This is a genomic window from Chitinophaga sp., assembly GCF_039596135.1.
Classification (GTDB): domain Bacteria; phylum Bacteroidota; class Bacteroidia; order Chitinophagales; family Chitinophagaceae; genus Chitinophaga.
In genome coordinates this window covers 1-57671 of sequence record NZ_JBCNKH010000022.1, presented here as the reverse complement: position 1 = coordinate 57671, position 57671 = coordinate 1, and the positions used below count along the sequence as shown (strand labels likewise).

The window sequence follows — 57671 nt, the reverse complement described above, 5'->3', positions numbered from 1 at the left end:
GAATTTGCGACCGGCAGTGATTTAGTTAAATTCATTAACGCACATTTTGTAATTGCGGGTACTAAAACTTCTTATTTAACCAGTGCGCAGTTTTCCCGTCTTACGCCTGAGATCCGGGCTTGTTTGATTACAAAGTTACTGAAAGACGATTATGGGCAGCGTTATTCAGTAGGTAGCGGAGAATTCGGCGGGCAGAATATCATGCTGGAATTGATAAGGAACTGTGCCAGTACCGGTGAATTGCATGAGGTCATCAAACGCTTGCAGCAGGGGCATGTATTATATACGCTCTTGTCAGATACGTATGATTATCTCTATTTTTCCAGGGGGAATTTCACCCAATTATGCGATGCAATTACAACTGCGTGGCTGAATGAGGAAAAGCCTGGGAATGATCTGGAATTGATTCGCCAGTTGACGGCAGAAAAGAGATGGTTGGTATTTGACAATGGGTACCTTACGGCGAATAATCGGGAGGATTTTAGGGATAAGGATCAAAAGATCAGGTTGGAAGTTAAAGAAGGGGTAGGGGCGTACCTAAAGGTTATATTAGCGGGAGTGGATGCGGGGCCGGTGGCGTTGTTTTCGGATTATGCGGAAGGGAATCCGTTTACAGGGGAGTTCGATCCGCTGGATTACCTGATATTGATTCCTAAGCGGAATATAAGTGCATTTGGTACTACGCTTGAGCAGGGAATTCCTTATATTTTACCAGCTCTTTCGGTGTATGCGTTATTTAAGCAGGATACCAAATCGTCTATGGAAACTTCGGGGGCTTTGGTGCTGAATGCTGGGCTGTGTGCAGTGGGGATGGAGGGATTAATGAGTGCGGGTGCAGTGAGTACTGGGGTGGAGATGTTGAATGTAAGTCTTGCGAGTTTTGTAACTTATGCTAATGCGGCGCCAGAGATGTTTCAGGATCATCCTGAGTTGGTGAGGTATTCGAATTATCTTGCGATGGCTTATATGGTGGGGAGTTTGACGGTGGGGAGTGTAAAGGCGATACGGAATGCCAGGATTGAAGTTCCGGCGGAGATGGTGGCGGGGAGGTATGTGGTGGATGCGGGGGAGATTGAGAGGAGGGCGGTTGTTGTGGGTGAGGAGGAGTTGACGCCGTTGGAGAGGTATCTGGGTAGTATGAATGATAACAAAATCTATATAGTGGTAAACCGAGATATGGATAAGAATACCTACAGCGTTATTACCAATGGTGTAGAAACTCCTTTAAGTCAACTCTCCATAGCCAGGTATTTAGATGGAATAAATATCTCTGCTGATAAAGAGATTGTGTTACTTTCGAGTAGTGACTTAAAGACTGCGCAGAATTTATGTACTGCTCTTGAAAAGCCAATCATTGTGAATGAAGGGTGGGTGAAAATATATGAGAATGGAGTGATTGAAGCTGAAGAAGGATTTAAGAGATTGTTTCCAGATAGAAGTGCGTCGGAGCCGGTGAGAATAGGAAGAGAAGGAGTTCCTAAGAATTTGGTTGTATTGTTAGGGGAAGAGGTGGATTGGGATGAGTTGGTAACGCAGATTATTACTAATATAAAGAATAGAATAGCTGCTTTGTCTATTAAAGATCATCAATTTGATTTTGAGCTGGAAGATGTTATGGAAATGGTAAAGAAAGGAAAGAGAATGGGAATTACAAAGGAAGAGATAGCAGACATCATTTATAATGGTGGTAGGATAAATAAGAGTTACACAGCGGATGCTCTTATTGAGCAAATGATGGTCTGGAACAAAATTAAGAGGATAGGATATCCTGAAATATTTAGCAGTGAAAAAGATTTGAAAGAATTCGGTGATTTATTGAGGGCATTAGCGAGAGAGTGGGGGCTTCCTGCGGAAGAGATTTGTTTACAAGGAAGCGTATTGATGATGAAAAACGTGAAAGACTTAGATGTAGCAATTAGGCTAGGAAAGACGGAGTATGAGGCAGTTCGAGATAGATATAGAGCGGCTTTACTTAACCCAGATATGGTTGAAGAATTAGGAAGTACTGGAAGGATTTCCGGTAGTTTATTGCGGCAAACTTCAGAGAAAAGTGCAAGGTCATTTTCCGCTCAATTTCAAGATAGATTTAAAATTCAATACAGCCAGGATGAGCTTAAAAAAAAGATAGAAAACGTACACATTTCAGTAATTCAAATAGATGGAAGGTTAGATGTATCACCCTATTTAAAAATTAAGTAAATGAATTATAAGTATTATAAAACGTTTTGTTTTTTGGATAAGAATACAGAGATTGCCGAGGATGTAATTTCATCACGGAAAGTATATTATAGGTTTTATTTTGAGCCTAAAATATTAACTGAAGTAGGAGAACGTTACCTAAATGGGAACTTCGATCAAGTTTTCTATAGGGAAGGAAACATGGATTTAGTAAGAAAATATCATCAAGAAATTTTCCCTGAAAGAACAGACTTTAATATTATTCAAAATTTAACTGAATTCACGATTCTGCTAAAGATTTTTAAGAATGGAGTTTTAAATGGCGCTGAAATTTTTACTTATAATAATAGTTATGAGCAAATTGAGAATCTAATATTTGATAACGCTTTTCATTTGCAAGAATTTAATTCCTCTTTAAATGAGAATGGGATTTTTAAAAAGAAAATATTTCTTGCATATGATTGGAGGATCTTTGACGACTATTAAAAAAAACCCCTCCCCACCTGTAACATCCCCCCCTCCCCCCATACAAACTAAAAAAAAACAATCACCTAAAAACCAAACCTTGCCCACCGAAAATGACTTCCTCACCCTCCTGGACGCCCACAAAGGCATCCTCCACAAGATCTCCAAAATGTACATGGAATCTCCTGAAGACCAACAAGACCTCCTCCAGGAAATCATCTACCAACTTTGGAAAAGCTACCCATCCTTCTCCCACCAAAGCAAATTTTCCACCTGGATGTACCGCGTCGCCCTAAACACCGCCATCACCTTCTTCAAAAAAGAAAAGAGAAAACCGCTCACCACCTCTTCCTTCCCGGAAAACCTCCCAACTGAAGAAAACGAAGCGATCTCCAAAGAACTAAAGCTATCTCACTTCTACAAAGCAGTGCAGCAACTCGAAAAAATAGAAAAAGCTTTCATCTTTTACCATCTTGAAAATTACACTCACAAGGAAATAAGCCTCCAGCTAGGTATCAGCGAAGTAAACGCCAGAGTAAAGTTAAACAGGGCAAAAAATAAACTTAAAGAACTCATAAAAAAACAAGGATATGAATTTTGATAACATCCAGGCTGCCTGGAACCAGGAACGCAACGACAATATCCAATTGCCAACCGTCCTCAGCGACCTCAAGGGAAAAAAATCCCCTGTAAAGAAAATAAGAACCGCCATGCGCGCCGAATTGATCGTTCAATTAATAGGATTAATAGTCGTAGGATTTTTCCCGCAAATACTCAATCTCCATAGCAACTTCCTGCTCGCATTTTATATGACCTACGGATTCATGATCATTATTTCAATCTATTATTTCATCCGGTTTTACTTCTTCTACAACCGTCTCTTTAATTACACGCTCAACTCGAAAGAAAGCCTTTACACCTTATATTACGACATAAAAGTCAATATCGAAATGTACAGGTCTTTCAACTATGCCCTGATACCAATAATGGTAATCATGATATCACTCTTCGTAGTAGCGAAAATTCCTTTAGCCTCCCTCATGGATCAAAGCCACCTGCTCACCTTAGGAGTCATTATCCTGGCAATATCAACGCTACTGGTATATGGTTTTATGGAATTCGGAATAAAGCTGGGTTATGGAAAATATCTCAAAGAAATCGGCTCCATCCTGGATCAGCTAAGAGAATAATGAAAACACCCCCTGCTGAAAAACGATAACAGCAGGGTAATTTTTTAAAAAGATATCAAATTCTAAAATAAACTTTGCTGCGCTCCCGCGTTCAACGGCGTGTCATTTCCCAACGGCGGCAGCGCCGGCCATTCCCAATGCGCATCCTTTTCCTTATGATCAGGCCGCAGTTTTCCCCCACGAATAGTATACACCGTACTATAACTCAGCTCCTCCACCGGTATTTCGTAATTCAACACCTCCCGTACCCCTGCCTCTGATAACTCCGGATCAATCCACTGTTTCGCCATCTCATGATGTACAAAAAGTGGCATCCGGTGCTTATTCTCCCCACTATTATGAATCTGCGCCATCAAACTATTCGCAGGACGTGTAATTAGGGTATAAGTCCCCTCCTGGTACAACTCTCCCGTAACCGTATCCACTTCAGTGCTCTCCTGGTACAACCCTGGCAAAAAGAACAAAGGCGTCTCCCGAAGTTGTACAAGGTAAGGCACTTTATTCTTCCACCCGGTAATCTGCCGGTGCTCATAAATCCCGCTCACCGGAATCAGGCAACGGTTATTCCGGATCCTGTACCAATAAGATTTTTGATCATCCAGTATCCGCTCACTTCTGGCATTAATCATCCCAGACCGCCGCGCCTTCCTTTCCTTCGGATCCTTTACGTACAGGGGCGTCACGCCCCATTCCATATTGGTCAGCTGTGGCACACGATCCCTGGTATTAATCACATAATACAGCGGAAGCGCATGCCCTTCCACATGAATCAGCGCATCGCTATTCAATTCCAGTTGCCGGTTATCTTCAAGGTCAGGAAAGACATCAAGTGTCAGTTGAATGTTGGTATGAAAAGATACGTCGTAACACATAAAGGATCATTTGATAATATCATAAAAAGGCACATCCAGCTGTTGGGTACCTGTATTGATAATAGCCATCACACGGCCATAGCGAAGGTGAAAGTTAATATCGACACCCCTGTCCCTGTCAGGTTTCAGCCGCGTCTGACTACGAATATATTTGCGTACATCTTCAGCATAGACCTGTTGCATCTGCTTTGCCCAGTGCTTATCTTTCAGGGTATCGATATAGACATGGTAAGTTGAATGAGGACCTAGCAATGCCAGCAGTTTATTCCTTTGCAGCGGTTGCAACAAATCTACCAATTTACCTTCATTAGGTAGGAGGTGCGCCAGGTGGTCCACAGTATCTTCGGGATAGCTATACCTTGTTGCCATAAAACCTGCTCCGTTGATGATTCCTGGCCATTGAAACCGCTGAACGACAAGGATAGGTTGCCCCATCAGCAACAATTGCTGAATTCTCTCTACAGTGAGTGGTTCAAAAGGGTTGTATGGCTGTATGAGCGGCATTGCACAAAATTGCGCATTTTCCGGATAATATCACAAGGGGATGAACCTAAAACCCAAAATGAAAATACTCCTTTCAGAAAGATAATAGAGGAAATTAAAACTAAGATGAATAGTAGCTATTTGCAATGATGAAAAAAGAGGCTGCCGGTAAAAGCACACAATTTCAATGTTAAATATTTCCTTATAAAATGTATTGGAAATGAATTGACTAAGTTTATCATGTCAATGTAAATACCTTTGTTAAATACTTCCCATAAAATGTACTGGAATAGAATTGACTAAGTTTATCATGTCAACGTAAATACCTTTGTTAGATCTCCCTCATAAAATGTACTGAAAATAGAAACGACTAATTTTATCATGCCAACGTAAATCCCTTTGTTAAATATCCCCCCATCAGATGTATTGGAATAAAAATTGACTATGTTTACCATACCAGCGTAAACACCTTTATATGCCCGATCATAGAGGATTCCATCAGTTTTATATTGTGTTTCTTCAGATGAAGAATGAGAATACTCCTTTTAATGAAATAGTGGCAATATTGAAATTAGTACCAGTGGATATTCTTGAGAATTGGAATGATAAATATGATAGCGAACATCCTCATATTGATCCGGAGTATCACATGTGTATAGCCGTTTCCCCAAAGAATAACCATGTTTGTTCTTATCAAAAATTCAATTTTGACAATACGCTGGATGCCCTCAGGTATGAACTCGATGAGCTACTATATGAAAAGGCACAAGAAATGTCTGCACTGCCTGACGAAGAGTTTTTGATGAAGTTGGAAGAGACTACCTTATTTTTTCATTGCTATCTGACAGGTATCACAATTACGCCTATAGCAACAAATAATTACTGGATTGGGTTTACACTTAATGAATCGCATGAAGATATTGTAAAACAAGCAGAGAAGGCAATTCACTTTTATATGAAATGCATATTTGCAAAAAAGATGCAGCTGGTTTTCAGCTGGAATTAGAGGGATAACAACAAACCAATTTCCTTTTTACCAGAATTATTCCTAAATTCAGTCTCAACCCATCGTTATGAAGAAAATCCTATTGCTAATCCTTTTATCCACCCACATCAGTTCCGCGCAGCAATTACCCAAAGAAACCCGGATGGAATGGTGGCGGGAAGCCCGTTTTGGCATGTTCATTCATTGGGGCGTCTATTCCGCACTAGCCGGCAACTATAACGGCCACCCTGTAAACAGGCTGGGCGAGTGGATCATGAATTTTGGCAAGATCCCCGTAGCAGATTATCAAACCTATGCCAAACAATTCAATCCTACTCACTATAACCCCGATACCTGGGTTAAACTGGCTAAAGAAGCAGGCATGAAATACATCGTCATCACAGCCAAGCACCACGATGGCTTTGCCCTGTTCAAAACCACTGCCAGCAAGTGGAATATAGTAGACGCTTCGCCATATGGCAAAGACCTGCTGCAACCACTGGCCGCTGCCTGCCACAAGTATGGAATAAAGTTAGGCTTCTATTACTCTCAGGCGCAAGACTGGGTAAACCCTGGTGGCTCCGCAATGCGCCGCCTGGCAACCCAGGGATGGGCAAACCCTGACTCTGCCGCCATAGATGCTTATACCCTGAAAAACAACGGCCACTGGGACCCGCTACAAACCGAAAAACCCATGTCTGAATATATAGATCAGGTGGCCATTCCGCAGGTAAGGGAACTGCTTACAAATTATGGCGACATCGCCGTACTATGGTGGGATACCCCTAATGATATGACAGATGAATACGCCGGTAAATTGCAGAATTTACTTGCTTTACAGCCACACATCATCACCAACGACAGGTTGAAGAAACCCAACTTCCCCGGTGATTACAAAACCCCCGAACAGCGCATTCCCAAAAACAAAGACAGCACCGACTGGGAAACCTGTATGACAATGAATGATACCTGGGGCTTTAAAACGGACGATCACCATTGGAAATCAGCAACTATACTGATTAGAAACCTGGTAGACATCGCCTCCAAAGGAGGTAATTACCTCCTGAACGTAGGGCCTGCAGCAGACGGCACATTCCCGGAAGAAAGTATTTCACTGCTTCACCAGATTGGTGCCTGGATGAAGACAAACAGCGAAGCCATCTATGGTACACAGGCTAGTCCGCTCGAAACTTTGCCCTGGGGCCGATGTACAATCAAAAAGAATATTTATTACTTTTCAGTATTCGACTGGCCATCTAACGGAGAACTAACGATTCCAGACCTCCGGAAACAAATCAAATCTGCCAGTCTGCTTCAGAACGGTACAAAGTTAAAAACCACTACAGACGATAAAGGTCTGCACATCCATATTCCTGCACATCCAAAAGATACCATCGCCACCGTTATAAAAGTTGAAGTGGCAGGAGAATTGCAGCAGGGTCACTAATTGAATAGAACAGTATGAGAACAATACCTTTCATTTGCCTGATTGTGCTCTTTGCAGCCTGCAGGCCAACTACCAAAGAGGAGTCTCCTGTCCGGCTCTTTCCAGGGCTTTTCGAAGACGTACAATCAGCGCATATTTTTGCGGATAGCAAAACCTTTGCTGACGCTATTCCAAAGAAAACACCCGGCGAGATCATGACTGATTACAGACGGCAAAAGGAACAGCCTTCCTTCCGGCTGGCTGCATTTGTGAATGATCATTTTATAATTCCTGCACCTGCGGCAGCTGATTATATAACTGATACAACGCAGAACGTGTCTGCACATATTCAATCACTATGGAAGGTATTACAGCGCACACCTGATAAACAGGAGACAGGCGGATCGCTCATCCCTTTGCCACATCCCTACATCGTGCCTGGCGGAAGGTTCAGGGAAGTGTATTACTGGGATAGTTACTTCACCATGTTAGGACTGAAAGAGGATGGCGATACGGCACAAATTGATAATATCATCAAAAACTTTGTATGGCTGATTGAGAACTATGGTAGTATTCCAAATGGAAACCGTACCTATTACCTGACACGTTCACAGCCGCCTTTCTTTTCCCTGATGCTGGAACTGGACAATCGTCCTGTTTCGGTTTACCTGGATGCCCTGCAAAAGGAATACGACTTCTGGATGCATACGACACTAAAAGAAACGGATGAGCATGTGGTATATCTGCCAGATGGACATCGTTTGAACAGGTATTTTGACAAAGGAACATGGCCACGGGAAGAAGCATGGACAGAAGATCTTCAGGTAGCCCAACGGCCTGTTAACCATAAATCTAAAGAAACCGTGTACAGAGAGCTGCGTTCCTGTGCTGAAACAGGCTGGGATTTTAGCAGCCGGTGGTTTGAAGACGGTCATTCGCTGAAGACGATTCATGTGACGGATATCGTGCCTGTAGACCTGAACTGTTTGTTGTACCACCTGGAAATGACATTGGCCGCTGCCTATCGTGAGAAAGGGAATACTTCGAAAGCGGCTGATTTTGAAAAAGCGGCAAAGCAAAGAGCGGAAGATATCATCAAATATTGCTGGGACGATGGCAAGGGATGGTTCATGGATTATGATTTCAAAAAAAATAGCAGAACGGGAGTACCCAGTCTGGCGGGAATGTACCCGTTGTTTTTTGGGATCGCTTCGCAGGCGCAGGCAGATACGATGATGAGAGAATTGCGGGAAGAATTTCTGCAACCAGGAGGATTGGTGGCAACGCCGATTGAGACAGGGCAGCAATGGGATGCACCGAATGGCTGGGCGCCGTTGCACTGGATGGCGATTGCAGGGTTGATGAAATATCATAAAGATACGCTGGCTGGAGAGATTGCCTCCAGATGGTCGCATTTGAACATTAAGACTTTTAGGGCGACAGGAAAATTGTTAGAGAAGTATAATGTAGTAGATACCACACTTGCCGGAGGGGGAGGAGAGTATCCAAACCAGGATGGGTTTGGCTGGACGAATGGGGTGTTGTTAAAGATCCTGCATATGCAGGAGAGGGGCGAGTTGAGGTATCCGTGATATCATGCAAACAGATGTAATATCTGTATCCTGGCAAATTACCTGAACAGGTGTAATACCTGCATCTCCGCAAATTGCCTGAACAACCACTATCCCCGCATCTCCAATTATATCCGCCATCGTTGCCGGGAACGATTGCGTAAATAAATCTCCGCTCTCTTATTCACTTATCCTGCATTTATTGTAAAATTGACATAGTTGCGCAGCTAACATACCCTCATTTCTTAACCCTCTTATTTCCTAGTTATGAAGAACAATCTCATGATTGCCCTAATGGTATTAGCATGTACCAGCTGCAGCAAAAATGAAGACCAGGTAACGCTGCCGGCTCCCACTACTACTGCCCGCATTGGCGAAGTAACTGCCGCCGCTAACACTACCGTCACCACCGAATCTGCCTTGAAAACGGCCGTAGCCAATGCTAAAGCAGGTGATATCATTACCATCAGCGGCACCATTAACCTGACCAGTACCCTGCAATTACTCAATAGCGGTACTTCCAGTTCCAAGATCAATATCTCCGGTGGAACACTTAATGCTGCCAATGCAGGTAGCTGGGCTGTGAAAGTAAATGGTAGCTACTGGAATATCCAGAACATGCACATTACCGGCGGCCCTTCTTCGGGTATCGTATTCCAGTCAGGTGGTAATAACTATGTAAACAATATCACGTCTGACTACAATGGTAATACTGGTATCCAGGTGTACAATGGCGCCTACAATGTAAGTGTCAATAACTGTCATTCAAATCAGAACTACGATGTATCTGCCGGTGGTGAAGACGCTGATGGTTTTGCATGTAAACTGTCCAGCGGTTCCGGCAATTCTTTTACCAATTGTTATGCTTCCTACAATTCAGATGATGGATGGGATCTGTATGGTAACCCATATCCTGTAAAGATCACCGGATGCACTGCAGAGCATAATGGTAAAGGTTCTAATGGTGATGGAAATGGATTTAAGTTAGGCAGCTCTGGTCAGAGCATTGCACATACGATTACGAACTGTGTGGCTAATTACAACTCTCCGGGTTGGGGTTTTACAAGGAATGGCAATGCAAAGGGAGTGATTATTTATAGCGGTTTGAGTGGTACAGGTAATGCAGCAGGTTTAAGTGATTTGTAAATGTAGCATAAGAAAAAACTCGCTTTTGCTGCAAGGTAAAAGCGAGTTTTTTATAAAATGAAATTCGCTATTTAGCAACCAGCGCAATCACCCCGCTATCTCCCGCACGCTTTGCATGCTCTAATGGCGAATCCCCATTACTATCTCTTACATCCACCCTCGCATGATAAGTCAATAACAATTTCACCATTCCCGTATCCCTGTTCCTGCAGGCATTCATCAACGCCGTATTGCCATAATCATCCGCCGCATTTACATCTGCTCCACGATCCAGCAATAACTTTGTTAATGACACATTATGCCTGTTTGCCAGCAACATCAGCATTGTTTCATGATCATGCATTTTAAAATCGACCTTCGCCCCATGATCTAAAAACAACTTTGCAATATCTTCATGGTCATTAGACACTGCATACGCCAGCGGTGTCAATCCTTCCCTGGATACCAGGTCTAACTGCGCCCCCTGTCTCAATAGCATTTCTGTAATATCAATATGCCCCCTGCTGGCAGCATACATAATAGGCGATACACTATCCCTGTTCAACGCATTCACGTTGGCACTGTGTGACAATAACACATTTACAGTCGTCTTAAATCCTTTAAAAGCAGCTAGTGACAGGGCCGTTTCTCCAAAATTATTCTTCGCTTCAGTATTCGCATTTGCACCCAACAAGGTTGCGACAATGTTCGGCTCATCATCTGCCGCAGCCCTGATTAATGGTGTGAACCCCTCTGCATCTCTGACCTCTGTATCAGCATGGTGCTTCAGGTCATAACGTATACTTGCTTCATCTTTATTGATCACTGCGTGCATCAGGTCTTTGTCATAAAAATTACATGCAGCGAAAATTACAAACAACAATAAGTAATAAGGTCTCATAAGGTGATTTTAATAAAAGGTGCAGCACCTGGTGGAATGGCTGGCTGCCGGGCTGTTTTTAATTGTACATTTTCAAATTGGATATCTTTAATGGCTTCTGCTTCTACGCCTTTGTTGGCTTGAATGTATACATTTTTAAAGTGCAGGTCATGCACAGGCATCTCAGGTAGTCCGCGAAATAGCATCGCTGTTTTCGCCCCGTTGCAAATAATATTGCTAATGTAAAAGTCTCTGAATTCCGGGAGCTTTTCACTCCCTCCTGAAAGGGTAGCTGCCTCATAATACGTATCGAAAGATATCGCTTCATTTACAATACTCACCATCCGGATACTATCAATATAAATATCCTTCACCAGGCCGCCTCTGGCCCTGTTGCTCTTTACACGTATGCCTACGTCACTACCCTCAAATGAGCAATGGGTAACATAGATATTGCGCATGCCGCCATCTGTATTACTCCCGATCACAAAGCCACCGTGTGCACGGTATACAATACACTCTGCAATCAGGATATCTGAAAGGGCCGCCTGCGAACCATCCCCGCTTGACTTCATACATATTCCATCATCCCCGGCATTGACGGTAGTATGATAAATAATCACGCCTTTGCAGGCACTGATATCTATTCCATCGCCATTCTGTGCCCAGGCTTCGTTGAATACATTGGTATTCCGGATAATCAGGTCATTCACCTTTTGCGGATTTAGCACGAAGTTAGGGGAGTTCCGGAAGGTAGGCCCATCTATCAATACCCGTTTGCTATTAGTGATCACTACCATCTTAGGTCTCAGAAAGTCTCTGGCGGGAAGATAGTCGGCAAGAGTCGCATCGGGTTTCAATGTTTTTAAATAGTGCTCTCCATTCATCGCTTCTTTACTCGGCCACCATATTTTCCCGTCATCACTTACCACACCGCCTGAAGCCACTACCTGGTCCCATTGTGTGGCAGTGACTTTCATTTTTTTCAGTGGTCGCCAGCTTTGGCCATTGCCATCAAAGGTACCTTCGCCGGTAATGGATACGTTTTCCAGGTTCCGGCCGCTGATGGGTGGGGCTACTTCGAATTTACGACCATTGGGTAATAATGGGTATTGTGTGCGATCGGGAGTGAACAATACGATGGCACCCTTTTCTACATGGAGGTCTACATTGCTTTTTAATACGATCGGCCCTGTCAGCCAGGTACCCGCAGGTACAATTACATGGCCGCCGCCGGCAGCAGCACAGGCATTTATAGCACGTTCAAAAGCGGCTGTGTTTAAAACAGATCCACCTTCCACAGCACCATAATCACTCAGGGAGAACCGGGCTGCAGGAATGGCCGGTTCCTGAATAGCCTGCATGGGAAATGGCGCCTTATTCAGGTAATATTCAACTGGATGCTTCTGGCATAGGGCAGGAAGGGAAAGGATGCTGGCCGCTGCTAATAGAAAAAGCTGTTTCATGAAACGGGAATTATATCGTTTTCTAATTTACGTATTTTTGCCACCTTACATGAGACAAATTTTACAAACGGGCACGTTGATTATTACACTGGATCTGGCTCCTGTTGATCAGGCGTTTTTTAACGCCCTGCGGGAAAAGCATTTTCCCGCACATGCCAACTACCTGGATGCACATATCACCTTGTTTCATAAACTACCTGCTAATGAAGTAGGTATTCCGGATATACTCACGAAATTTGCCAATAGAAATCCTATTACTTTAGAAGTAAATAATGTACACGTCATGGGTACCTGTGTTGCCTATACATTGGTTTCGGAAGAGTTGAGAAAATTACATGAAGAAATGCAGACGGCTTTTGGACCATGGTTAATCAAGCAGGATCAACAGGTTTTACGTCCACACATTACCGTACAAAATAAGGTGACTGCTTTTAAAGCCCAGCAGTTACACCAGCAATTGAGTGCGGGGTTCACACCTTTCAGGATAGCAACTATCGGGTTCAGCATGTGGAAATATTTGAAGGGCCCCTGGAGGCTGATTGAGAAATACCCGTTCCTGCCACTCTGACACCACTTTCCTGCTGGAATAATTGTTGCATTATATTCCAAAAATAAAACTACCATGGCAACATTTTCAGAGATGATTAACAGCGATAAACCGGTATTGGTAGATTTCTTTGCTACATGGTGTGGACCTTGTAAAACAATGGCTCCTATCCTGGAAGATGTGAAGAAAAAAGTGGGAGAATCTGCCAGCATTATCAAAGTAGATGTAGATAAAAACCCGCAGGCCGCTGCTGCCTACCAGATACAAGGGGTGCCTACACTTATTCTTTTTAAAAATGGGAAGGTACTTTGGCGCCAGTCTGGGGTGGTACCGGGGCATAATATTGAACAGATTCTTCGTCAAAATGCATAGGTAACCAACACGCTTAAACATAAATCTACCGCTGCTGGAAAATTTGATCATGGCCTGAAAAATATATATATTTTTAGTAAAAATATTGAAAGCAGCGTACACATGATCAAATCTTTTAGCAGCCTGGTAGCTTTACTGGGCATCGTCACTATCATTCACGGGCAGGACCTCTACCAACCCCGCAATATCAAAAAAGCCTATACCAATCAAACCCGGGACATGAACGGTAAGCCCGGCACAAAGTACTGGCAAAATACCGGCAGATACGACATCCAGGTTACCGCTAATCCTCCTTCCCGTACCATTTACGGCACCGAATCCATCCGTTATATCAACAATAGCCCCGATACGCTTCGCAAGATCGTCATCCGGCTGATCTGTAATATTCATAAAAACCAGGCGCCCCGCTCCGGCTACGTCAGCAAAGATTTTCTGACCGACGGCGTTTTTATAGATACCCTCATCGTCAATGGTACTCCTGTCGATTTCGACAACAATGTAGGTACCGTCGCCAATGTAGATCTGCCTCAACCTCTGAATGCCAGAGACAGTATGCAGCTCCACATTAGCTGGCACTACGACATGTCCGTACAAAGTGGCCGCGAAGGCAGTATTGACAGCACTACCTTCTTCCTGGCCTACTTCTATCCCCGTATATCTGTTTACGATGATTACAATGGCTGGGACAGAATCGAGCACATGGACAGGGTAGAATTTTACAGCGACTTCAACGACTACAAAGTAGCCGTAAGGGTGCCTGCCAACTACGTTGTATGGGGCACCGGCACGTTGCAAAACCCGGACGATGTGCTACAACCCGCTTTTTCCCAAAGGCTCAAAAGCAGTTACTCATCTGACAATGTAATCCACATTGCCACCAAAGCTGATATGGAAAGTCACCAGGTAACCCGCCAGAATAAATGGAACACCTGGATCTTTACTTCCAGAAATATCGCCGACGCCACCATTGGTCTCAGCAACCATTACGTATGGGATGCCGCCAGTGTAGTTGTGGACAGCGCCACCAAACGCAGAACCAGCATACAGGCAGCATTTAATGACAATGCGGCCGACTTTCATCACTCCGTGGAATTCTCTCATTACGCACTGAATTATTTCTCTACCCAGTGGCCGGGCGTAGCTTATCCTTTCCCGACCATGACAGCGTTCCAGGGATATGCCGACATGGAATATCCTATGATGGTGAATGATGAAACGACTGGAGATGACCTGGAATTCAGCCAGCTCGTACAGGACCACGAAATTGCACATACCTACTTTCCTTTCTACATGGGTATCAACGAAAGCCGCTATGCCTACATGGATGAAGGCTGGGCCACCACTTTCGAATACCTGATTGCAATTGCAGAAAGAGGGAAGGGGAAAGCGGATCAGTTTTACAAAAACTTCCGCGTGAAAGGGTATATCAGCGATCCTTCTTCTGAAGAAGATCAGCCAGTCATCACACAGTCTCACCAGGTAAGCGGTCATGGTTATGGCAATAACTCCTACGGTAAGGCTTCTTTATCTTACCTCGCCCTGAAGGATTTACTGGGGGATGCGGTTTTCAAAAAAGCCCTCCATACCTATATGAATAACTGGAACGGTAAGCACCCTATTCCATGGGATTATTTTAATTCCATCAATGCGGGTAGCGGGCAAAACCTGAATTGGTTCTTCAATAACTGGTTCTTTTCCAATAACTATATTGACCTGAAATTATCTCGTTTCGATCAACAGGCAAAAACTGTAAATTTAGGGATCAGTAATGTGGGTGGTTTTGCCATTCCTTTTGATATTGTGCTGACTTATGAAGATGGTACGACTGAGATCGTACATAAAACTCCTGCCGTGTGGATGCCTGGTGCTAAAGACCTTGCGCTCACAGTGCCGATCGCTAAAAAGCTGGTTGGTGTAAAACTGGATGGCGGCATCTTTATGGATGCAACCCCGGCAGACAATGACTGGAAAAAATAGCAACCATGCGTTTATTGTTATTACTATCCCTATGCGTGGCTTCTTTTCAGGATGGAGGTTTGCTCCTGCGAAACTGGAAGTCACATCCTATTCCCAAGGACTCTGCTACTTTGTCGAAGTATGAAAAGAGTGCCGATGACTATGCCGTGTACATGAAATACGGCGAGGTGTATGCGACAAAAAGTTTGATGGCTGCTAATCAATCACTGCCCTTTCTGATTACGCCTGCACCCGAAGATTCAGGCAAGCTGACAGGTAACCGGTCTATCTTAAAAACCGGCGAAGGCTACCTGGTTGCTTTTTACAGGGCAGCGGCAGGAGGGAGCCTGTATTGGTTTGACCCTAACGGGAAAAACAAACGTAAAATTGCAGAACTACCTTTGATTAAATTGCTGGAAAATGATAATGCTATCTATGGCATTGTTGCCGATACAGTACAAAGCATTGTCAAAATCGATAAAACCAAAGGAACCATACCGTTCAAAAAACTCTCTGCCACGCCACTGGCAGCAGATTTGGATGATGCCGGCAATATTATTATCATAACAGAAAAGTCCTTGCTGTCAATAGATAAAAAAGGCATATCGCATTCGCTGATAGAAAAAGGCTTCTGGAAGGGATACCTGTTTCCACGGTCACTGGTGGTATACCGGAGTATGGTGTATGTGGGAATGCGAAATGGGGTACTTACTTATGACCTGGAGGCAAAAAGAGCACAGTGGTTGATGGAAAAATAGCAGTATGTCTCAAAAATAAAGGAAGACCCATCACAAACACGAAAACTATTCTCCAAAAAACGGGATGTATCAAACTAAGATACATCCCGTTTCAATTTTCCGTCGATTGCAATGGTGATTCTGATTAGCCCCTCAATCTCCCTCATACAACCGTAACCGCATCCTGAGATTTCGCATCTCTTTCTGCATGTCAGTTATCCTCCCCAACAGATGCCTGATCACATCAATTCCCTCAGTATTCACGCCCATCTCATAATGCCAGCGTGTATAACTTTCCAGTTCAGGCAGCTGCTCTTCTTCAATAAAAGGTCCGTCAGTTGCAATGGTGAGTACAATTAGTCCTTCATCTGCTAACGCATGTACAAAAGATGTATCGATATTATGAATCGTGCAATATTGCGTAATGGAAATCATGATACTAGTTTTTGGATGAAACATTAGCCAACTCACGGATCAGTTCTTTCTCTTTCTCACTCAGCCCCGTAGGCAATTTCACATTGTAGGTGATAATGAGATCTCCAAATTCACCTTCTTTCTTGTAAACAGGGAATCCTTTACCTTTCAGTCTGACCTTTGTTCCGTTCTGTGTTTCAGGTTTTACTTTCAGTTTTACCTTTCCGTTCAGTGTATCGAAGGTAATGTCTCCACCCAGCAATGCTGCATAGAGGTCTACATCTACTGTGGCATACAGGTCATCTCCGACGCGTTTAAAATGGTCACCGTCCTCCACGATAAAGGTGATGTACAGATCGCCTGCCGGCCCACCGTTGCCCCCCGGAGCACCATGGCCTTTCAGTTTGATCACCTGGCCATTGGCAATACCCGCAGGGATGGTAATGCGCACGTTCTGATCATTTACTTTCAGGGTGTGCTGGTGGGTAGTGGCTGCTTCCCGAAGGCCCAGGTGTAATTCGGCCTGGTAGTCCTGACCACGATATTTTCCACGGCCCCGACCACTGCCAGCACCGCGGCCAAACAGCGATTCAAAGAAATCTGAGAAGTGCTCCCCGGAGAAATCTCCGAAGCCTTCAAAACCCGTTTGACCACTATAGGTATAACCCTGCTGCTGCTGTTGCTGCTTAGCATGCTCAAACTGCTCCGCATGACGCCAGTTTTCGCCGTACTCGTCGTATTTCTTACGCTTGTCGGGATCACTTAACACCTCGTTCGCCTCGTTGATCTGTTGAAATTTCAGGTTAGCCTCTTTGTCGTTCGGGTTCATGTCGGGGTGGTGTTTCCTCGCCAGCTTACGGTACGCTTTTTTGATATCATCGGCTGAAGCTGTTTTGTCCAGTCCCAGTACTTTATAATAATCTATAAAAGCCATATGTAATATTTATTCTCTTGTGATGGTAGCAACAAAAGTCAGTCCGGAATAGAAGAGTATGACGGAAAGTCCGGTTCGCTATAAAAAACTGCCCAAATGACAAAGCCGGAATATGAGTATTCCGGCTATTTCTTAAACCTACAACTGTTACACTGTATTGTAACTATTTATTTTAATATGATGATGATCAAATTAGTAAAGCAAAAATAGGTAGGATGGGGAAGGGGGACAATGCACAAAACACGGAAAAAATTGTACAAATTGATCCTAACTGTCTTAAAAAGCTCAAACCCCTTTGAAAATTCAAATTTTCAAAGGGGTTTGGTCAGAGGGCCACGGCCGGTAATAATGTCTGTCTATAGAAAAATCCTACTCCTCCTTCAACAAATTCGCACTTCTGCAATACTCAATCACCTCCTCAATACTATTCACCTGGAACTTTCGCAGTATATTCATTCTATGTGCCTCAATTGTCCTGATACTCAATCCCAGGCTCTCCGCAATATCCTTATTGTTCAGCCCATTATTCACCATCCTGATAATCTGCTCCTCCCTCCTGGACAACGAAATATCCGCCGCCTGCGCCACCGGGTGTGCTGCACTCTGCCTCGCCGCCTGGTATTTCTTTACCAGTATATCGCTCACCTCCCCAATGAAATAGTACTTCCCATTATGGATTGTCCGGATCGCATTCAAAAAGATCTTGTTGCTCGTGTCTTTCAAAATGTACCCACTCGCGCCCATTTCCAGTGCCGCCGCTACATAGTCCGGTTCATCAAATAAACTAAAGAATAATATATGCGTACGGGGGCTCGCCTTCAGCAAGGCTGTACTTGTTTCCAGGCCATTGATACCGGGCATCCGGATATCCATAATCACGACATCAGGCTGGGTACTGCTCAGGGTATGCAAGGCATCTTCGCCGGTGCTGGCTTCGCCTGATACCTCCATATCCGGTTCACTGTTGATCAATTGTTTCAAGCCATTCCTGAATATTTCATGATCGTCGACTAAAAATACCGAGATTTTATCCATGAGATTTCTAATTGTTTAATTGTGCCTTTTTCAGGGTTGTGAGCGTTTTCTAAAATGAGATTTCCAGCTGTATAATTGTGCCTTTTCCCGGCTGTGAATTAATACTCAGGGTGCCGCCCAGCAGTTCTGCACGTTCCTTCATATTCCGCAACCCGTTTATCTTCTTCACCTGCTCCCGCGAAAAGAAGTGCTGACTGTCATAATAAAACCCTTTTCCATTATCATGAATCATCAGGTTCAGGAAATTCTCTTCCCTGTCTATATGTACATCTACCTGTGTGGCATGTGCATGTTTAATCGCATTGTTCAGGGCCTCCTGCAGGATGCGATACACCCCCATCTCCACCTCCCGGGGCAAAGGTTGCGACAGGTTACACTCCTCCAGGCTAAACACTACATTGCGCGCTGTTTCCCTACAGGTCTTTATCAGCTCTTCTATGGCTGCACGCAAACCAAAATCCTCCAGCACACTGGGCAACAGGTCAGAACAGATCCTTTTGGTTTCAGTGATAATACTAAACAGCAGCCCATTCACCCTGGTAATTTCCGGGTTGGGGGCAGGTAGCTTATCTTCTACCTGTTCCATCTTCATCCGCAGGCTGGTCAGCATCTGGCCAATACCATCATGGATCTCTGCCGCCACCCGTTTGCGTTCTTTCTCCTGCCCGCTGATCATGGCATAACTACGGATCTTTTGCTCCATATCCTGCCGGCGCAGCTTTTCTTCCGTCAGTTGCCGTATTTCCCTTTCTGTATTTTTACGCCGGGTAATGTCACTGCAAATGACCATATACTGATAAAGCCTGCCGGTATTGTCAAACACAGGTATCATCGTCACATCCAGCCAGAACCCTGTACCGTCAGAGGCATGGTCAAAGATCTCTCCCTGCCATACTTCCATCCTGCGGGCGGGGTCATTCAGGTGATCGAAGTAATGATGAAAAAGCGGTTTGCCACGCAACTCCGACATACTATATCGCGTTACATGGCAGTATTTATCATTGGCATAAATAATATGCCCTTCATGATCTGTTTTTACAAGATAGGTCGCCCTGTCCAATGCATATGTCACTTCCCGCAGCTCATTATGGGATTGCTCCATGAGTTTATTCGCCTCCCGCAGCTGGTCCGCGAGTTGCTTGGAAGTCTCCTCAGATGCAATGAGTCCTTTGATCACCTTCCGGATCCGCATAGAGAGCGGGTAAAAAATCACCGCTGCCTCAATCATCAGCGTGCATAATACCAATGCCAGCATCAGGTATTCCATCTGTTTCAGCTTCCGTACCCGCTCTTTCGAAAACCGGTCATAGTCAAATACAATCAGTTCCATTCCCAGCAGGTAAGACTTCTCATACGCAAGAATGGTCTGCACATAAGGATGGATCCTCGCGGTATCCGCAGGCTGATCACCGCTCAGAATTGTGCTCATTTCAGAAGCCGCCTTCCAGATTTCCTGGTGTGGCGTCCGGATAATGTCGAACATCTGCTTCAGCTCATCCTGGTCATTGGCAGGCAGGTTCAGGAAGTTACTGCCGGATTGCAGCCCTTCGTGCGACTTCTGCCATTGCATAAGGGTATTGGTAAACTCCTTGCGGTTGGTCTCAATATCCTGCCCCGATTCGATCAGGAGTGCCAGTTTGCTCAGCGTCTGACTGTACGTACGTAGCCGCGCAGCAAAGTTGATCACGTGCGAATCGTGCATCTGGTGACTCAATGCCTGCTGAATGCCAATCTGGCTCACGATGGAGAGCACGGCCAGCGTGGTGAGCGCCACCGCATACATGGCAGTGAAAAATTTGAATACCCGGCGATCTTCAGAGGAACGATGCATATAGCTATGAAGATAGCAAAATATTGTCCTGTTAGGTAGTCTTTTATTAAACTGCGATATGCCTTTCCAGTGAAGCAAAGTCCATTTCCTCCGCACTGCCATGATTGATCATTTTGCCTCTGTCCATAAAATAATAATAGTCGCTCACCTGCCTGGCAAAGTCAATCTTCTGCTCCACCAGTAGTACAGAAAGCCCTTTCTCCTGCACCAGTCGCTGCAGAATATGTCCTATTTCCTGCGCAATGCTGGGTTGTATGCCCTCAGTAGGCTCATCCAGCAACAGCAGGGAAGGGCGGCTTACCAATGCCCTCGCAATGGCCAGCTGTTGCTGTTGGCCACCACTCAGGTTACCACCTGCCCGCTTCCTGAAATCTTTCAGGATGGGGAAGAGGTGATAAATTTCTTCCTCCGGAATCCCTGCCTTACGGTCAGGGGCCGCGGCTAACCCTAATAGCAGGTTTTCGTACACGGTGAGTTTGGGAATAATTTCCCGGCCCTGTGGTACGTAAGCAATCCCTGCTTTAGCTTTGCCGGCAGGCCCAAGAGGAGTGAGGTCCCTGTCTTTAAAAATCACGGAACCTTCTCTGGCACTAATTACGCCCATAATGGTTTTTAAGAGGGTGGTCTTACCCACTCCATTACGTCCCATTACAGTCGTCACCGCACCTGCGGTTACATCCAGACTGGTGCCCCACAGAATGGTACTCTGGCCGTAAGCAGCCACTACGTTTTGTACCTGTAAAATCTGACTCATAAGTTTTCGAGTTGAGTATTGTTACGCCCCAGGTAGCAGTCGATTACACGCTGATCATTTCTGATGTCGTTAAAACTCCCTTCTACCAGCAATTTCCCTCTTTCCAATACTGTTACCCTTTCCCGGGCAATCTGTTGAACGAATTTCATATCGTGTTCAATCACGATGATGCCGTGATTGTTGGATAGCTCGAGCAGTAGCTCGCCTGTTCTGTAAGTTTCTTCATCACTCATGCCGGCAGCAGGTTCGTCAATCAGTAACAACTTCGGATCCTGCAACACCACGATGCCTATTTCCAGCCACTGTTTTTGACCATGCGATAAAGCGCCGGCAATAGAAGAAAGCACTTTGGTCAGGCCAATCTTTTCTGCTACTTCATGTATACGCGCTTTCAATATTTGTGTTGGGCGAAAAAAAAGAGATGAAATAATATCCTTCTTCATCTTCGCCGCCAGCAACAGATTATCATAGACCGTGAGCCCCGGAAATACTGATGGCTGCTGGAATTTACGGCCTATACCCAGTCTGGCAATGTTCACTTCTGTCATGCCCGTAATGGGTTTGTTATTAAACAATACCTCGCCGGTATCGGGTTTTGTTCTGCCACAGAGAATATCCAGAAACGTACTCTTACCAGCGCCGTTAGGACCAATGATCACACGGAGTTCCCGTTCCTGCAAACTAAACTGGCTGAGCGATAAGGCATGTACCCCGCCAAAGGATACCGCCAGGTTATTTACACTTAATAGCATGGTTCTTTTCTTTTAGAAAACAGACCTATAAAGCCTTTGTCAAAAAACAACACCGTGATCACAAAGAGGAACCCGAGTATATACAACCAGGAATCAGGGAATAAACTGGTGCAGATGCTATACAGGAAATTTACCAGCAAAGCACCGGCTACAGCGCCTTTTAGATTGCCGCGGCCACCAAGTGCAACCCACATCACCATTTCTACAGATGCCTTTACATCCATACGACCGGGTGTGATAATGCCCGTTTGCGGTGCATAGAGCATACCGCCTACAGCCGCCAGCAGGGCAGCCACAACAAAGACCGCCAGTTTGTAATCCATCACTTTGTATGCCGTAAAACTCACCCTGGATTCGCTGTCGCGAATAGCCTGCAATACCTTTCCGAATTTGGAATGCGTCATTTTATTACAGGCAAAATATGCGACACACAACAGTAATAAGGATACTAAGTATAGTCCCAGTTTTACATACGTATTTGACAAGGGCAGGCCCATCAAAGTTCTGAAATCAGTTAATCCATTCGTGCCGCCCAACCCTGTTTCATTGCGCAGGAACAACAGCCACATGGCCAGTGCCAGTGCCTGTGTAATGATGGCCATATACACACCTTTGATCCTGCTTCGGAACAATATATAACCTGTTATGAAAGCAAAAAGCGAAGGAATGATGAGACATAATATTAATGTCAGACCCAATGATTGAAAGGGTGCCCAAAAGAAGGGTAACGATTCTACCTTGTTCCATACCATGAATTCCGGTAAAGCCGAACCACTTGTTTTGAGCAGCATATGCATCGCAATGCCATAGCTGCCTAAACAAAAGAATAATGCCTGACACATAGAGAGAATACCGGTATAGCCCCAGATCAGGTCAATGCCCAATGCTGCAATGGCAAAACAAAAATACCGGCCCCATAATGATATTGTATTGATAGAAACCAGTCCCATCAGGTGCCCCACCGGCAAAAGCAGGGCAAAGAAAGCGATGAAGAGCAGGTAATAAATTTTCTTTTCCATAAAAATTAATCTTCAGCTAAGCGCCCTTTATAAGGAAATAACCCTTTCGGCTTATACTGCATAAACAACATGATGAACAACAGGATGCATACCTTTCCATACACTGCCTGGAAGAAAGCTTCCAGTATTTTGGTAAAGAAGCCGATCCCTAATCCTGACACGATGGTGCCTACAATCTTCCCCACACCACCTGTCACCACCACCAGGAATGAGTCCACGATATACGTCTGCCCCATATCAGGTACCACATTCCCAATCAGCGTCATCGCACAACCCGCTATACCGGCCAGTCCTGAGCCGAAAAAGAAAGTCAGCGCCGCCACTCTTTTTGTATCAATTCCCAGGCAGGCACTCATGCCCCTGTTTTGGGTAACCGCCCTGATCTGCAATCCCAGCCGGGTTTTGTACAACATGAAGTAAGTGAGCGCCACAATCAAAGCCGTCAACCCGATAATGAAAATGCGGTTATAGGGTAATACGAGATGCGGCGATACCGCCAATCCGCCTGATAAAAATGAAGGCGTCTTCACCGCCGTCAGATCACCAAAAAGAGAACGTGCAGTCTGAATCAGAATCAAACTCACACCCCATGTAGCCAGCAGACTTTCCAGCGGCCGTGCATACAGGTGTCTCACCACCAGTCTTTCCAGTAAGAGACCCAGAAGACCTGCTACCAGGAAAGACAGTGGGAGAGAGATAACAAAGAACAGGTCAGTGTAAGGTACCTTCAGTACGTTTGTAAATAATGTTTGAATACAATACGTGGTATAAGCGCCAATCATGAGAAACTCTCCGTGGGCCATATTAATGATGCCCGCAAGGCCATAGACAATCGATAGGCCAAGGGCGATAAGAATCAATATACTTCCCAGGCTCAATCCACTAAACAGGTTCTGCACTTTTTGCAGGTAATCATAACGACGCTCGAGCGCCAGGGCTTTTTGCCCTGCATAATCAGCCAGTACTTTTTTTGAACGGGCATATTCGGAAAGGAAAACCGGGGCGTTATCGCCCCAGTTTTCAGCCAGACTGTCAATATATAATTTGGCAATACTGGCTTCAGTAGTCGTATTCAATTCAAGGTAGTACAGGATGTCTTTGCCTGCGCGTAAAGCATCAGCGTTGCTCTCCTGCGCAAGTGCCATCCGTAACATTTCTATACGGTGCGGGGCATGACTGTCTTTCAGCTGACCATATGCGAGCATCCTTTTCGCAGGTTCAGTACTGAACATTTCCAGCATGGGTAGCAGCCCGTTGATCAGCAGCCTGTCTGCGCGGCTGATCTCTACTACCGTTAACGCATCAATGGAGGTGTGAAGCGGTTGACCATTCTTGTTGACCAACAATTCGTTTTTCGGATACAAAGAATATATCTCGTAGGTGGTTATGCCATTGGGGGAATCGAATTTTTCCCCCGTAGTCACAGCCTGATTATCTAATAGATAAAGCCTTTTATTGTTAATCGCACCCAGCAGGGGAAAGGTAGTTGGGTCCTGCAAAGTGACGAGTTGATTAATCGCGTAGGTCTTTTGTGTATCATGCAAAATCTGCGATACGAATATGGTCGTGCTATCGGTAGCAGCCATCGCCCACTGCGTCCATAACACAAGGGCTGCTATAAGCAATTTTCTCATTGATTCTTATTTTGTATACGTTCCCTTATGATTCACCCAGTCACAATCCTTATCAGGAGATGTCAATGGTGACCATGGTTGTGGGCTTACCAGGTTATCTGTCTTAGAAATAATATCAAACTGTCCATCCGGTTTAATTTCTCCAATCATCACCGGCTTTGCCAGATGGTGATTGCCTACATCCATTTTCACCTTTCCATCAGGAGAATCAAACTCCAATCCGGACAGTGCAGCCCTTACTTTATTTACATCAAAAGAACCCGCTTTAGTGGCCGCTCTTGCCCACAGGTACACGCCTGTGTATGCCCAGCAGATAGGGTCATCTGTCACTCTCTTATTCCCGCCAGGCAAGCCTTTCTTCTCGCAAAAAGCTTTGAATGCCGCCACGAATTTTTTATTCTCAGGCGAATCATTTGACTGGAAATAATTCCACGCTGCCAGGTGGCCTACCAGGAACTCTGTATCCATTGAACGCAATTCATCTTCCGCCACAGAAAATGCCATAATCGGACAGGTGGCTGAAGACAACCCCTGGTTGGCAAACTCTTTATAAAAAGGCACATTGCTGTCACCATTGATGGTAGACAATACGCAGGCCTTTCCATCTGCAGCAAAGCGTTTGATCTTAGACACGATGGTCTGGTAATCCTGGTGATGGAAGGGGGTATATTCTTCAATGATATTCTCCTTAGGTACGCCCTTGGAAAGTAAATAAGCTTTCAGAATCTTATTCGCCGTACGGGGAAATACATAATCCGTTCCTAAAAGATAGAACTTCTTATACCCGCCGCCTTTCTCACTCATCAGGTATTCTGCCGCAGGAATTAATTGCTGATTAGGCGTAGCACCTGTATAAATCACATTATTAGAGCACTCTTCGCCCTCATATTGTACAGGGTAAAAGAGCAAGCCATTATTTTCTTCAAATACCGGCAGTACTGACTTGCGGGATACAGACGTCCAGCAACCAAATACTGCAGATACTTTTTTATCGATTAAGAGTTCCTTTGCTTTCTCCGCAAAGAGGTCCCAGTCAGAAGCCGGATCCACAATCACCGGTTCAATCTTTTTACCCAGTACTCCGCCGGCAGCATTAATTTCATCTACCGCCATCTGCACAGCATCGCGCAGCGATACCTCGGAGATCGCCATGGTACCACTCAGCGAATGCAATACCCCAATCTTTACCGTTTCATCATTATTACCTGTATTTTCAGGGGTTTTGGGCGCATTGTTATGACAGGAGGCAAATGCAGCCAGTAAGCAAAAAACGAATAAATAGCGCGTTGTTTTCATATGTGTAATTACATGTAGGGTAAATAATGTGGATCAGAATATAAAGAACTGCACCTGCAGCCATACCTGTCCGAATGTGTTATTAGCATAGCCGGTGGCCTCTTTAATATCATAGGAGCGGGTGGTATACGATAACCGTAGATTGGTACCCGTGCCATTGAAGAAGTAATTTAGTCCCCCGCCTACAACATAGCTTGAATTGGTTTGGTCGAAATCATACGTTGGGATGCCACTTGTCTGCGCTTGCTGAGAAATGATGTGTTGATTTTCAAATCTCACCCATGGTTGTAGTTTCGGCTCCTTAAAATAATATCCCAGTTCCAGGAATTGTACGGTTTGCCTTGGAATCAACCTGGCAAATGAATACTTCGAAATAGTATCCGTACCTCCGGTCATGTATTGAAAAGCAGCGTTGAGTGTCAGAGAGCCTGCCTGTCCCAACGGCTTGTCTAAAAATACATCAGTGCTCAGGTTGTAGTAAGACCCTTGTGCATCAAACCCCGCACCCCAGGTAAATGTTTTGCCGTTTCCCAATTTAGTGCCGGCATAGTAATAATCCTTGTCCGGGTCCAGGAAGCTGTAGGCCACCCTGCCGACAGTACGCAAAGGTGCTTTGCCATCAGTATTCCTGCCTGTAAATACTCCCAGGCGGTATTCCAGTTTATCTTTGGCCAGGAACCCGCGGGCATTTACGCCCAGGTCGCGGCCAAAGTTCCCGTTTAGCGGACTGGTAGCAAACAGGTTGTAAGGGTACTGGAAGAAGGTGAAATCGTTCGCCATCAAACCGGCAGCGCCCTGTAAACCATTCCTGTTGTTGGAAACCAGTTGCATACCAGCCACCAGCTGAAATGCATTTGAAAAATCGTACTCATACTGACAGTCCAGCAGGATAGGGGATACTTTCACATTTTTGTTCCCGGTCGTCAGCTGTACCCCGATAGCTGACGGCAGGTCTGTTTCCATAAAAAAGCTCCCTTTTTTAGAGAGCTGTCCGCCTACAAGTACACGTGCCCGATACAGGGTAAAGCTTTTGCTCCAGTCTTTGGCGGCAGCACTGGCGCTGGGACTGCCAAATCCATCCTGTTCTGCACCGGCAAACATGTGTACAATGGCACCCACCTGTATACTGGGCTTGAAAGGGGCAGCTTCGCTGCTGGTTACTTCGGTAGCTGTGTCCTTGTTAATGGATGCAGGAAGTTCCTTTAGCAGTTGGCTCTTCCTCTTCTTCCTGGGTGGGTTTTCTTCCGCTCGGGCAATTTGAGCACATACAATGAAGATAATTAGCAAAGTGGTAGAGAAGAATTTCATAAACACATTTTTATAAAATTAATTTTACACTTAAGTAGATGTTTGGTTGAATTTTCTGTAGTACTTACGTATAAAATTAGTGTTTACTTTGGTAAATGCAAGTGTTTTTTGAGGTAATGTGCTTAAAAAATGGATATTTTACTGATTAATATGATATATATAATTTGTTTTAATGTAATATGGAGACTACTTAAGTAGTCTCCCTGTCTAAGAAGGTCATTCTTTTTCCAAAAAGGTCGTTTTCAATGTATCCCATACTTCGCCTGCCTCTCCATTCCAGATCTGTTTCATCATATAGATACCGAACCCTTTCGCCTGTTTTATATCTATTTTTGGTGGCATTACCAGTGCCGATGGACTCACCACCACATCGAGTACCACAGGTCCTTCATGAGTCAAAGCTTTGTCCAGCGCCCCCGGTAATTCCGCCGGATCTTCTACCCTGATACCTTTAATGCCAATGGCCTCCGCCATTTTTGCAAAGTTAGGATTCTTCAGATCAGTACCATAAGGGGCCATTCCTGTCACTTTCATTTCCATCGCTACAAAACCCAGTGAACTATTATTATAGATGATAATCTTTACAGGCAGGTTGTATTGATAAATGGTGAGGATCTCACCCATGAGCATAGAAAAACCGCCGTCGCCAGACATGGAGATGACCTGTCTTTCCGGAAATGCCAGCTGTGCACCAATTGCCTGTGGCATGGCGCTGGCCATAGACCCATGATTAAATGAACCGATCAGGCGTCTTTCCTTTGTCATATCCAGGTATCTTGCTGCCCATACGGTAGGTTCTCCTACGTCGCAGGTAAATACGGCATCCTGGTCTGCAGCTGCGCTCAATAACATGGTCAGGTATTCAGGATGAATAGGCTGGCTGGTACTGCTGGCATGAGAAGATAGCTGGCGTTTGGTTTCTATATAACGGTTCAGTGCTTTTTCCAGGTGGCTGCGGTCATCCTTTGCTTCAATCAGCGGCAGTAGCGCTGCCAGGGTTTCTTTTACAGTGCCTACTAAACCCAGGGTCAGTTTACACCTTCTGCCCAGTCTTTCAGGGCGAAGGTCAATCTGCACAATGGGTGCATCCGGGTACCAGGTGGAGTATGGAAAGTCAGACCCCAGCATAATCAGCAGGTCACATTCATGCATGGCCTGGTAACCCGAGGTAAAACCGATCAGGCCTGTCAGCCCAACATCATATGGATTATCCCAGGCTACATGCTCTTTGCCCCTGAGCGCATGGACCATAGGTGATAATACTTTTGCACCAAAATCCATCAGCTCATCATGTGCACCGGCACAGCCACTGCCACATAATAATGTGATCTTCTTTGCTTTATTAATCATACCCGCCAGTGTATCCAGGTCGCTGTCCTTAGGTCTTACTACAGGCAAGTGCTGCATGATCGGGTGTTCCAGCGTATCGTCGTCCATTTCTTCCAGGGCTACATCTCCCGAAATGGCAATGACAGCCACCCCCCGCTGGCCTATGGCATTTTGCATGGCAATTTGCAACACCCGTGGCATTTGGCGGGAAGAAGCAATCGTTTCACAATAATGACTACATTCCCTGAACAACAATTCAGGATGTGTTTCCTGGAAATATCCGGTACCTATCTCCATACTGGGAATGTGTGCGGCTATGGCCAATACGGGGGCCATACTTCTATGGCAATCGTACAACCCATTAATGAGATGCAGGTTACCAGGGCCACAACTCCCCGCACATACCGCGAGTGTGCCGGTCAGCTGTGCTTCTGCCCCCGCTGCAAATGCCGCTCCTTCCTCGTTCCGGTAGTGGACCCATTCAATCCCTTCCTGTTTCCTGATTTCATCGACGATGCCGTTCAGACTATCGCCTACTACGCCATGCACACGCTTTACACCGGCTTTTACAAGCTGTGCAACGAGTTGGGCTGCTATTGTTTTTGCCATGTACTTTGAGTTTTATGAATGGTCACAAATTTTCTGCCAGCAGCAGGTTGGGGTGTGGAATTTGTCAACAATAACAGGGAATTATACGAGCCATGCAATTTATTATCTTTGGTCTATGGAAGTAACTTCGTTCGGATCTACATACCAGGCAGCTTCAAAAGTTGCCGGCACAATAGCGACCCATTTCTTACACCATTTAAACCTGGCCAGCGAAAACGGGGAAGAAGATCTTGCCTATGCACCTGGGGCAAGTGTGATCGAAAAAATGATTGACGTGGCATTTTGGGCCAGTCTCCGCAGGGAAGAAGGAGTACCCATCCGGATTTCCCTTGCTTTTTTGCCGCCGTCACAGGCGGGCAGACCTTTGCTGTTTGAACAACCTATGCCCCTGGATCCCAGGGTGCTGACCAAGCTTGCTCCCGGTGTGGAAAGAGCAGGTATTCATATTGGGGTGTGGTATGAAGGGGAGGAATTGTTTATCTGGGGGACTACTATGAAACTCCCCAATTACTGTTTTGTACTGGATGTCTCGGAACCTGGATTGTTGGTCGTAAAGCACCGCCGCATCATCGGGATGGGTAAGTTTGCAAATGTGGCCATGTTAAAAGGCGACCAGGTAAAGATAGTAGATGAAAGCTGCTCACGCAGAATTGATACCCCTGCCATCCTCTCTTCATTATTAGGTCATGATTCTTCCGGCGTATGGAATGACCCGGTCAATGTATTGATCCAGATTGCAGTTTCTATGCGCTCACATCAGCGGGGTGGAATCTTATTGGTAGTGCCTTCCCAGCATGACAACTGGAAGAGCTCAATTATTCATCCTTTACAGTACCCGGTGGCGCCACCCTTTTCAGGTGTGGCAGATTTATTAAGACAAAACTGTGGCAAAGTAACAGAGCTATACTGGCAAAATGCGTTGCGCAGAGAAGTGGAAAACATCTCCGGACTCACTGCTGTAGATGGTGCAACGGTGATCAATGACAAGCATGAACTGCTCACATTTGGATCCAAGATAGCCCGTGCCAGTGATGGTACCCAGGTGGAACAGGTTTTGTACATAGAGCCGGTCACAGATGGCAGGCCGGTATTAATGCACCCTTCGGGTATTGGCGGAACAAGGCATTTTTCAGCGGCCCAGTTTGTTCATGATCAGCGGGATGCGCTGGCGCTGGTAGCTTCGCAGGATGGGTTCTTTACTGTATTCTCCTGGTCGATGGCCGATCAGATCGTACAGGCACACCGCATAGATATATTATTGTTGTAGTTATGGATGGAATTACATTTATACCTGATTTTATTGGTCATGCAGGGGGCTATACCTGCTACGGATACACTGAACGGGAGAATGAGCCTCACGTTCAGGCAAATTAAGTAAAGAAAAAAAGCTGGCCTGAAAAGACCAGCCAGCTCATCCCTCTTATAATCCGGGAATAATAGATTCAGACGACAGAGGGCCCGGAACTATGGTTGGGGTGCTATCACACTATTGCTATTCGTTATTGGCCATACACCTGGACTAGGTACGCTTACACCTTTATTTTTTCCTCTTGTCATAGCATCCGCACCAAAGTAATATAGTGGCCATCCTTTATAAGTTAACTGCACATGTCCATAAACATGTATTGTATCAAAATCACTTTTAGTGAGCAATGAAGGCGCGAACTTAAATGCATCAGATTCATATACCGGCCAGATACCATTGTTAGACCAGTCTGCCTTCGTAAAAGTATTCGTATTGAACTTATCCGGCGAGAATGCATACAATGTTCTGCCATAAGCATCTGTTATATACTGTGTAATTTCATTACCTGCTACATACGCGCTGGTGTAGTTTACACCATCATTGCCTACCAGTTGTGCATTTGCCAGCATCACGCTATAATCAGGTTTTGCTACATACCATACGTTCCCAACCTTCTCACCCAGTGTGAGTTTAGGCAAAGTATCTTTTACATAATAGTACAGTGGCCAGCCTTTGTAAGTAGTTTGTTTTGAACCATCGCGTCTTACAATCGTACCGAAATCTGATGCGTGCAGACTCGTATCACTCAATGCCAGATCTGCATTATAAAAAAGTGGCCATGCAGCCAGACAACCACCAGTGCAGGTAGAAGTATCGCCTGCATCTTTAGAATAAAAATACAGGGTTCTGCCTGCACTGTCTGTCAGCACTTTGCCTAAAGTCGCATCTGTAGCCACCTGTACCTTTGCAACCGGTTTGTCAGGTGTGTTGGTGTCTTTGTTGTCATCCTTACTACAAGATGTGAGGAATGCACACGATATTGCTGCTACAGCAACCAGGATAGATGTTTTAGATTTCATCTGTTTACAGTTAAATGATTAAATGTGGATGTGCACTCCGAAATGGTAATACGGTAGTTAAATTGAAAAGGTTGCCTGCCCGGAAAAAAATATTTTATTCCCGCCGGCAAAAGCACGTTCTAAGCCGGCCGCAGGCCATTGCCGCCCTCGCTCCTTACAGAAGGCGAATGCGATTTTTTTCGCATGTATTAAAAAATATGTGTACACTTGCTTAAGAATTTACAACTATGCAACCAGTTCGCGAAGTCATTATCATAGGTGGTGGACTGGCAGGCCTTACCGCCGCAATTCATCTGTCAAGAGCAGGGTTGTATGTTACTGTCATCGAGAAGCATTCCTACCCCAGACACAAAGTATGTGGAGAGTACATCTCAAATGAAGTATTGCCCTATTTACAATGGCTGGATGCCGACCCTGCTGTGTTGTCGCCGGCACCCATTGAAAGGGTATGTATTTCCACAGTTACCGGCAAAAAAGTAGAAACCCGCCTTCCCCTTGGAGGCTTCGGTATCAGCCGTTACACACTGGATGCTTTCCTGATGGAAAAGGCCGTACACAACGGTGTCAACCTTCTGCAAGACACAGTCACTAATATTTCCTTTGTAAATGAACAGTTTGCAATCGAAACAGTAGCAAACGGTACACTGTTTGCCGCACAAGCCATTGGTGCCTATGGTAAGCGGGCCGCACTCGACCAGCAGCTTAAAAGGGAGTTCTGGGAAAAGAAATCTCCCTGGCTGGCAGTCAAAGCGCATTATCGGGGTTATTTTCCCGACGGACTGGTGGCATTGCATAATTTCACAGGGGGCTATTGCGGAGTGTCGAAAGTAGAAGATAATATCATTAATGTCTGCTACCTGGTAAATTACGACACCTTTAAAAATTATAAGAATATCGACGAGCACCGTAAGGAAGTGCTATATGAAAATCCTTATTTAAAAGAGGTCTTTTCCAATAGTGAACCGCTCTTTGACCGGCCGTTGACTATTAGCCAGATTTCATTTTCAGAAAAGAAAAAAGTAGATCAGCATATATTGATGACAGGCGATACCGCCGGCCTGATTCATCCGCTCTGTGGCAATGGAATGGCGATGGCAATCAGCAGCGCACAGCTGGCAGCCCGGCAAATATTACAGGGGCAGCCAAGGGCGATACTGGAAAAAGAATATACGCGCAATTGGCAAAAACAGTTCGGGAAACGCATGAAAGCTGGCAGCTTGCTTTCATCCATCTTTATGCATCCATGGCTCTCTGGCATGACCATGGGAACAGTGGTTGCAATGCCTGCATTATTGCCGGTGATTATCCGGCAAACACATGGACAGCCTTTAACAGTGAAGCACAATAATTAATGATCAGTACCAGTCAGAGAACATCCGCCCCCGAGATCATGGACGACTTCCAGATGGCGGGAGACAACCTTAAACAAACCCTCGATGAGATTGCAGGGATAAACCAGTTACTCGGAGGTAACCGTATTACTGTACAGGGAATACGCCAGTTACTGCAATCCATTCCTATAGACAAAACCGTTAGTATAGCTGATTTGGGTTGTGGGAATGGAGATATGCTACGTACCCTGGCTGCTGTGGCCCGCAAAGAAGGGCGTACCTTGCAGCTCAGGGGCATCGATGCAAACCGTTTTACCATCGCACATGCCATTACACTGTCCGCCGGTTATCCTGAAATCAGTTATCATTGCACAGATATCTTTTCAGCAGAATTTGCCGAAAGCAAATATGATATCGTTCTTTGTACATTAACATTGCATCATTTTACAGACGAAGAAATAAAAGAACTGCTGCAATTGTTACGCCGCACTGCACGCATAGGAATAGTGATCAATGATCTGCATCGCAGCAGGGTGGCATATTATTTATTCAGCCTGTTTAGTTTTTTATGGAGGTTAGGCCCAATGGCAAAGGCAGATGGACGCGTTTCCATTCTGCGTGGTTTTAAAAGAAAAGAGCTGCTCGCATTTGCAACGTCGTTAAATATCGTTCAATATACCCTCAGGTGGAAATGGGTTTACCGCTACCAGTGGATAATATCAAATTTATGAGTGTCAAAATTCAGTCGGTAGCAAAGGCATTGCCGCCACATACACGTACAACAGAAGAAATTATGCCGTTCCTGGATATGTGGCTGTCCGGGCAGGAAGATCGTTTCGCCAGGAAGGTGAAGAAGATTTTTGAGAATGCAGCGGTGGAAAGAAGGTATTCTATCATGGGCCCGGAAGATGTATTTACAAAGACCAGTTTTGAAGAGAAGAATGACCTGTATGTAAGGGAAGTGATCAAACTGGGAAAAGAATGCCTGGAAGGGGCGCTGGCAAAAGCAGGGCTGTCGCCGCAGTCATTGGATTATATTATTACAGTGAGTTGTACCGGGATCATGATTCCTTCGCTGGATGCTTACCTGATCAATGCGTTGCAGTTAAAACAGGATATTGTACGACTCCCGGTGACGGAGATGGGTTGTGCAGCGGGTGTATCAGGTATGATTTACGCAAAGAAATTCCTGCAGGCAAACCCGGGTAAGCGGGCGGCGGTTATTGCGGTAGAATCGCCTACTGCTACTTTTCAGCTGGACGATTTTTCAATGCCTAATATAGTCAGTGCAGCGATCTTTGGAGATGGTGCGGCATGTGTGATTTTATCTTCTCATCCTGATGATGAAGGGCCGGAGATATTAGGGGAGGAGATGTATCATTTTTATGAGGCAGAACACCTGATGGGTTTCCGGCTTACTAATACCGGTTTGCAGATGGTGTTGGATGTGGAAGTGCCGAATCAGATAGCGGCGCATTTCCCGGATATTATTCATCCTTTTTTGTCGAGGAATGGGTTTACGATAGAAGAGATCCAACATTTTATATTTCATCCGGGCGGAAAGAAGATTATTCAGACGGTGGAGGAGTTATTCCATGATTTGGGAAAGAATATAGAGGATACGAAGGAGGTATTGCGGTTGTATGGAAATATGTCGAGTGCTACGGTGCTTTATGTGCTGGAAAGGTTTATGGATAGGAAGGTGCCGGCGGGGGAAAGAGGATTGATGTTGAGTTTTGGACCGGGTTTTTCGGCGCAGCGAATATTGCTGCAATGGTAGTCCTTCATCTGGCATAGCAAGGTGTAGCACTTCTAAAAACCTGATAAAATCATTATTTTAGCATTAAAGGAAGCATATCAGTACTGGCATAATGGCAAACGAATTCAGCGATCATCATTACTGGGCTATTATACTTGGCGGTAGTTCCGGCCTTGGTCTTGCAGCTGCCCAAAAACTCGCTGCGCATGGCATGCATCTTTGTATTGTTCATCGTGACCCCGGGGTGGAAATGGAAAAGGTGAATACTGCATTTGAAGGGTTGAGAAGCAGAGGTGTTCAGGTGCTTACTTTTAATGCAGATGTTACACGTGCTGACAAGCGGGCCTATATATCAGATGCGTTGCAAAACGGTATGGGAGCGCAGGGGAAAGTGAGGTGTATGGTGCATAGTATAGCGAGAGGCACGCTGAAGGCAATGCTTCCTGAAGGAGAGAGTGGCAGCAATGCGCTCAGTACAGATGATTTTCGCATTACCCTCGATAGCATGGCCTACAGCCTCTATGATTGGGTAAAAGACTTGTCGCACAAGGGCCTGTTTGCCGCTGACGCAAGGGTACTATCCTTCACCAGCGAAGGCAGTCACCGTGCATGGAAGCACTACGGCGCAGTATCTGCTGCCAAAGCGGCCCTGGAAGCCATCAGCAGGAACATTGCCCTGGAATTCGCGCCCCTGGGCATCCGGTCCAATTGTATCCAGGCAGGTACTACCAATACCCGTTCTCTGCAACTCATACCCGGTAGCGAACAGCTGATTGCCTGGAGCGAAGCCCGCAATCCTTTCCAGCGGCTTACTACCCCCGAAGATGTGGCCAATGTTGTTTATCTTTTATGTAAAGATGAAGCTGCCTGGATCAACGGCGCTATCATACCAGTAGACGGAGGCGCACATATCTGTTAGATCATGACTACACACGACATACTTCATTGCCTGCCTTATTCTCCGCCTTTCCTTTTTGTGGATGGGTTGGATTATATTGATTGTGATAAGGTGGTAGGGCATTTTACGTACCATGCAGACATGGATTTTTACAAAGGACACTTTAAAGGATTTCCTGTCACACCAGGGGTGGTACTTACCGAAACGATGGCCCAGATTGGCCTGGTCTGCCTTGGAATTTATATTAAAGGTGGGGTGCCCGAAGGTAGCGGCATGGGCTTTGGCCTGACGGCTACCGAAATTGAGTTTATGCACCCGGTGTTTCCCGGTGAGAAAGTAACAGTGACTTCTGAAAAACAATATTTCCGCTTTGGGAAATTGAAATGTAAAGTGAGTATGCGGAATGCTGCAGGCAGGGAAGTGTGTGCAGGTACCATTTCCGGGATGGTGATTGCAAAGCCATTGGCAGAAAAACAGCAATAAAAAATCTATGAACAAGAGAGTTGTAATCACAGGACTAGGCGTGGCCGCTCCAAACGGAGTCGGTATACCTGCTTTTACAAAAGCCCTCAAAACCGGCACCTCCGGCATCCGCCATGATCCTCAACTCGCTGAATTACAATTTTCCTGTCAGATAGCCGGCAAACCCGAAGTATCTGAAGAACTGCAACTGCAATACCTCGACCCCCTGGAGCTACGCAACTTCAACAGCAGTGGCATTCTCTACGGCCTTATCGCCGGCATCGATGCCTGGAAAGATGCAGCCCTCCCACCAAATGAAAGCAATGACCCCGACTGGGATAGTGGGGTTATCTTTGGAGCAGGTTCTTCCGGCATAGATAAACTAAGAGAAGCCATCTATAAAGTAGACGCCCTCCAGGTAAGAAAGCTCGGCAGCACCGTTGTACCGCAAACCATGGCCAGCGGCATCAGTGCCTGGCTGGGTGGTAAACTGGGCCTCGGCAACCTGGTCACTACCAATTCATCTGCCTGTACCACCGGGGCTGAATCCCTGCTCATGGCATTTGAACGCATCAAAAACGGCCAGGCAAAGCGAATGCTCGCCGGCAGTACCAGCGATGCAGGCCCTTATATATGGGGTGGATTTGACGCTCTGAAAGTGTGTACCTACAGGCATAACCAAAACCCTGCACAAGGTTCCCGCCCCATGAGCGCTTCTGCCAGTGGATTTGTACCAGGCAGTGGGGCCGGAGCGTTATTATTGGAGTCACTGGAAAGCGCCCTTGAAAGAGGGGCTACCATCTACGCAGAAGTGCTGGGTGGTCATGTAAATTCCGGCGGCCAAAGAGGCGACGGCACTATGACGGCCCCCAACAGTGTGGCTGTACAGCGTTGCATTGCCCAGGCCCTGGTTCAGGCTGGTATAACAGGTATGGATATAGACGCCATCAATGGTCACCTGACCGCCACCAGCAAAGACTCGCTGGAAATAGAAAACTGGAGCAAAGCCCTGCACCGTTCCGGCAAGGATTTTCCTTATGTCAATGCCCTGAAAGGAATGGTAGGACATTGCCTGAGTGGGGCGGGTAGCATAGAACTGGTGGCTGCTGTGTTACAATTAAAAGAAGGCTTTCTTTTCCCAAATATCAATTGTGACGACCTGCATCCTGAAATTAGTGCTATTATTGACGAAGCCTGCGTGCCCCGTGAGCTGATAAATATAAATTTAAACATCATCGCCAAAGCCAGTTTTGGATTTGGAGATGTCAATGCCTGTGTAATCTTGAAAAAATATACCAATGGATAAAGAAACCTTAATTGCCGAGCTGAAAGCTATTGTAAAGCCATATGCAAAAGATGAAGCAGCACTGGCAAATATCAATGAGAATACAGATTTTATCAATGACCTGAAGATCAATTCTGCAAACCTGGTAGATGTGATACTGGATGTGGAGGAGAAATATAATATTGTGATCGATAATGAATCTATGGAAAAGATGGTGAATGTAAAATCCGCCATGGAAATTATAGAAGCTAAGCTGGCATGATTGGAAATGATATAATAGACCTGCGCACTGCCGCTGTGGAGAGTAATTGGCGAAGACCCAATTACCTCTCCAAAATTTTTACCCCAAAAGAACAGTCGCTGATCTATGATGACAAAACCGTATGGTGGTTATGGAGTGCCAAAGAAGCTGTATACAAAATTATAAACAGAGCTACTTTGCAACGCCGCTACGCGCCATTATCCATTACCTGGCATTCCCCAACCATCTTCCTGCATGCAGGAAAAGAATATTTTATTAAAAGCGAAATTACCAACGAATTCATCCACACCATTGCTGCCACAAACCCTGTTTTATTTCCACAATTAGAGGTGTGTACAGATCCTACTATTAAATATTACAAAGATGAGCATGGAATGCCCATGATAGATAATCAACCTGTGTCAATTAGCCATCATGGGCGTTATTGGGCCATGGTGAAACAGAAAACTACTGCCTGACCGCCTGGTGCACCATATCTTCACAAACCGCCGCACACTTCCTGCACGCATCCGCACACTCCCTGCAATGCTCCATCCCCATATCCGCATGCCGCTGACACTCTTCTGCACAGTCACGACATATCTCCGCACAAATATTACAAAGCTGCTCACTATACAGCCCCTTTATACTCATCACTTCCACCGCCGCGCGGCATATGGCCGCACACTCCAGATCCAACCGGATACAACGGCGCAAGTCTATTACCGTTGCTTCATTCAAACAGGATGAAGCGCAATAATCGCATGTGTTGGCACATTCCGTACATGCATTGATGCATTCCTGGTATTGTTGTTGATTCATCATGGTGGTAGATTTTTGTAAAATAAACCACAATGACCATGCCTTACCTATTCGCCCCCTGGAACTCCAACATCCACCCCGGATACTCCGGTCCCAGTTTACTCACCTCGTCCAATCGCTTCAACTCATCCTCCTCCAATACCACATCCACCGCTGCTATATTATCTTCCAGCTGATCCGGACGCTTTGCCCCAATAATCACCGTCGTCACCACTTTCTGATGCAGCAGCCATGCCAGTGCCAACCTCGCCACAGAAACCTGCTTGCGCGCTGCTATCTCCTGCATTACATCCAATATATCAAATGCCTTCTCCTTATTCACCGGCGGAAAATCGAAAGCCACCCGCCTCGAACCCTCCGGCCCCTGCTGATCTCTCTTATACTTCCCGCTCAGCAATCCCCCCGCCAGCGGACTCCACACCATCAAACCCACCTGCTGATCCAGCAGCAAAGGCACTACCTCTCTTTCCAGGTCCCTGCCCGCAATTGTATAATACGCCTGCAAAGAAACAAACCTCGCCACCTCCTTATACTGGGAATAAGACAACGCTTTCATCAGCTGCCACGCCGCCAGGTTACTGGCCCCAATATAGCGCACCTTACCACTTTTCACCAGCGTATCCAGTGCACTCAGGGTCTCTTCCAGCGGTGTGAGCGGATCAAATCCATGTATCTGGTACAGATCTATATAATCCATCTGTAGCCGTTTCAGACTTTGATCCACCTGTTGTAATATATGTTTCCTCGTCAACCCTACCTGGTTTGGTCCAGGCCCCATTCTGCCCCTCACTTTCGTCGCTATCACCAGCTCATCCCTGTCTAATCCCAGTTGCCTGATCGCTTTTCCAGTCAGCTCTTCAGACACACCTTCCGAATATACATTCGCGGTATCAATAAAATTGATCCCCGCATCTACCGCGCTCTTCACCAACTCATTCACACCATCCTGCTCCACTTGCCCGATAGCGGTCCATATGCCTTTGTCTTTGCCACCAAAGGTCATCGTACCCAAACATAGCTCTGATACCTTAAGGCCGGTATTGCCCAGTAAATTGTATTTCATATCCTAATTTAAACAGAAAAACCCGCTGCATAATACAGAGGGTTTTTACTATTTAAAAAGATATCAAACCTTAGTAAGTCTGCTCCACTCTTCCCACTCTTCCATCTTCTCCAATACCCTCTACCACCACTCTGAAGTGTGATGAAGGAATATCGTTATTATAAAAAGTCAGCGTGGCCGTATGCGTAATAGAATCTATCGCCACATTCGGATTCCAGTACAAAGTCAGTCGTTTATCAGGCAGACTGTAAATCTCCTTCCGCTGACTATAATCCGGTGCATAGAACTCTTTCACAATGCTATAACCCGCTTTTCTATACAGCTCAAATCCTTTCACACCGTCCGCACCATTATTATCGCCACCTTTCTTGGTATAGATCGCAATCGCACCATTGGAGCCGCCGCCTACACCCCCCATAAACGGAGGTCTGAACACTTTCACCAGCGCAATATCATTGATGTTGAGCGTGGCCAGCATACTTTTATCTGTCGGCATTTCATTCAGGTAAAGGGTAGGGGTACCACCTCTCCATGTCATACTCGGATTATTGTAATCGCCTGTGATCTGTAAACCTGCTACCCGGGACTGTAAGTATTGGAATACGTTCAGCGCAGTCGGCGTTTCTTTCGTCAGGTCAAAACTATAACCGTTGTCAGAAGTAAACATGCCTGATACATAACGGCTCTCCGTGGTCTGTACCTGTGTTTGCTTACGCTCTGTCACATTGAATTCTTTCAGCAAAATAGAACGGCTTGCGATTGACTTGGCAATACGCCCATTCTCATACGCCGTATTCAGGTAAGCACTCAGCATATTGGCATCCATTACCACCGGGTTCTTCGCAGCATACGGCGTTTTCACCGGCACACTGTTGTCAAAGAAGTGGTTATTGAACTTCACAATCACGTTGCTGTATCGCTTCATCTTGTCATTCCCCTGGTAAAAGATGTTTACCGTATCCATAAATTGTAAACCATCCAGCACAAAGTCGCCCTTATTATCTGTAGGTGCCGATGCAAAAGAAGTGGTGCTATCCAGCGGGTTTTTGATAATGAAATCTACCTTTCCATTCGCCATCACAATACTCCCATTATTCGCATACGCACTACCTTTCAAACGGATACCCTGCTCATAAGGATAGCGGATATTCGGTAGGGTATCGTTCAGGATTTTGCTCCATACGAACCTTCTCCATCCATTTGTGAGCATCACCAGGTCCAGTGCATGCAGGGTAGTGGCAGACGTATCTTTGAAATACCAGGCAGGATTATAAATGTATCCTTTCAGGTCGGAAGTCAGCAGTATGCTGGAGATGATGTTGTTCTCATCGATCGCCGGGTGTACCTTATCGGCATCTGTAATAGAAACGGAAAGGCTGGTGGCCATTTTCTCAGGTACCAGCAGTTCGATGGTGCTCTTTTCCCTTTCTTCCTTACCGATGTTTGCATTTTGCAGGGTCAGGTCCAGCTGATCGTTCTGGCGTACGAATACCAGTCTTTCAGACAATGGTACACCCTGGCTGCTGAAGAGGGTAATTTGCAGGATACCGCTTGGCAGCATATTCGTAGGAATAAAACCGCTGATCCGGCCTTCAGATACTTTCAGCATGGCCCTGTATACCATCTGATGTTGCATCTGGGCAAATACCATCAGGTCATCATAGGCGGTATCTAAAGTGTTGGCGAGGGTAGTCTGGTAAAAAATGCGCGCGCCCCTGTTGAACACTTTCAGCATAGCTCCTTTGCCGTTAGCCGCAGGCAGGGTGAATTCTTTGCTGCTGCCATCTGCGCTCTGCATCTGTGCTTTGTAGGTCACGCCTTTAGCAGGTTCCAGGTCAAAGCTCCCCATCCCGTCGTGTTCTGATTTAATCTGGGCAACTACTTTACCTTTGTTGTCTACGATTTTGCCACTCACTTCTACAGGATAACCATCCACCTTGAGGGCCTTGAACGCCACGGTGCTGCTTACCCCATTCATCAGGTTACCCCCCTCGGGGAAGAACTGTACAGAGAAGTCGTTGCTCACGATAGCAGTGCTATCCAGTTTTTGCAAAGCATTGCGTTTGCGGCTATCGTAAATCGCAATATTTTTATAAAACAGGTAATCGGTGTCATAGTTGAGCATCCAGGCAGTATATGCCCTGAGCTGGTAATTGCCTGCCGGAAGGGTATCAGGTAGCACAAAATTGCCGGATGCACCAGCGCCGCCCACAGGCAGCAGTTTTTTCATTGCGATACTTCCTTTCTTATCCAGCAATTCCACGTACAGGTTGGTCGCTGTCAGGGAAGGCTGGTTCTGCATCATGATATATGCTTTGAACCAGATGGTTTCTCCGGTAGCATAATAATCTCTGTCTACATGCAGATAGACTTTCTCCTGCGGATTACGTTTGGCAAATTCTTCCAGCGCTTTCATTACCTTTTCAGGCAGCCCATCTATCGGCAGACTGGCGAAAATTGAGAAAAATCCAATCACACAGGCTGGGATGATCCATTTTAACCGGGTGTACTTTCTATTCGTTGAAGAGGCCATGCGGAACTTATTTATTACACTGCAATATCAATAATAAGAGATAAATATACTAAGATGATGTTTTTAAATGGGCGAATAATTACAGGATTGGTTTTTATTAATAAAATAAATAATTTATATAATGAATAAAGTTAACGCCTTTTGCCCATAAAAAAATCGCTCCTGCCAGCAGCAAAAGCGATTTTTTTAAAACGGATTACACCTACTTAAATTGTATATTTCTTTCTTAACTGTTTCAACTCCTTTTCTCCAATTCCCATTTCCTGCTTAAAGAACCCTTCCACACTGCCATATTTTTTATTAATAGCCCCAAACATCGCCTTTATATACTCCGGCTTTAACTCCATCGCATTCCGCACTTCTGCCTCCGTCAGTCCTGTGCCCGTGGTCAGCCCCCTGTACATTTTCGACGTCATCGGTTCCAGATACACATTGCTCGCTGTATAATCTGCTTCTATAGTGGCCTGATCTACCCCCAGTACATAGAGGAACAGGGCAGTGGCCATCCCGGTTCTGTCCCTGCCACCGGTACAATGGTACATCATGGCTTCGCCATCCGGCAGGGTGAGTAACTGCTGAAAGAGGGGTTTGTAACGTTCACCCAGTGGGGTGACATTGCTATAGAACTGTAGCATAAAATCTCCTTTTTTGATGGCAGCTACTATCGCTTTGGCATCCGGCAGACTGTCGCTTCCTGCCGGACTCAGGGTATACTTTGTACCAGGGAGTAAATGATCCGGTGCCGCGGCAGATTCCTTCACGCCACGAAAATCTATGACGGTATGAATATGTTTTTGCTCCAGGATTGTCAAATCCTGTTCGGTTAGTTTGCTTACATCCGCAGAGCGGTATACCCTGCCCCAGGCCACTGTTTTACCATTTTGGGTACGATACCCGCCCGCATCCCGGAAGTTCACAGTTCCCTGCATTTTCACCACACGTTTTGTACTATCTGCCAGTTGGGCAAAAGCGATGTAGGGCACCAGCATAGCGCCTGCCAAAATTAATTTCTTCATGATGTTAGTTTGATTATTTAATGATATCCCAGCGAATACCCGCCTGCCCCTTCATGCCATACCACTCATCAGTATAGATGCGGCGCTTATCGCCCATGTACTGCCGGATAGGAGCGTTTGTGAGGTTATTTAATTCCAGGAATACACGGAACCCTTTTCTCAGAGTCACCGTGGCAGCAGCATCCAGGGTAAAGTTCTGATCTGTCCATATGTAATAATTCTTACCATTGGTCTGATCCAGTGTCTCTACAGATGCACCGCGATAATTGCCCGCCAGTCTTACCATCACACCTTTCCGCTCATAAAAAAGGATCGCATTGAAAAGGTTTTTTGCCTGGTTCGGCAGGGGCGAATTGTCCGTTACTTTGCCCGTAGTCGTCAGTCGTGGAATATCTACCTTAGAATCGATGTAGGTATAATTTACTTCCACACCCAGTCCGCTAAAGAACCCTGGCAGAAAATCAAAACGCTTGTTAATACCCGCTTCAAAACCCAGCAGGCGGGCATTGTCTGCATTCTTAGATTGCGTAATCACATAATCTTCCGTACTGGTTTTATCAGAGAAGATCACATCCGAAATCTGTTTGTAAAACACACCTCCTGATACCAGGCCAATGTTGTTGAAATAATATTCACCCATCAGGTCATAGTTATTAGAGAAGGTGGGTTTCAATGCAGGATTACCTGCGGTAATAGTGACGGGAGAAGCGGTGTTGTCAATAGACTGCCCGGGTGTCAATGCTGTAAAGTCTGCGCGGATAAAGGTCCGGGTAAATGCGGCTCTTACATTCGCATGTTCGTTCAGGGCATATTTTACATGCACCATTGGCAGCAATGCATTGTAATGGTTACTCACATCCACAGCCGAAATAGTCGTGGCGCCGGTGGTTGCATCTTTCTCTGCCTTAGAACCATGCAGGTCCAGGGCGGTATATTCATTACGTACACCTGCTACAATCTTCAGTTTATCAGTAGCAGAAATCTCTGCCATGGCATAACCCGCGGTTACATCTTCAGTACCATTAAAGATATTGGTTGCATTGCTGGCAGAAGTGTAATTGCTAAACCCATTTGCAGAAAGGGTGTTTGGATCAAGCAGGTTAAATAGCTGCTCTTTTGTAATAGGATCGACCATATACTGGTCATAATTTCCACTCATTTTGTTAAAGAAACCACCGGCCTTTGGAAAGGAAGTTCTGTTCAGAGAACTCAAAGTGAGCAACGCCGGAGACCCGGGAATACCCAATGCTGCACCTGGCAGATACACTGCTGTGGCACCAAAATTGGTATCGTGCGTCTTGTGACGGAACTTACCACCAAACTTCAGGTTCACCCTGGCAGATACATTGTATTTAAAATTCGCCTGTGCCGTTTTATCTACTTCCTTTGTATCTAACTGCGAAATGACCAGTTGCTGCAAAGTGAGTTTGCTGGCATCCATTACCTCAGTAGCGTCGGTTACGCCCGATTGAAAATGCATAGGATCACCTCCAATACCATTAGGAGAATCAAAGCCCCAGTACCTTTTACCATCGGCAGAAAGGTTGCTGAACCCACTGGTAATTTTCTGGCGGAAAGTCGCAATGGGCAAACCTTTGGTCGCATTGGTAGGCGGGGTTTCCAAAAAGAATTTACAGGTATAGTCGCTCACGCTCCAATCCATTTTCAATTTTGGAGATAACTGGTGCTCACCGCCAAACTCGCCACCATTCAGGGCTGTCTGGTAATAGGAATAACGATAGTTATATTGATAGCGACTATTGTTATAATCTACATAAGATTCATACACCGGCCGGATATCATTGAATTTGTCCAGTAACCCGCGGAAGAAGATCCGGTGGTTGGTATTAAATTTATATTCCAGTCCCACATTGCCGCCATAGGTCTGGCGGCGGCCCATGTATCGCTTAAATAATACGGTGCTGATGGAGTTTTTCTGTGCAGCCGTGGCCAGACTGGTATTGTAAGTAACGTTGTAAGAATCCGTACCCCATTGTCTATCCCAGATCGCACCGGCTACAATCACGCCCAGTTTACCATGGAAGAACCGGTCTCCATACACAGCAGAACCATTGTAAGTACCATTCTGTGAAAAGGTATTGTAACCACCTGCGGCACTCATGTTGAAGATGCGTTTATCAGGGGCCGTGCGGGTAATGAAGTTGATACTGCCCCCGATGGCATCGCCTTCCATATCGGGCGTGATGGCTTTGGCCACCTGTACATACTGGATCATTTCAGAGGGTACCACATCCAACACTGTATTGCGGGTACCGGTAGCGCTGGAACTTGGTAATCGTGTTCCGTTTAGTAAGGTGCTGGTCCAGGAGAAAGGCGTTCCCCGCACCGTGGCCTGATCTGCTTCGCCATGATAACGGGATACGGCCACCCCTTGTACACGTTGTACAGCTTCGGCCGCGTTACGGTCGGGGAGTTTGCCGATGGCGTCAGCAGCAATCACGTCCATGATGGCGAGGGAGTTCTTCTTGATGCTGAGGGCTTTCATCTGGGAAGGCGCCATGGTACCTTTTACCAGCACCTCTCCCAGATTACCGCCTGTAGGGTTCAGGCTGATGCTGCCTACATCCGTAATCCCGGATTTTACCTCCATTTCTATTTCACGGGTAGTATGCCCAATGTAGGATATTAAAATCTTCACCTTGCCGGTGGTATGTGTATTCAGTGTAAAGTTTCCATTCAGGTCGGTGGCAGTTCCCTGCTTTGCGCCTGGCGCCTGTACAGAGGCGCCGGGTAGTTGGCCGTCCTTTCCTGTGACGGAGCCTTTGATGGTTTGTGCATGAGCAAGGGTAGCCGGGAGGAGCATACCCGAAAAAATTAGTAGCCTGCACTGCTTGAAAAGGAAATGCATAAATTGGTAATTTTCCCCAAAAGTCTGACCTGGAATATTCTCCCTCGACCGGCTCAAACAAACAGTACTGCCAGCCGTGTTTTTTAGTCTAAACGAACGTACAAATATTGATATTCAAATAATTAACTTGGGTTAAGGAATTGTTACCAAACGCATTTAATATGGGGGTAACATTGGGTTTTTACATTTGTGGGGCATGATCTATGTTATTGCTATAGGAACTTTTCAGGCATTTACTGCCTCGCTGTTACTGCTCACGAACAAGTTGAGGAGTAAGGCAGACGGTTTGTTGATCCTTTTGTTGTTTTGTATCGCTGCGCACCTGGCAACGAAGTTTTACATTTTCAATTTTGTGAGTGATGGCCATGTGAGGTACCAGATGAATACGTTTATTGGATTTTGCTATGCGCCGTTGTTATATTTATATGCGTTGAAGATAAAAAATGAGGCGTTCATTCCGGCTACGCGATGGTATGTGTTTTTACCTTTTATTCTCGGGGCTGTGGGGTACCTGACGGTGATTTGTGTGTTGTCTTTTAGCCAGCAGGCAGGGTATGCGGCGCTGAATATATATAATAATGCCACTACGTGGACCTCGGTAACTTTTTCGGCGTATTATACTTTGCTGGCCTGGAGAATAGCAAGAAAGCATTTGCAAAACAGGCCGCAGGAGAGAAGGTTAATAGAATGGGTGTCGTATTTGTTTATAACAATCCAGCTGGTAGCGTTTTTCTTTTTGAACCTGAGTTATTTCATTAAGACAGGGGTTGGGGAGATGATTCTTTGTCGTGCACTGGTGTATACCTGTTTATTAATTGTTTCGGTTATTATAATCAGGTATAAGTATGCGGGATTCCAAACGCCGGCAATAATTCCGGTAGTCCCTTCTCCCCGCAAGACTGCCCTCTCTGCCACCAACCACCAGGAGATACTATTGAAACTAGACCAATACCTCCGCCAAACCCGCTTATACACCGATGCTGACCTCAACCTCGACAAGCTCGCTGCCAGCGTAGGCATCAGCAAATACCACATTTCCGAAGCGCTCAATGCATGTGCAGAAAAATCCTTCTACCAGTTTATTAATGAATGGCGGATCAGTCATGCCATCGAGAAACTACAGTTCATGACCAGTCGCAACCTGCCTGTCAATGTGCTGACTATCGCTTTCGACTGTGGCTTCAAGGCCAAATCCAGCTTCAATCAATACTTTAAAAAGATCACAGGCCAAACTCCCACTGAATATATGCGTAATCTGGCCGGGGTGTCTTAAATTTGCCCCATGTTTGAAGCACTTGACCAGTTCGTTGCAAAATACATTCGCCTTACCCCGGAGGAAACGGAAATCTTTCACTCCCTTTTAACATTCCAAAAGGTAAAGAAGAAACAATTCCTGCTCCGGGAAGGAGAAATCTGCCAGTTTGAAGCATTCATCCTGAAAGGATGTATCCGTACTTACTATGTAGATAAAAGCGGTACCGAAACGATTCTGAACTTTGCAGTAGAAGGGTGGTGGGTAAGTGATCTCAGCTCTTTTTCTGAACAACAGCCTTCTACACAGAACATAGAAACGCTGGAAGACTGTGAACTGCTGGTTATTAATTATGAAAATAAGAAGATCCTGTTTGATGTAATTCCAGCCTTTGAAAAGTTCTTTCGTATTCTGGTACAGCGCTCACTGGGCGTATTGCAGCAGCGCTTTTATGCAGCCTTTTCCCAGACTGCAGAAGAGCGCTATCTGGCTTTTATTGAAAAGTACCCTCAAGTCGTACAGCGGGTACCACAACACCAGATAGCGCGATATATTGGTGTATCACCAGAGTTCCTCAGTAAGGTGCGGAGCACGATGTACAGAAAGCCGTAATCCTTATTTAAACACTACTGCATTCGCAGTCTCCACCTCATCCTGGCTCACAGTATGCCCCATACCCGGATATACTTTCACCGTAATATCCGCACCCATTTTTTGCATGATCGCTTCACTCTCACGTACCCTTGTTACCGGTACATGCATATCAGGATCACTGCTGCCGATGAAGACAGGTGTACCAGCAAAGTCTCCTTTGTAATTAGACAAGTCCAGCGAAGCACCAATCAAGCCACCGGTAAAAGCCACCACACCACCATATTGCTGTGCGTGACGGGTTACGTATTCCAGCGTAAGACAGGCGCCTTGTGAAAATCCTAAAAAGTAGATGTTAGATGCGGGAATGCCTGCGGCAATCACATCGGCCACGATAGATTCCAATACAGTAATTGCACTGCTTAATCCCGGTTCATTCTGTGCCACTGGCGCCATAAATGAATAGGGGTACCAGGTATGCCCGCTTGCCTGTGGGGCAATGAGTGCATAATCTCCTACATTCAGGTAAGTAGCCAGTGAAATGATGTCCTGTGCGCCCGCCCCACGTCCATGTATCATGATCAGGGCTTTCTTTGCCTGTGCCAGCGGCACGCCTGCGGTTACTATATTTTTCTGATGCGTCATGTTATTCTCCTTTTTTTCTGGAAAAGGGGGGGATTCCCCCCTTCATTATTTTTCATCCTGCTGCAGCCAGATATCTGCATACTCTTCCGGATGCCTTTTAAACTGTGCATGCACATACGCACACAAAGGTCTTACCTTCAGCTTGTGCTCCCGGGCATAAGCCACCATGCCATCCAGCAGGTGTTTTGCCAGCCCTTTACCTTCCTGTGTATAATGTATTTCCGTGTGGTACGCAGTGAGCACGTCACCCTCAATCCCAATCACCATTTCCCCTGCCTGCTCATTATCTACCATCAGGTAAAAAGCACCATGATTCTTCTGGTTAAGCCTGATTACTACTTCTTCCATAATATTTATTTTAACGGCGGTAATACTTTTTCAATTTCATCCCGCATCGCCCTATACTGTGCAGGCAGTTTCAGATTCTGACCTAATTCTTCCAGCGGCTCATCCACCGTGAATCCCGGGTTATCTGTCGCCAATTCAAACAGCACTCCGCCTGGTTCCCTGAAGTATAATGAGAAGAAATAATCCCTGTCAATCTTCGGCGTAATGTTCAATCCTTTCTTCATCACCTTTTCACGGAACTTCATCAAAATCTCATCGTTTGCCACCCGGAAAGCCACGTGGTGATTAGTACCCGCTGCATTTCGTCCTGCTGCTTCTTTCGGAGATTCAATCAGGTCTACAATATTCGCGTTCCCAATCGCATCGGTCACAAAACGGTGCCTGTTCCCTTCCACACCCTGTGGCTGATAGCCTAAGATCTCAGTGAGCACAGTAGCCGTTGGCCCTATGCTACGCAGGTTCAGCGTTACATTGTGAAAACCTTTTGTAGCCTGCGCTGCTTTTACATCTGCAGTTTCCCATGCCTTACGGTCATCTGTATTTTTAGGTACAATCAGGTTCAGTTTCAACCCGTCCGGATCTTCCAAAGGGAGGTACAATTCCCCAAAGCGCTCTGCAATTTCCCCATGCTTCACACCTTTTTCTTTAAACCTTGCTGCCCAGAACTCAAGACTACCTTCAGGTACAGCATACCCTATTTCAGTGGCCATACCGGTACCGGTGGTACCTTTGCCAATGCCCTCCCATGGGAAGAAGGTAAGAATAGTACCCGGTGTACCCGTTTCATTCCCAAAATAAAAATGGTAAGTACCCGGATCGTCGAAGTTCACGGTTTTCTTTACAAACCGTACTCCCAGAATATTGGTATAAAAGTCAAGATTCCGCTTAGCGTTATCCGCGATTGCAGTGATGTGGTGCAATCCTAAGATTCTATCTTCCATAAATGTCAGTTTTTATAAGTTGAATAAGTTGTAACCTTCGGCCAGGCAACAGGGGTAGGACTAGTAATTCAGGCCGGCTTTCTCAATGCCTTCAGGATCCAGGTGCAATGCAAGACCAGGACTAGTAATTCAGGGTGCCGAACAGGCCGTTTTTATAGTCTTCGATGGCCTGGTCTACATCTGCCATCGTCGTCATTACAAAGTTATCTTTTGCTGCCACCGGTTCGTCTATTACTTCGCCGGAAAGGAAGAGCAGCTGTGTATCTTCAGTCGTAGTGATGGTAAATTCATCACCTGTTTTGTCAAATACGATTAAGTTATGTTCCGCTACAGCTACATCCGCATTCACTTTCACACTACCATGCGCGATATATACCAGTGTCCAGTAAGATGGTTCTACCTTAAATTGCAAACGCTTGCCAGCAGGCACCTCGCCCACAGCTGATATCACTGGTGTATAAGAAATGTTCACCGGACCCGTCTGACCATCAAAACTACCACTCACTAAACGTAAATAGTCCAATACGATCGGCTGTGAGGACTTCTCTGCAAACTGGTACTTCGGGTCATCCCACTTATTCGCCGCCGGCACATTCACCCATAATTGCAGTATTTCCTCTACACCACCATCCCTGTGTTCCTGTTCCGAAGGGCCTTCGCTATGAAGTATGCCTTTGCCTGCAAACATCCACTGTGCATCTCCTGCATTCAGCAACTGGTCATTGCCAAAATTATCTTTGTGATGGGCCTGTCCCTGTAGCTGAAATGTAACAGGTGCAAACCCCCTGTGCGGATGCGGATGAATACGGCTGTCAGATCCTTTAGGAATTACATCAGGACCACCATGGTGCAATACGATAAAGGGGTTGGCAAACCGAAAATCCGCGTGGGGCAGGGGCTGCAGCACCGTTTGCGTAGCAGTGATGTTTTTGCTCCTGCCTGCCAGGATATGGGTAATGTCCTTTTTCATAATTTATCGTTTATCTAAAAGATATAAAATTTCGTTCCTCAGCAACCCGCTGCCACCGCCATAATGCCTGGTGATGATGGCAGCAGGAGCAAGGGCAGACAACCGTTCCCTCAGTGCTGTCTCCTCTTCAGGAGTAATGCCTGCACACAATAGAATGATGTCGTATGGTGTGGTCTGCAGGGCTGCGTACGCCGCTTCATCTGTCGTCACCGCCTGCCCGGACCAGTCTTCGGGAGCATTCAGCAATCGCTGCATCACTGTCATGATCTCCTCATTGCGCCCGATTGCGAGTATGTTGATATGCCCGGTTGTCATAGTGCAATGTTTTAAACCAGTTTGGTAAATTCAGACAGTGGCTTACGTGTTCTTGGTGCCAGCTCTCTTGATTTGTAAGGCTCTTCCAGTTTTTCTGCACTATCTCTGCGACCCAGTGCAATGACTACCAGTGGTTCTTCAGTAGCCAGCAGTCCAAAAGCTTCCGCAAATTGCTGCTTGTGGAATCCTGCCATCACGTGACCATTGATGCCCATGCTATCTGCCTGCAACAGCAGGAATGCATTTGCCATGCCCGTGTCGTGTGCATAGTAATGGTTTTTCTGCTCCAGGTCCGGCAGTTCTTTGATGCCAACTGCTGCTATCAGTGCTGCTGCGTTCTTTGCCCATGGTTGGTTACCCGGCATCAGTGTAGCGAATAGTTTATCAAAACCAGGTGTACCCGCCAATGCGTATACGTAGCGCCATGGTTGTGAGTTGTTGGCACTCGGTGCCCAGCTGGCACCTTCCAGGATGGTCAGTACTTCTTCCTCCGTAACTGGTGCACCTGAATAGGAGCGGGGGCTCCAGCGTTCTTTGATTAAGTCCAATACATTGTGTGATGTCCGTGCGATCTTAACTGATGACATATAAATGAGTTTTGCAAAGTTATAGCCCACATTATTAGCGGGGCTGATTACTATTTGTATAAATTACGGTTTTAAAGGTACATCCATCAGCAATATTTCTGCATCGCTTTCTAAAGCTGTCAGCGAAATACTATCTGTATCCCATATACCAAAACCGTCTCTTGCATCCAGTTCCTGTCCGTTCACATTGAAGCGACCTTTAATCACGAATGCATACACACCATTGCCTGGTTGATGAATGTGATAGGTGGTAGCAAAGTCCTTATCGAAACGACCTATGTTGAACCACGCTGCCTGGTAAATCCAGGTACCCGCATCGTCCTGATAAGGGCTCAGCACCTGGTGCAACTGGTTTTTCTGTGTCAGGTCTGGTGTAATCTGGTCATACCGGGGCGTTACATTCAGCTGGTTAGGAAATACCCAGATCTGGAGGAACTTGGCCGGCCGGTCTGCATTCGCATTGTATTCACTGTGGAATACCCCGGTACCGGTACTCATCACCTGTATGTCGCCCTGCTTGATCACGATCTTGTTTCCCAGGTTGTCCTTATGCTCCAGGTCGCCTTCGAGGGGTATGCTAATGATTTCCATATTGTCGTGCGGGTGGGTGTCAAAACCGCTGCCGCCGGCTACGATATCGTCGTTCAATACCCTGAGGGCGCCAAAGTGCATTCGGTCAGGATTGTAATAACCTGCGAAACTAAATGTATGGTGACTATTGAGCCAGCCGTGTGCGGCATGCCCCCGGGTAGCTGCTTTATGAAGTATCGTTTTTGCCATTGTTGCGCGTTTTATTTGTTGGAACAAATATCGAACTATTTAACTGAGTAAACCATTAATCTGGATTAAGAAAATGGGTATCTTTAGCTCCCTTTTACCTAAACACCTGTATGTGGAGACTGCTTTGAGATTATTTGCCCTGGGCATATTATTTTTACGACTTACTGAATATCAGTTATTTAGGCGGGACAATTTCATAAATATTTTAAATCAACACCTTACACCCAAATGAAAAAACTTTTACTCCTGGCTGTAGTAGCCCTGTCATGCATGCAATCGTCTTTCGCTCAATATTTTAGAAATGGTGTTGGGGCGGGTATCGCTGTAGAAGATGCTGATTACATGGATACTAAAGTCAATTTCACATTTACGTATTCCCCGGCTTTGTTTTTTGCTGAGCAGGAGAATTCCTCTTTTTCTGTAGGCATTCCTATTAGTTTTGGCATCAATGAGGGGTATTCTTCAGATTATAATGACGGTTATTATTATGATGGCAGCAGCATTGGATTTACGCTGGATGTACCTGTTATTCTGAATTTTAACTATGGCGCGGGTGCTGTGAAAAGAGGCCGTAAGAAATGGGGGTTCTTTGCAGGCGCCGGTTATGGCTATCACCTGTCTACGGACGAATTCAGTTATTATTATGATGCAGATGGAAATTACAGGACTTCGGACTACAGTACGCTGGGGGTGACGGGTAATGCGGGGTTCCGTATAGGCATGGGCCAGCGTCGCCGTCATAACCTGGAGATTAAGTTCACCTATATGAAAGGCCTTACGAGCTACAGGCCGAATGTATATGGGGTGAATTGCATTTTCAACTTCTAGTAAATAAAGACGCTTCTGCCAATTTTTGGCAGAAGCGTCTTATATATATTATACCCGGCTTTTTCTGCCCATTACCAGTGAAATGACCAGCAGCACCAGGAATATAAAGAAGATAATCTTTGCAATGCCTGCTGCACTGGCAGCAATACCACCAAACCCGAACAAGGCTGCGACTAATGCGATAATTAAGAATGTGACTGTCCAGCGTAACATAACTTTAAGGTTTTGTAGTGAGGAAATGTATTGTCATACTATGTAAATCTAAAATAATGCCGGAGGGGAAAAGCAGGGTCATAGGGGGATTTGGGCCAGCAGGTGTGACCTAACTTCCACAAAATAGGCAATGAAACCCCATCAGTACGGTATGGCACTAGTTCCTGCCCATACTGCAACTGGTTCATAATAATTCCGAGAAATATGTAATTTTACCCCCAGCAATGGATAATAAAATAGGCTTCGACGTATTATTCAATAATGCCACCATTGGTATTATTGTAACAAATGACAAGGGTAGGATCATACTGGCAAATCCTTTCCTGCTAAACCAATTTGGCTATGAGGAAAATGAGGTGCTGGGGCAGCTCATCGAACTCCTTGTGCCCACCCGTTACCAGCACAAGCATGTTCACCACCGGGAGGGTTTCAATAAGCACCCCCATAATCGTCCTATGGGCGTCGGTCTGGATCTCTTTGGCCGTCGCAAGGATGGTACTGAATTCCCCGTGGAAGTGAGTCTTGGTAACTATTACACTGAAGCTGGTCACTTTGTCATTGCCTTTGTGAGCGATATCTCTGCCCGCAAAGCCTCTGAGCAGGCACTCATCAATCTCAATGCAGAGCTGGAAGCCAAGGTAGACGAACGTACCCGTGCGCTCAGCGACATGCTGGAGAAGGAAAAGGGCCTGAACGAACTGAAGTCGCGCTTTGTCACCATGGCCTCGCATGAGTTCCGTACACCCCTGAGCACGATCCTCTCGTCAATCTTCCTGATTGCCAGATATGAGACCACGGAAGAGCAGCCCAAGCGATATAAGCACATCGAAAGGATCAAATCGGCCGTGAATATGCTTACTGACATTTTGAACGATTTCCTTTCCGTAGGCAAAATAGAAGAAGGGGCTATACAGGTCCGCTATTCTGAATTTGACATCAGGGCGCACATAGAAAACATTATCAGCGAACTCGTTGGCCTGCTCAAACCCGGACAGGTAATAGAATATGACCATATTGGTAAGACCATTCTAACGCTAGACCCGGTTTTAATTAAGCATATTACGATCAACCTGCTTTCAAATGCGATTAAGTTCTCGCCGGGAGGAAAGCCGGTGAAACTGACTACTACCTATGTGGGCGATGAACTGGAGTTGTCTGTGAAAGACCAGGGAGTAGGAATCTCTGAGGAAGATCAGCAGCATTTGTTTGAGCGGTTTTTCAGAGGGGAGAATGTGTCTAATATCCAGGGTACCGGTTTGGGCCTGCATATAGTGGCGAAGTATACGGAGTTGATGAATGGAAAGATTGAATGTTTTAGTGAGCTGGATAAAGGCACGGAGTTTAGGATTACGTTGAGACCGCATAATTAGCCTCCTGACCGGCCAAATTTAAATATTTTTCAAACGGGCTATATGCCCGTTTTTTTATTTCCCTGATCTTAAGCATCCAACCCCCTGACCACTATCATTGCTGACCAATGACAGCCATCCTACTTTTATCTCCTAAAGACGAGTAACCAGCCCTTTACGATCAACGCCAATTACGAAAATTACGAACTCATTAAAGCTATTACTATGCTTTTATCACAGCTAAACACCCGCACCATGGAAATTTATATCAGCGAAGAAGACCTGCTGCAAAATATCCAGGACAAATTTCAGGAAGCATACCCTCATCTCAGACTGGAATTTTTTAAACATCCGCACGAAGCAGGAGAAGGATGCCCCCGCAATGAGCGGTGGCCATTGAATACCCCCATAGAAGATATTCGTATGGTCCATAGCTTCGGCTGGATCGACATCAGTGAAGACCGTACCGTAGCCGAACTGGAGAAAGATTTTTACAGACAAATAGGCCTGTCTGTTCAGGTGCTGCGTAAGAGCGGCCTTAACTGGCTGCTCACTACCCGCACCGATCACCTGACCCTCAAAATACAAGACGAGATGGGAGCCGGGGTGCTTTAATCACCCAGCCACCCTCTCCAAACCTGCTGTATCACAAAATGGTCAGCCCCCCTGCAGCCATGGTAAGGGCTGAACAGTAAGTACACACCACCAGCCCCTTTCTGTAAAACGAAAGGGGCTGATCTTTATTAGAGACCAGCCCTGCATCGGGATTGCACCTTGTTACGATGGATATTGGGTTAACATTGCTCGTCGTCGTCGTTGTTAGAATTTAGTCATAGGTATAGTGTAATAGGTAATGACTGTGTTAGTTATTGCAGACAAACAATGCCTGGCTGGACATCCTTTGAGACGGCAGCTGGTTGTTCACTACAATAAATGCCCTTTCCTTACATCCCAGGTACTCTCTCAGCTCGGGCAGTGTATGATGTGTAAACGCCACATCCCTGTAATGGCTGGTAAACCAATTTCCCAATTCCTCCTCCCGGTCGGTTAAGCACACCACATTTACCGGCAGATCTTTCAGATCCGGAAACAGGTAAGTAAATTGCTTGATTGCGTTAATACTTGTTGGTTCACCATCATAGATGAATACAAGCTGGTCTAATCCTTCAAAATGTGAGGGCATTACCACAACAGGACATGCTGCACCATGCAGCGCAATTCCATCAGGTTGTAGCAACACCAGGTCTGCAAAACGGCTTTCTGCTACCACACCGGCACTTGTAATAGCCGTATCAGGGTGCAAAGCGCCTACTATACTCCTTGCATCACATGCCTTTTTAAAACCGCCGGCAGCACTATTTTGCAGGAAAACTCCTGTCAGTTTTGATTTAGATAACTGACAGATAAAACCGGCAAAATCCATTGCTTTGTTGCTGAGTTGCTGTGCGTCGGTTACAAAGAGAATCTTTTCCATAGTATAACTGGTTTTAACAAAGGTATTACCGACGTGAGTGTTTTTACATGATAGCCGTCAAGAATGAGGGTGATGTTCGTAAGGGGATTTTTCTACTTCAGCAGCCGATTTGTCCGTTTCACAGGATTCTGCTTGCAGGTTCAGTAAGGATAAGGCAACTTTATATCAATTTAGTGTAACAACAAGTGTATGTAACAGTTATAGGTTTACGTAGTAAGCCGGGATACTCCTATCCCGGCTGTTTTGCTAACTCTCTTTATTTCAACAAACCTGCCAGCTTCTCTGCCAGCGCTGCACCCCTCAATCCTCTCGCAATCACTTTTCCATTGCTGTCGAGCAGCAGGTTATCAGGTACCGCATGAATATCATACAATAATGCCACCGGCTCCTGCCAGCCTTTCAAACTACTTACATGATACCAGGGCATGCCATCCTTTGCAATCGCCGCTTCCCATTTTTCATGCTTGTCATCCAGCGATACACTGAGAATATTAAACCCTTTCTCATGATAGGTATTGTAAGCCTTCACCACATTCGGGTTCTCTGCACGACAAGGTCCGCACCAGCTGGCCCAGAAATCTACCAGGGTTACCTTGCCTTGCTTTAATACCGTGTACAAAGCCAGACTATCTCCTTTTAAATCTGTAGAAGTAAATGCCGGCGCCTTGGCTCCCGGAGCCAGGTTACGGGCTATGGCCAGTCTTTCACCAAAGGCTTTACCTAAAGGCGTTTTCTTCAATGGCTCATCCAGCGCTACATACAGGGGATTGTATTTTTGATAATCCACCGCTGGTCCACTCATTTCACTAATCGTTTGCAAAGCAATAAAAGAATGCGAATGTGCCTTTACAAAACTCAGTAAATAAGCGATGATTGAATCCTGCGTAGCTACATAATCGTCTTTTACCGTCTTTGCAAATGAGTCGCGCTGCGGGCCTTTGGGATATTTTTCAATCGCCAGTCGCAACTCCATCATATGCTTGTTCAAAGGAATGACCACATTCGACCGCTCTTCATACACCGTATTCACAGGCCCCCCTTTTATTTTCGCATATTTTAAGGAATCTGTACCGGTGATCATTACAGTGCCTTTCTCTAAATACAACTTGGTTACATCCGGCGTTTGTTTTTCATGCGCGTAGTCGAGCTTCCGGATGTACATGAGCGTTGGTTGTTCCAGGTTAAATTTGAGGGAAAATTTACCATCGTGTACCACAATGGTATCACGCTTGCTGTCAAAAGCATAGGTGAGGCTGTCAGTTCCTTTCCAGTTGGTCATTTTGCCTTCTAATTTGTAATCGCCTTTCTGGGCAAAAACAAATGCAGGAAAGAGCAACAGTGCTAATAATAATCTCATGATAGTGGGTGTTTTTTAGTTATAACCTTCGTTTTGAGTTAAATTCGGATCACGCTGAATATCAGTGAGCGGAAGTGGGAAAAGGATATCAGTAGCAACCCAGCCGGTCTTTACTGCACCAAAGATGGCATCTGCTTTCCCGCTTCTTTTTACATCGAACCATCTGTGCCGCGCCGCTGGCGCCGCTGCACAACCCGGCCAACCTGCAAGGCATCGAGGCAGCGATGACGCTGTTTCCCAAGCTGCCCC

At 45.7% G+C, this 57671-nt stretch carries 57 protein-coding genes and 1 pseudogene (1 of these 58 running past the window's edge); 26 read left to right on the top strand and 32 right to left on the bottom strand.

Annotated features, from left to right (window positions below; genetic code table 11):
- The 4 genes in view from ABDW16_RS14965 to ABDW16_RS14950 are tightly spaced (at most 33 nt apart) and all read left to right on the top strand, a layout consistent with a single transcriptional unit that may run on beyond the window.
- A protein-coding gene (locus ABDW16_RS14965) for a fibronectin type III domain-containing protein (RefSeq protein ID WP_343670746.1) crosses the window boundary here: on the top strand, nt 1-2199 show its end. Its footprint begins 3318 nt before the window's first position; 2199 of the gene's 5517 nt are visible here — the last part of the coding sequence; its start codon lies off the left edge, out of view; its stop codon occupies nt 2197-2199.
- Nucleotides 2200-2232: 33 nt separating this feature from the next.
- Nucleotides 2233-2664: a hypothetical protein gene (locus ABDW16_RS14960; RefSeq protein ID WP_343670745.1), complete on the top strand. Its 432-nt coding sequence runs from the start codon at nt 2233-2235 to the stop codon at nt 2662-2664.
- Nucleotides 2597-3244, top strand: coding sequence for an RNA polymerase sigma factor (locus tag ABDW16_RS14955; RefSeq protein WP_343670744.1), 648 nt, complete (start codon nt 2597-2599; stop codon nt 3242-3244). Before ABDW16_RS14960 ends, ABDW16_RS14955 begins: the two co-directional genes overlap by 68 nt.
- Nucleotides 3234-3833 (top strand): hypothetical protein, encoded by a 600-nt coding sequence (locus ABDW16_RS14950; RefSeq protein ID WP_343670743.1) that lies wholly within the window; start codon nt 3234-3236, stop codon nt 3831-3833. Before ABDW16_RS14955 ends, ABDW16_RS14950 begins: the two co-directional genes overlap by 11 nt.
- 62 nt (nt 3834-3895) lie before the next feature.
- On the opposite strand, the gene ABDW16_RS14945 is transcribed toward ABDW16_RS14950, so the two are convergent.
- On the bottom strand, nt 3896-4705 hold the full coding sequence (locus ABDW16_RS14945) for an SOS response-associated peptidase family protein (RefSeq protein WP_343670742.1): 810 nt from the start codon (nt 4703-4705) through the stop codon (nt 3896-3898).
- 6 nt (nt 4706-4711) lie between these two features.
- A complete protein-coding gene (locus tag ABDW16_RS14940; RefSeq protein WP_343670741.1) occupies nt 4712-5209 on the bottom strand; it encodes a hypothetical protein in 498 nt (165 codons plus the stop codon).
- Between the two features lie 454 nt (nt 5210-5663).
- Between ABDW16_RS14940 and ABDW16_RS14935 the strand changes: the two genes are divergently transcribed.
- The 4 genes from ABDW16_RS14935 (at nt 5664) to ABDW16_RS14920 (ending at nt 10316) form a co-directional block, all read left to right on the top strand.
- The gene (locus tag ABDW16_RS14935) at nt 5664-6194 is read left to right on the top strand and encodes a hypothetical protein (protein WP_343670740.1); all 531 of its coding nucleotides are present in this window, start codon (nt 5664-5666) and stop codon (nt 6192-6194) included.
- Between the two features lie 67 nt (nt 6195-6261).
- Nucleotides 6262-7620: an alpha-L-fucosidase gene (locus ABDW16_RS14930; protein ID WP_343670739.1), complete on the top strand. Its 1359-nt coding sequence runs from the start codon at nt 6262-6264 to the stop codon at nt 7618-7620.
- A gap of 14 nt (nt 7621-7634) precedes the next feature.
- Nucleotides 7635-9191 (top strand): alpha,alpha-trehalase TreF, encoded by a 1557-nt coding sequence (gene treF / locus ABDW16_RS14925; protein ID WP_343670738.1) that lies wholly within the window; start codon nt 7635-7637, stop codon nt 9189-9191.
- Between the two features lie 246 nt (nt 9192-9437).
- Nucleotides 9438-10316 (top strand): right-handed parallel beta-helix repeat-containing protein, encoded by an 879-nt coding sequence (locus ABDW16_RS14920; RefSeq protein WP_343670737.1) that lies wholly within the window; start codon nt 9438-9440, stop codon nt 10314-10316.
- A 67-nt stretch (nt 10317-10383) separates the two neighbouring features.
- Here ABDW16_RS14920 and ABDW16_RS14915 read toward each other — a convergent pair whose 3' ends face one another.
- Both ABDW16_RS14915 and ABDW16_RS14910 read right to left on the bottom strand, forming a co-directional pair.
- A complete protein-coding gene (locus tag ABDW16_RS14915; protein WP_343670736.1) occupies nt 10384-11196 on the bottom strand; it encodes an ankyrin repeat domain-containing protein in 813 nt (270 codons plus the stop codon).
- Nucleotides 11193-12641, bottom strand: a complete 1449-nt coding sequence (locus ABDW16_RS14910) for a glycoside hydrolase family 28 protein (protein WP_343670734.1) — start codon at nt 12639-12641, stop codon at nt 11193-11195. Before ABDW16_RS14910 ends, ABDW16_RS14915 begins: the two co-directional genes overlap by 4 nt.
- Nucleotides 12642-12690: 49 nt before the next feature.
- On the opposite strand from ABDW16_RS14910, the gene ABDW16_RS14905 reads away from it, so the two are divergent.
- The 4 genes from ABDW16_RS14905 (at nt 12691) to ABDW16_RS14890 (ending at nt 16274) form a co-directional block, all read left to right on the top strand.
- Nucleotides 12691-13209, top strand: coding sequence for a 2'-5' RNA ligase family protein (locus tag ABDW16_RS14905; protein ID WP_343670732.1), 519 nt, complete (start codon nt 12691-12693; stop codon nt 13207-13209).
- Between the two features lie 54 nt (nt 13210-13263).
- Nucleotides 13264-13560, top strand: coding sequence for a thioredoxin (gene trxA, locus ABDW16_RS14900; RefSeq protein WP_343670731.1), 297 nt, complete (start codon nt 13264-13266; stop codon nt 13558-13560).
- A 102-nt stretch (nt 13561-13662) separates the two neighbouring features.
- Nucleotides 13663-15537: a M1 family metallopeptidase gene (locus ABDW16_RS14895; protein WP_343670729.1), complete on the top strand. Its 1875-nt coding sequence runs from the start codon at nt 13663-13665 to the stop codon at nt 15535-15537.
- A 5-nt stretch (nt 15538-15542) separates the two neighbouring features.
- Complete coding sequence (locus ABDW16_RS14890; RefSeq protein WP_343670727.1) at nt 15543-16274, top strand: hypothetical protein; 732 nt, start codon at nt 15543-15545, stop codon at nt 16272-16274.
- Nucleotides 16275-16406: 132 nt separating this feature from the next.
- Here the strand turns inward: ABDW16_RS14890 and ABDW16_RS14885 are convergent, their stop codons facing one another.
- The 11 genes from ABDW16_RS14885 to poxB all read right to left on the bottom strand — a co-directional run bounded on the left by ABDW16_RS14885 (nt 16407) and on the right by poxB (nt 29168).
- Nucleotides 16407-16688 (bottom strand): chaperone modulator CbpM, encoded by a 282-nt coding sequence (locus ABDW16_RS14885; protein ID WP_343670725.1) that lies wholly within the window; start codon nt 16686-16688, stop codon nt 16407-16409.
- Nucleotides 16689-16692: 4 nt separating this feature from the next.
- Nucleotides 16693-17601: a J domain-containing protein gene (locus tag ABDW16_RS14880; protein ID WP_343670723.1), complete on the bottom strand. Its 909-nt coding sequence runs from the start codon at nt 17599-17601 to the stop codon at nt 16693-16695.
- 369 nt (nt 17602-17970) lie between these two features.
- Complete coding sequence (locus ABDW16_RS14875; RefSeq protein ID WP_343670721.1) at nt 17971-18636, bottom strand: response regulator transcription factor; 666 nt, start codon at nt 18634-18636, stop codon at nt 17971-17973.
- A 49-nt stretch (nt 18637-18685) separates the two neighbouring features.
- Nucleotides 18686-20467: an ATP-binding protein gene (locus ABDW16_RS14870; RefSeq protein ID WP_343670719.1), complete on the bottom strand. Its 1782-nt coding sequence runs from the start codon at nt 20465-20467 to the stop codon at nt 18686-18688.
- A gap of 46 nt (nt 20468-20513) precedes the next feature.
- Nucleotides 20514-21221 (bottom strand): urea ABC transporter ATP-binding subunit UrtE, encoded by a 708-nt coding sequence (urtE, locus tag ABDW16_RS14865; RefSeq protein WP_343670718.1) that lies wholly within the window; start codon nt 21219-21221, stop codon nt 20514-20516.
- Complete coding sequence (urtD, locus tag ABDW16_RS14860; RefSeq protein ID WP_343670717.1) at nt 21218-21973, bottom strand: urea ABC transporter ATP-binding protein UrtD; 756 nt, start codon at nt 21971-21973, stop codon at nt 21218-21220. Before urtD ends, urtE begins: the two co-directional genes overlap by 4 nt.
- Nucleotides 21964-22992: an urea ABC transporter permease subunit UrtC gene (urtC, locus tag ABDW16_RS14855; RefSeq protein WP_343670715.1), complete on the bottom strand. Its 1029-nt coding sequence runs from the start codon at nt 22990-22992 to the stop codon at nt 21964-21966. The genes urtD and urtC overlap by 10 nt, the downstream gene beginning before the upstream one ends.
- A gap of 5 nt (nt 22993-22997) precedes the next feature.
- Nucleotides 22998-24626, bottom strand: coding sequence for an urea ABC transporter permease subunit UrtB (gene urtB, locus ABDW16_RS14850; protein ID WP_343670713.1), 1629 nt, complete (start codon nt 24624-24626; stop codon nt 22998-23000).
- Between the two features lie 6 nt (nt 24627-24632).
- A complete protein-coding gene (urtA, locus tag ABDW16_RS14845) occupies nt 24633-25922 on the bottom strand; it encodes an urea ABC transporter substrate-binding protein (protein ID WP_343670711.1) in 1290 nt (429 codons plus the stop codon).
- Between the two features lie 33 nt (nt 25923-25955).
- The gene (locus ABDW16_RS14840; protein ID WP_343670709.1) at nt 25956-27230 is read right to left on the bottom strand and encodes a hypothetical protein; all 1275 of its coding nucleotides are present in this window, start codon (nt 27228-27230) and stop codon (nt 25956-25958) included.
- 216 nt (nt 27231-27446) lie between these two features.
- Nucleotides 27447-29168, bottom strand: a complete 1722-nt coding sequence (gene poxB, locus ABDW16_RS14835; RefSeq protein WP_343670707.1) for a ubiquinone-dependent pyruvate dehydrogenase — start codon at nt 29166-29168, stop codon at nt 27447-27449.
- 115 nt (nt 29169-29283) lie between these two features.
- On the opposite strand from poxB, the gene ABDW16_RS14830 reads away from it, so the two are divergent.
- Nucleotides 29284-30435, top strand: a complete 1152-nt coding sequence (locus tag ABDW16_RS14830; RefSeq protein ID WP_343670706.1) for a putative sensor domain DACNV-containing protein — start codon at nt 29284-29286, stop codon at nt 30433-30435.
- Between the two features lie 197 nt (nt 30436-30632).
- Here ABDW16_RS14830 and ABDW16_RS14825 read toward each other — a convergent pair whose 3' ends face one another.
- Entirely contained in the window at nt 30633-31493 is an 861-nt protein-coding gene (locus ABDW16_RS14825; protein ID WP_343670705.1) for a hypothetical protein, read from the bottom strand.
- Between the two features lie 227 nt (nt 31494-31720).
- Between ABDW16_RS14825 and ABDW16_RS14820 the strand changes: the two genes are divergently transcribed.
- The 8 genes from ABDW16_RS14820 to ABDW16_RS14785 all read left to right on the top strand — a co-directional run bounded on the left by ABDW16_RS14820 (nt 31721) and on the right by ABDW16_RS14785 (nt 37948).
- Nucleotides 31721-32845 (top strand): NAD(P)/FAD-dependent oxidoreductase, encoded by a 1125-nt coding sequence (locus ABDW16_RS14820; RefSeq protein WP_343670704.1) that lies wholly within the window; start codon nt 31721-31723, stop codon nt 32843-32845.
- Entirely contained in the window at nt 32845-33555 is a 711-nt protein-coding gene (locus ABDW16_RS14815; RefSeq protein ID WP_343670703.1) for a methyltransferase domain-containing protein, read from the top strand. The genes ABDW16_RS14820 and ABDW16_RS14815 overlap by 1 nt, the downstream gene beginning before the upstream one ends.
- Nucleotides 33552-34604, top strand: a complete 1053-nt coding sequence (locus ABDW16_RS14810) for a type III polyketide synthase (protein ID WP_343670702.1) — start codon at nt 33552-33554, stop codon at nt 34602-34604. Before ABDW16_RS14815 ends, ABDW16_RS14810 begins: the two co-directional genes overlap by 4 nt.
- A 91-nt stretch (nt 34605-34695) precedes the next feature.
- Nucleotides 34696-35502, top strand: coding sequence for an SDR family oxidoreductase (locus ABDW16_RS14805; RefSeq protein ID WP_343670701.1), 807 nt, complete (start codon nt 34696-34698; stop codon nt 35500-35502).
- Between the two features lie 3 nt (nt 35503-35505).
- On the top strand, nt 35506-35964 hold the full coding sequence (locus tag ABDW16_RS14800; RefSeq protein ID WP_343670699.1) for a FabA/FabZ family ACP-dehydratase: 459 nt from the start codon (nt 35506-35508) through the stop codon (nt 35962-35964).
- Between the two features lie 7 nt (nt 35965-35971).
- Nucleotides 35972-37249, top strand: coding sequence for a beta-ketoacyl-[acyl-carrier-protein] synthase family protein (locus ABDW16_RS14795; RefSeq protein ID WP_343670697.1), 1278 nt, complete (start codon nt 35972-35974; stop codon nt 37247-37249).
- A complete protein-coding gene (locus ABDW16_RS14790) occupies nt 37242-37490 on the top strand; it encodes an acyl carrier protein (protein ID WP_343670696.1) in 249 nt (82 codons plus the stop codon). The genes ABDW16_RS14795 and ABDW16_RS14790 overlap by 8 nt, the downstream gene beginning before the upstream one ends.
- Entirely contained in the window at nt 37487-37948 is a 462-nt protein-coding gene (locus tag ABDW16_RS14785) for a 4'-phosphopantetheinyl transferase superfamily protein (protein ID WP_343670695.1), read from the top strand. Before ABDW16_RS14790 ends, ABDW16_RS14785 begins: the two co-directional genes overlap by 4 nt.
- On the opposite strand, the gene ABDW16_RS14780 is transcribed toward ABDW16_RS14785, so the two are convergent.
- From ABDW16_RS14780 to ABDW16_RS14760, 5 genes are all read right to left on the bottom strand, one after another.
- Nucleotides 37938-38294 (bottom strand): four-helix bundle copper-binding protein, encoded by a 357-nt coding sequence (locus ABDW16_RS14780; protein ID WP_343670694.1) that lies wholly within the window; start codon nt 38292-38294, stop codon nt 37938-37940. The two genes, ABDW16_RS14785 and ABDW16_RS14780, sit on opposite strands and share 11 nt — an antisense overlap.
- 40 nt (nt 38295-38334) lie before the next feature.
- Nucleotides 38335-39354, bottom strand: a complete 1020-nt coding sequence (locus tag ABDW16_RS14775; protein ID WP_343670693.1) for an aldo/keto reductase — start codon at nt 39352-39354, stop codon at nt 38335-38337.
- A 70-nt stretch (nt 39355-39424) separates the two neighbouring features.
- The gene (locus tag ABDW16_RS14770) at nt 39425-41887 is read right to left on the bottom strand and encodes a hypothetical protein (RefSeq protein WP_343670692.1); all 2463 of its coding nucleotides are present in this window, start codon (nt 41885-41887) and stop codon (nt 39425-39427) included.
- 206 nt (nt 41888-42093) lie between these two features.
- Nucleotides 42094-42903: a tyrosine-protein phosphatase gene (locus tag ABDW16_RS14765; RefSeq protein ID WP_343670691.1), complete on the bottom strand. Its 810-nt coding sequence runs from the start codon at nt 42901-42903 to the stop codon at nt 42094-42096.
- Between the two features lie 13 nt (nt 42904-42916).
- The gene (locus tag ABDW16_RS14760; protein WP_343670690.1) at nt 42917-45772 is read right to left on the bottom strand and encodes a TonB-dependent receptor; all 2856 of its coding nucleotides are present in this window, start codon (nt 45770-45772) and stop codon (nt 42917-42919) included.
- A 196-nt stretch (nt 45773-45968) separates the two neighbouring features.
- Between ABDW16_RS14760 and ABDW16_RS14755 the strand changes: the two genes are divergently transcribed.
- The gene (locus tag ABDW16_RS14755; protein ID WP_343670689.1) at nt 45969-47045 is read left to right on the top strand and encodes a helix-turn-helix domain-containing protein; all 1077 of its coding nucleotides are present in this window, start codon (nt 45969-45971) and stop codon (nt 47043-47045) included.
- Between the two features lie 9 nt (nt 47046-47054).
- Entirely contained in the window at nt 47055-47636 is a 582-nt protein-coding gene (locus tag ABDW16_RS14750) for a Crp/Fnr family transcriptional regulator (RefSeq protein ID WP_343670688.1), read from the top strand.
- 3 nt (nt 47637-47639) lie between these two features.
- Here ABDW16_RS14750 and ABDW16_RS14745 read toward each other — a convergent pair whose 3' ends face one another.
- The 7 genes from ABDW16_RS14745 to ABDW16_RS14715 form a co-directional block, all read right to left on the bottom strand.
- Nucleotides 47640-48260 (bottom strand): dienelactone hydrolase family protein, encoded by a 621-nt coding sequence (locus tag ABDW16_RS14745; protein WP_343670687.1) that lies wholly within the window; start codon nt 48258-48260, stop codon nt 47640-47642.
- 45 nt (nt 48261-48305) lie between these two features.
- Complete coding sequence (locus ABDW16_RS14740) at nt 48306-48608, bottom strand: GNAT family N-acetyltransferase (protein ID WP_343670686.1); 303 nt, start codon at nt 48606-48608, stop codon at nt 48306-48308.
- Nucleotides 48609-48613: 5 nt separating this feature from the next.
- Nucleotides 48614-49549 (bottom strand): ring-cleaving dioxygenase, encoded by a 936-nt coding sequence (locus ABDW16_RS14735; protein ID WP_343670685.1) that lies wholly within the window; start codon nt 49547-49549, stop codon nt 48614-48616.
- Between the two features lie 121 nt (nt 49550-49670).
- On the bottom strand, nt 49671-50519 hold the full coding sequence (locus tag ABDW16_RS14730) for a pirin family protein (RefSeq protein WP_343670684.1): 849 nt from the start codon (nt 50517-50519) through the stop codon (nt 49671-49673).
- Between the two features lie 3 nt (nt 50520-50522).
- Nucleotides 50523-50834 carry a hypothetical protein gene (locus ABDW16_RS14725; protein ID WP_343670683.1) on the bottom strand — a complete coding sequence of 104 codons (312 nt, stop codon included), beginning with the start codon at nt 50832-50834 and terminating at the stop codon, nt 50523-50525.
- Between the two features lie 11 nt (nt 50835-50845).
- The gene (locus tag ABDW16_RS14720; RefSeq protein ID WP_343670682.1) at nt 50846-51421 is read right to left on the bottom strand and encodes a nitroreductase family protein; all 576 of its coding nucleotides are present in this window, start codon (nt 51419-51421) and stop codon (nt 50846-50848) included.
- Nucleotides 51422-51484: 63 nt separating this feature from the next.
- Nucleotides 51485-52201: a pirin family protein gene (locus ABDW16_RS14715; RefSeq protein WP_343670681.1), complete on the bottom strand. Its 717-nt coding sequence runs from the start codon at nt 52199-52201 to the stop codon at nt 51485-51487.
- Nucleotides 52202-52429: 228 nt separating this feature from the next.
- On the opposite strand from ABDW16_RS14715, the gene ABDW16_RS14710 reads away from it, so the two are divergent.
- Nucleotides 52430-53029 (top strand): hypothetical protein, encoded by a 600-nt coding sequence (locus ABDW16_RS14710; RefSeq protein WP_343670679.1) that lies wholly within the window; start codon nt 52430-52432, stop codon nt 53027-53029.
- Between the two features lie 48 nt (nt 53030-53077).
- Here the strand turns inward: ABDW16_RS14710 and ABDW16_RS14705 are convergent, their stop codons facing one another.
- Entirely contained in the window at nt 53078-53242 is a 165-nt protein-coding gene (locus ABDW16_RS14705; RefSeq protein WP_343670678.1) for a DUF1328 family protein, read from the bottom strand.
- Between the two features lie 224 nt (nt 53243-53466).
- Between ABDW16_RS14705 and ABDW16_RS14700 the strand changes: the two genes are divergently transcribed.
- Both ABDW16_RS14700 and ABDW16_RS14695 read left to right on the top strand, forming a co-directional pair.
- On the top strand, nt 53467-54612 hold the full coding sequence (locus ABDW16_RS14700) for a PAS domain-containing sensor histidine kinase (protein WP_343670677.1): 1146 nt from the start codon (nt 53467-53469) through the stop codon (nt 54610-54612).
- A gap of 234 nt (nt 54613-54846) precedes the next feature.
- Nucleotides 54847-55206, top strand: a complete 360-nt coding sequence (locus ABDW16_RS14695) for a hypothetical protein (RefSeq protein ID WP_343670676.1) — start codon at nt 54847-54849, stop codon at nt 55204-55206.
- Between the two features lie 247 nt (nt 55207-55453).
- On the opposite strand, the gene ABDW16_RS14690 is transcribed toward ABDW16_RS14695, so the two are convergent.
- The 3 genes and pseudogenes from ABDW16_RS14690 to ABDW16_RS14680 form a co-directional block, all read right to left on the bottom strand.
- A complete protein-coding gene (locus tag ABDW16_RS14690) occupies nt 55454-56065 on the bottom strand; it encodes a hypothetical protein (RefSeq protein ID WP_343670675.1) in 612 nt (203 codons plus the stop codon).
- Nucleotides 56066-56321: 256 nt separating this feature from the next.
- A complete protein-coding gene (locus tag ABDW16_RS14685; protein WP_343670674.1) occupies nt 56322-57422 on the bottom strand; it encodes a TlpA disulfide reductase family protein in 1101 nt (366 codons plus the stop codon).
- A 15-nt stretch (nt 57423-57437) separates the two neighbouring features.
- Nucleotides 57438-57671 (bottom strand): annotated as a pseudogene (locus tag ABDW16_RS14680) (hypothetical protein); the annotation flags it as partial.

What these genes read in the sequence shown, in the direction of transcription:
- ABDW16_RS14705 (WP_343670678.1), bottom strand. Translation starts at nt 53,242, where the DNA reads ATGTTACGCTGGACAGTCACATTCTTAATTATCGCATTAGTCGCAGCC.
- ABDW16_RS14785 (WP_343670695.1), top strand. Translation starts at nt 37,487, where the DNA reads ATGATTGGAAATGATATAATAGACCTGCGCACTGCCGCTGTGGAGAGT.
- ABDW16_RS14765 (WP_343670691.1), bottom strand. Translation starts at nt 42,903, where the DNA reads ATGAAGAAATTAATTTTGGCAGGCGCTATGCTGGTGCCCTACATCGCT.
- ABDW16_RS14795 (WP_343670697.1), top strand. Translation starts at nt 35,972, where the DNA reads ATGAACAAGAGAGTTGTAATCACAGGACTAGGCGTGGCCGCTCCAAAC.
- ABDW16_RS14915 (WP_343670736.1), bottom strand. Translation starts at nt 11,196, where the DNA reads ATGAGACCTTATTACTTATTGTTGTTTGTAATTTTCGCTGCATGTAAT.
- ABDW16_RS14890 (WP_343670727.1), top strand. Translation starts at nt 15,543, where the DNA reads ATGCGTTTATTGTTATTACTATCCCTATGCGTGGCTTCTTTTCAGGAT.
- ABDW16_RS14935 (WP_343670740.1), top strand. Translation starts at nt 5,664, where the DNA reads ATGCCCGATCATAGAGGATTCCATCAGTTTTATATTGTGTTTCTTCAG.
- ABDW16_RS14805 (WP_343670701.1), top strand. Translation starts at nt 34,696, where the DNA reads ATGGCAAACGAATTCAGCGATCATCATTACTGGGCTATTATACTTGGC.
- urtE (WP_343670718.1), bottom strand. Translation starts at nt 21,221, where the DNA reads ATGAGTCAGATTTTACAGGTACAAAACGTAGTGGCTGCTTACGGCCAG.
- ABDW16_RS14815 (WP_343670703.1), top strand. Translation starts at nt 32,845, where the DNA reads ATGATCAGTACCAGTCAGAGAACATCCGCCCCCGAGATCATGGACGAC.
- ABDW16_RS14955 (WP_343670744.1), top strand. Translation starts at nt 2,597, where the DNA reads ATGAGAATGGGATTTTTAAAAAGAAAATATTTCTTGCATATGATTGGA.
- ABDW16_RS14880 (WP_343670723.1), bottom strand. Translation starts at nt 17,601, where the DNA reads ATGGCTTTTATAGATTATTATAAAGTACTGGGACTGGACAAAACAGCT.
- treF (WP_343670738.1), top strand. Translation starts at nt 7,635, where the DNA reads ATGAGAACAATACCTTTCATTTGCCTGATTGTGCTCTTTGCAGCCTGC.
- urtC (WP_343670715.1), bottom strand. Translation starts at nt 22,992, where the DNA reads ATGGAAAAGAAAATTTATTACCTGCTCTTCATCGCTTTCTTTGCCCTG.
- urtB (WP_343670713.1), bottom strand. Translation starts at nt 24,626, where the DNA reads ATGAGAAAATTGCTTATAGCAGCCCTTGTGTTATGGACGCAGTGGGCG.
- ABDW16_RS14920 (WP_343670737.1), top strand. Translation starts at nt 9,438, where the DNA reads ATGAAGAACAATCTCATGATTGCCCTAATGGTATTAGCATGTACCAGC.
- ABDW16_RS14870 (WP_343670719.1), bottom strand. Translation starts at nt 20,467, where the DNA reads ATGCATCGTTCCTCTGAAGATCGCCGGGTATTCAAATTTTTCACTGCC.
- ABDW16_RS14810 (WP_343670702.1), top strand. Translation starts at nt 33,552, where the DNA reads ATGAGTGTCAAAATTCAGTCGGTAGCAAAGGCATTGCCGCCACATACA.
- ABDW16_RS14750 (WP_343670688.1), top strand. Translation starts at nt 47,055, where the DNA reads ATGTTTGAAGCACTTGACCAGTTCGTTGCAAAATACATTCGCCTTACC.
- ABDW16_RS14790 (WP_343670696.1), top strand. Translation starts at nt 37,242, where the DNA reads ATGGATAAAGAAACCTTAATTGCCGAGCTGAAAGCTATTGTAAAGCCA.
- poxB (WP_343670707.1), bottom strand. Translation starts at nt 29,168, where the DNA reads ATGGCAAAAACAATAGCAGCCCAACTCGTTGCACAGCTTGTAAAAGCC.
- ABDW16_RS14820 (WP_343670704.1), top strand. Translation starts at nt 31,721, where the DNA reads ATGCAACCAGTTCGCGAAGTCATTATCATAGGTGGTGGACTGGCAGGC.
- ABDW16_RS14715 (WP_343670681.1), bottom strand. Translation starts at nt 52,201, where the DNA reads ATGGCAAAAACGATACTTCATAAAGCAGCTACCCGGGGGCATGCCGCA.
- ABDW16_RS14875 (WP_343670721.1), bottom strand. Translation starts at nt 18,636, where the DNA reads ATGGATAAAATCTCGGTATTTTTAGTCGACGATCATGAAATATTCAGG.
- ABDW16_RS14940 (WP_343670741.1), bottom strand. Translation starts at nt 5,209, where the DNA reads ATGCCGCTCATACAGCCATACAACCCTTTTGAACCACTCACTGTAGAG.
- ABDW16_RS14730 (WP_343670684.1), bottom strand. Translation starts at nt 50,519, where the DNA reads ATGAAAAAGGACATTACCCATATCCTGGCAGGCAGGAGCAAAAACATC.
- ABDW16_RS14910 (WP_343670734.1), bottom strand. Translation starts at nt 12,641, where the DNA reads ATGAAACAGCTTTTTCTATTAGCAGCGGCCAGCATCCTTTCCCTTCCT.
- ABDW16_RS14800 (WP_343670699.1), top strand. Translation starts at nt 35,506, where the DNA reads ATGACTACACACGACATACTTCATTGCCTGCCTTATTCTCCGCCTTTC.
- ABDW16_RS14755 (WP_343670689.1), top strand. Translation starts at nt 45,969, where the DNA reads ATGATCTATGTTATTGCTATAGGAACTTTTCAGGCATTTACTGCCTCG.
- ABDW16_RS14885 (WP_343670725.1), bottom strand. Translation starts at nt 16,688, where the DNA reads ATGATTTCCATTACGCAATATTGCACGATTCATAATATCGATACATCT.
- ABDW16_RS14720 (WP_343670682.1), bottom strand. Translation starts at nt 51,421, where the DNA reads ATGTCATCAGTTAAGATCGCACGGACATCACACAATGTATTGGACTTA.
- ABDW16_RS14825 (WP_343670705.1), bottom strand. Translation starts at nt 31,493, where the DNA reads ATGAAATCTAAAACATCTATCCTGGTTGCTGTAGCAGCAATATCGTGT.
- ABDW16_RS14950 (WP_343670743.1), top strand. Translation starts at nt 3,234, where the DNA reads ATGAATTTTGATAACATCCAGGCTGCCTGGAACCAGGAACGCAACGAC.
- ABDW16_RS14745 (WP_343670687.1), bottom strand. Translation starts at nt 48,260, where the DNA reads ATGACGCATCAGAAAAATATAGTAACCGCAGGCGTGCCGCTGGCACAG.
- ABDW16_RS14945 (WP_343670742.1), bottom strand. Translation starts at nt 4,705, where the DNA reads ATGTGTTACGACGTATCTTTTCATACCAACATTCAACTGACACTTGAT.
- ABDW16_RS14930 (WP_343670739.1), top strand. Translation starts at nt 6,262, where the DNA reads ATGAAGAAAATCCTATTGCTAATCCTTTTATCCACCCACATCAGTTCC.
- ABDW16_RS14690 (WP_343670675.1), bottom strand. Translation starts at nt 56,065, where the DNA reads ATGGAAAAGATTCTCTTTGTAACCGACGCACAGCAACTCAGCAACAAA.
- ABDW16_RS14710 (WP_343670679.1), top strand. Translation starts at nt 52,430, where the DNA reads ATGAAAAAACTTTTACTCCTGGCTGTAGTAGCCCTGTCATGCATGCAA.
- ABDW16_RS14695 (WP_343670676.1), top strand. Translation starts at nt 54,847, where the DNA reads ATGGAAATTTATATCAGCGAAGAAGACCTGCTGCAAAATATCCAGGAC.
- ABDW16_RS14775 (WP_343670693.1), bottom strand. Translation starts at nt 39,354, where the DNA reads ATGAAATACAATTTACTGGGCAATACCGGCCTTAAGGTATCAGAGCTA.
- ABDW16_RS14735 (WP_343670685.1), bottom strand. Translation starts at nt 49,549, where the DNA reads ATGGAAGATAGAATCTTAGGATTGCACCACATCACTGCAATCGCGGAT.
- ABDW16_RS14895 (WP_343670729.1), top strand. Translation starts at nt 13,663, where the DNA reads ATGATCAAATCTTTTAGCAGCCTGGTAGCTTTACTGGGCATCGTCACT.
- ABDW16_RS14685 (WP_343670674.1), bottom strand. Translation starts at nt 57,422, where the DNA reads ATGAGATTATTATTAGCACTGTTGCTCTTTCCTGCATTTGTTTTTGCC.
- ABDW16_RS14700 (WP_343670677.1), top strand. Translation starts at nt 53,467, where the DNA reads ATGGATAATAAAATAGGCTTCGACGTATTATTCAATAATGCCACCATT.
- urtD (WP_343670717.1), bottom strand. Translation starts at nt 21,973, where the DNA reads ATGCTATTAAGTGTAAATAACCTGGCGGTATCCTTTGGCGGGGTACAT.
- ABDW16_RS14725 (WP_343670683.1), bottom strand. Translation starts at nt 50,834, where the DNA reads ATGACAACCGGGCATATCAACATACTCGCAATCGGGCGCAATGAGGAG.
- ABDW16_RS14780 (WP_343670694.1), bottom strand. Translation starts at nt 38,294, where the DNA reads ATGATGAATCAACAACAATACCAGGAATGCATCAATGCATGTACGGAA.
- ABDW16_RS14840 (WP_343670709.1), bottom strand. Translation starts at nt 27,230, where the DNA reads ATGAAATTCTTCTCTACCACTTTGCTAATTATCTTCATTGTATGTGCT.
- ABDW16_RS14905 (WP_343670732.1), top strand. Translation starts at nt 12,691, where the DNA reads ATGAGACAAATTTTACAAACGGGCACGTTGATTATTACACTGGATCTG.
- ABDW16_RS14760 (WP_343670690.1), bottom strand. Translation starts at nt 45,772, where the DNA reads ATGCATTTCCTTTTCAAGCAGTGCAGGCTACTAATTTTTTCGGGTATG.
- ABDW16_RS14770 (WP_343670692.1), bottom strand. Translation starts at nt 41,887, where the DNA reads ATGGCCTCTTCAACGAATAGAAAGTACACCCGGTTAAAATGGATCATC.
- trxA (WP_343670731.1), top strand. Translation starts at nt 13,264, where the DNA reads ATGGCAACATTTTCAGAGATGATTAACAGCGATAAACCGGTATTGGTA.
- ABDW16_RS14740 (WP_343670686.1), bottom strand. Translation starts at nt 48,608, where the DNA reads ATGGAAGAAGTAGTAATCAGGCTTAACCAGAAGAATCATGGTGCTTTT.
- ABDW16_RS14830 (WP_343670706.1), top strand. Translation starts at nt 29,284, where the DNA reads ATGGAAGTAACTTCGTTCGGATCTACATACCAGGCAGCTTCAAAAGTT.
- urtA (WP_343670711.1), bottom strand. Translation starts at nt 25,922, where the DNA reads ATGAAAACAACGCGCTATTTATTCGTTTTTTGCTTACTGGCTGCATTT.